The sequence below is a fragment of the Actinomadura sp. K4S16 genome, from assembly GCF_008327685.1.
Lineage (GTDB): Bacteria > Actinomycetota > Actinomycetes > Streptosporangiales > Streptosporangiaceae > Spirillospora.
Genome location: NZ_BDDE01000013.1, coordinates 1 through 57671 on the forward strand (window position 1 = coordinate 1; position 57671 = coordinate 57671).

General features: G+C 70.5%; 49 protein-coding genes and 3 tRNA genes (1 of these 52 running past the window's edge). 9 read left to right on the forward strand and 43 right to left on the reverse strand.

The window, feature by feature from the left end:
- Nucleotides 1-158: 158 nt before the first annotated feature.
- A complete protein-coding gene (locus K4S16_RS44340; RefSeq protein ID WP_160160919.1) occupies nucleotides 159-302 on the forward strand; it encodes a hypothetical protein in 144 nt (47 codons plus the stop codon).
- Nucleotides 303-437: 135 nt separating this feature from the next.
- Here K4S16_RS44340 and K4S16_RS15135 read toward each other — a convergent pair whose 3' ends face one another.
- From K4S16_RS15135 to K4S16_RS15140, 3 genes are all read right to left on the reverse strand, one after another.
- Nucleotides 438-851, reverse strand: a complete 414-nt coding sequence (locus K4S16_RS15135; protein ID WP_149259604.1) for a hypothetical protein — start codon at nucleotides 849-851, stop codon at nucleotides 438-440.
- A gap of 118 nt (nucleotides 852-969) precedes the next feature.
- Nucleotides 970-1128 carry a hypothetical protein gene (locus K4S16_RS44345; RefSeq protein ID WP_160160920.1) on the reverse strand — a complete coding sequence of 53 codons (159 nt, stop codon included), beginning with the start codon at nucleotides 1126-1128 and terminating at the stop codon, nucleotides 970-972.
- A gap of 97 nt (nucleotides 1129-1225) precedes the next feature.
- Nucleotides 1226-2143: an NADP-dependent oxidoreductase gene (locus K4S16_RS15140; RefSeq protein ID WP_149259605.1), complete on the reverse strand. Its 918-nt coding sequence runs from the start codon at nucleotides 2141-2143 to the stop codon at nucleotides 1226-1228.
- A gap of 146 nt (nucleotides 2144-2289) precedes the next feature.
- Here K4S16_RS15140 and K4S16_RS15145 point away from each other — a divergent pair, with 146 nt between their 5' ends.
- Together K4S16_RS15145 and K4S16_RS15150 are read left to right on the forward strand one after the other, a co-directional pair.
- Nucleotides 2290-3168 carry a helix-turn-helix transcriptional regulator gene (locus K4S16_RS15145; protein ID WP_149259606.1) on the forward strand — a complete coding sequence of 293 codons (879 nt, stop codon included), beginning with the start codon at nucleotides 2290-2292 and terminating at the stop codon, nucleotides 3166-3168.
- A gap of 1002 nt (nucleotides 3169-4170) precedes the next feature.
- The gene (locus tag K4S16_RS15150; protein WP_149259607.1) at nucleotides 4171-7569 is read left to right on the forward strand and encodes a DUF4132 domain-containing protein; all 3399 of its coding nucleotides are present in this window, start codon (nucleotides 4171-4173) and stop codon (nucleotides 7567-7569) included.
- Here the strand turns inward: K4S16_RS15150 and K4S16_RS15155 are convergent.
- A complete protein-coding gene (locus K4S16_RS15155) occupies nucleotides 7556-8842 on the reverse strand; it encodes an AarF/ABC1/UbiB kinase family protein (RefSeq protein WP_160160921.1) in 1287 nt (428 codons plus the stop codon). The genes K4S16_RS15150 and K4S16_RS15155 overlap by 14 nt on opposite strands.
- 154 nt (nucleotides 8843-8996) lie before the next feature.
- Here K4S16_RS15155 and K4S16_RS15160 point away from each other — a divergent pair, with 154 nt between their 5' ends.
- On the forward strand, nucleotides 8997-10181 hold the full coding sequence (locus tag K4S16_RS15160) for a sensor histidine kinase (protein WP_149259609.1): 1185 nt from the start codon (nucleotides 8997-8999) through the stop codon (nucleotides 10179-10181).
- A 267-nt stretch (nucleotides 10182-10448) separates the two neighbouring features.
- Entirely contained in the window at nucleotides 10449-11102 is a 654-nt protein-coding gene (locus K4S16_RS15165; RefSeq protein WP_149259610.1) for a response regulator transcription factor, read from the forward strand.
- 190 nt (nucleotides 11103-11292) lie between these two features.
- Here K4S16_RS15165 and K4S16_RS15170 read toward each other — a convergent pair whose 3' ends face one another.
- From K4S16_RS15170 to K4S16_RS15290, 25 genes are all read right to left on the reverse strand, one after another.
- Entirely contained in the window at nucleotides 11293-15165 is a 3873-nt protein-coding gene (locus tag K4S16_RS15170; RefSeq protein WP_149259611.1) for a DNA-directed RNA polymerase subunit beta', read from the reverse strand.
- Nucleotides 15166-15184: 19 nt separating this feature from the next.
- Nucleotides 15185-18661 carry a DNA-directed RNA polymerase subunit beta gene (gene rpoB, locus K4S16_RS15175; RefSeq protein WP_149259612.1) on the reverse strand — a complete coding sequence of 1159 codons (3477 nt, stop codon included), beginning with the start codon at nucleotides 18659-18661 and terminating at the stop codon, nucleotides 15185-15187.
- 888 nt (nucleotides 18662-19549) lie between these two features.
- Entirely contained in the window at nucleotides 19550-20650 is a 1101-nt protein-coding gene (locus tag K4S16_RS44350) for a hypothetical protein (protein WP_160160922.1), read from the reverse strand.
- Complete coding sequence (locus K4S16_RS15185; RefSeq protein ID WP_149259613.1) at nucleotides 20647-21135, reverse strand: nuclear transport factor 2 family protein; 489 nt, start codon at nucleotides 21133-21135, stop codon at nucleotides 20647-20649. Before K4S16_RS15185 ends, K4S16_RS44350 begins: the two co-directional genes overlap by 4 nt.
- Before the next feature lie 10 nt (nucleotides 21136-21145).
- Nucleotides 21146-22630, reverse strand: coding sequence for an MCE family protein (locus K4S16_RS15190; protein WP_149259614.1), 1485 nt, complete (start codon nucleotides 22628-22630; stop codon nucleotides 21146-21148).
- On the reverse strand, nucleotides 22627-24039 hold the full coding sequence (locus tag K4S16_RS15195; RefSeq protein WP_235036819.1) for an MCE family protein: 1413 nt from the start codon (nucleotides 24037-24039) through the stop codon (nucleotides 22627-22629). Before K4S16_RS15195 ends, K4S16_RS15190 begins: the two co-directional genes overlap by 4 nt.
- On the reverse strand, nucleotides 24036-25322 hold the full coding sequence (locus tag K4S16_RS15200; RefSeq protein WP_200841901.1) for an MCE family protein: 1287 nt from the start codon (nucleotides 25320-25322) through the stop codon (nucleotides 24036-24038). The genes K4S16_RS15195 and K4S16_RS15200 overlap by 4 nt, the downstream gene beginning before the upstream one ends.
- A 15-nt stretch (nucleotides 25323-25337) precedes the next feature.
- Nucleotides 25338-26429, reverse strand: coding sequence for an MCE family protein (locus K4S16_RS15205; RefSeq protein WP_149259615.1), 1092 nt, complete (start codon nucleotides 26427-26429; stop codon nucleotides 25338-25340).
- Nucleotides 26430-27461: an MCE family protein gene (locus K4S16_RS15210; protein ID WP_149259616.1), complete on the reverse strand. Its 1032-nt coding sequence runs from the start codon at nucleotides 27459-27461 to the stop codon at nucleotides 26430-26432.
- Entirely contained in the window at nucleotides 27458-28762 is a 1305-nt protein-coding gene (locus K4S16_RS15215) for an MCE family protein (RefSeq protein ID WP_149259617.1), read from the reverse strand. The genes K4S16_RS15210 and K4S16_RS15215 overlap by 4 nt, the downstream gene beginning before the upstream one ends.
- Before the next feature lie 4 nt (nucleotides 28763-28766).
- Nucleotides 28767-29615 carry an ABC transporter permease gene (locus tag K4S16_RS15220; RefSeq protein ID WP_149259618.1) on the reverse strand — a complete coding sequence of 283 codons (849 nt, stop codon included), beginning with the start codon at nucleotides 29613-29615 and terminating at the stop codon, nucleotides 28767-28769.
- Nucleotides 29616-30467 carry an ABC transporter permease gene (locus K4S16_RS15225; protein WP_235036820.1) on the reverse strand — a complete coding sequence of 284 codons (852 nt, stop codon included), beginning with the start codon at nucleotides 30465-30467 and terminating at the stop codon, nucleotides 29616-29618.
- Nucleotides 30467-31591 (reverse strand): ABC transporter ATP-binding protein, encoded by a 1125-nt coding sequence (locus K4S16_RS15230; protein ID WP_149259619.1) that lies wholly within the window; start codon nucleotides 31589-31591, stop codon nucleotides 30467-30469. The genes K4S16_RS15225 and K4S16_RS15230 overlap by 1 nt, the downstream gene beginning before the upstream one ends.
- 635 nt (nucleotides 31592-32226) lie before the next feature.
- Nucleotides 32227-32616 (reverse strand): 50S ribosomal protein L7/L12, encoded by a 390-nt coding sequence (gene rplL / locus K4S16_RS15235; protein ID WP_141580563.1) that lies wholly within the window; start codon nucleotides 32614-32616, stop codon nucleotides 32227-32229.
- A gap of 54 nt (nucleotides 32617-32670) precedes the next feature.
- Complete coding sequence (gene rplJ, locus K4S16_RS15240; protein WP_149259620.1) at nucleotides 32671-33234, reverse strand: 50S ribosomal protein L10; 564 nt, start codon at nucleotides 33232-33234, stop codon at nucleotides 32671-32673.
- Between the two features lie 489 nt (nucleotides 33235-33723).
- Nucleotides 33724-34602, reverse strand: a complete 879-nt coding sequence (locus K4S16_RS15245) for a DUF6612 family protein (RefSeq protein WP_149259621.1) — start codon at nucleotides 34600-34602, stop codon at nucleotides 33724-33726.
- A gap of 169 nt (nucleotides 34603-34771) precedes the next feature.
- The gene (locus K4S16_RS15250; RefSeq protein ID WP_235036821.1) at nucleotides 34772-35623 is read right to left on the reverse strand and encodes a hypothetical protein; all 852 of its coding nucleotides are present in this window, start codon (nucleotides 35621-35623) and stop codon (nucleotides 34772-34774) included.
- A 185-nt stretch (nucleotides 35624-35808) separates the two neighbouring features.
- On the reverse strand, nucleotides 35809-36684 hold the full coding sequence (locus K4S16_RS15255; RefSeq protein ID WP_149259622.1) for a hypothetical protein: 876 nt from the start codon (nucleotides 36682-36684) through the stop codon (nucleotides 35809-35811).
- 203 nt (nucleotides 36685-36887) lie between these two features.
- Nucleotides 36888-38501 carry a class I adenylate-forming enzyme family protein gene (locus K4S16_RS15260; RefSeq protein WP_149259623.1) on the reverse strand — a complete coding sequence of 538 codons (1614 nt, stop codon included), beginning with the start codon at nucleotides 38499-38501 and terminating at the stop codon, nucleotides 36888-36890.
- A 139-nt stretch (nucleotides 38502-38640) separates the two neighbouring features.
- The gene (locus K4S16_RS15265; RefSeq protein WP_149259624.1) at nucleotides 38641-39060 is read right to left on the reverse strand and encodes a DUF3592 domain-containing protein; all 420 of its coding nucleotides are present in this window, start codon (nucleotides 39058-39060) and stop codon (nucleotides 38641-38643) included.
- Between the two features lie 219 nt (nucleotides 39061-39279).
- Nucleotides 39280-39996 carry a 50S ribosomal protein L1 gene (rplA, locus tag K4S16_RS15270; RefSeq protein WP_149259625.1) on the reverse strand — a complete coding sequence of 239 codons (717 nt, stop codon included), beginning with the start codon at nucleotides 39994-39996 and terminating at the stop codon, nucleotides 39280-39282.
- A 61-nt stretch (nucleotides 39997-40057) separates the two neighbouring features.
- Nucleotides 40058-40486, reverse strand: a complete 429-nt coding sequence (rplK, locus tag K4S16_RS15275; RefSeq protein WP_149259626.1) for a 50S ribosomal protein L11 — start codon at nucleotides 40484-40486, stop codon at nucleotides 40058-40060.
- Between the two features lie 400 nt (nucleotides 40487-40886).
- Nucleotides 40887-41750, reverse strand: coding sequence for a transcription termination/antitermination protein NusG (gene nusG / locus K4S16_RS15280; protein WP_149259627.1), 864 nt, complete (start codon nucleotides 41748-41750; stop codon nucleotides 40887-40889).
- Between the two features lie 80 nt (nucleotides 41751-41830).
- On the reverse strand, nucleotides 41831-42085 hold the full coding sequence (secE, locus tag K4S16_RS15285; RefSeq protein ID WP_149259628.1) for a preprotein translocase subunit SecE: 255 nt from the start codon (nucleotides 42083-42085) through the stop codon (nucleotides 41831-41833).
- A gap of 132 nt (nucleotides 42086-42217) precedes the next feature.
- Nucleotides 42218-42290, reverse strand: a tRNA-Trp gene (locus K4S16_RS15290).
- Nucleotides 42291-42557: 267 nt separating this feature from the next.
- Between K4S16_RS15290 and K4S16_RS15295 the strand changes: the two genes are divergently transcribed.
- Entirely contained in the window at nucleotides 42558-43769 is a 1212-nt protein-coding gene (locus K4S16_RS15295; RefSeq protein ID WP_149259629.1) for a pyridoxal phosphate-dependent aminotransferase, read from the forward strand.
- A gap of 193 nt (nucleotides 43770-43962) precedes the next feature.
- Here K4S16_RS15295 and K4S16_RS15300 read toward each other — a convergent pair whose 3' ends face one another.
- The 3 genes from K4S16_RS15300 to K4S16_RS44355 all read right to left on the reverse strand — a co-directional run bounded on the left by K4S16_RS15300 (nucleotide 43963) and on the right by K4S16_RS44355 (nucleotide 46441).
- Nucleotides 43963-44715 carry a hypothetical protein gene (locus K4S16_RS15300; RefSeq protein WP_149259630.1) on the reverse strand — a complete coding sequence of 251 codons (753 nt, stop codon included), beginning with the start codon at nucleotides 44713-44715 and terminating at the stop codon, nucleotides 43963-43965.
- Between the two features lie 3 nt (nucleotides 44716-44718).
- Entirely contained in the window at nucleotides 44719-45228 is a 510-nt protein-coding gene (locus K4S16_RS15305; RefSeq protein ID WP_149259631.1) for a SigE family RNA polymerase sigma factor, read from the reverse strand.
- 232 nt (nucleotides 45229-45460) lie between these two features.
- On the reverse strand, nucleotides 45461-46441 hold the full coding sequence (locus tag K4S16_RS44355; protein WP_160160923.1) for a hypothetical protein: 981 nt from the start codon (nucleotides 46439-46441) through the stop codon (nucleotides 45461-45463).
- 236 nt (nucleotides 46442-46677) lie between these two features.
- On the opposite strand from K4S16_RS44355, the gene K4S16_RS15320 reads away from it, so the two are divergent.
- On the forward strand, nucleotides 46678-47790 hold the full coding sequence (locus K4S16_RS15320) for an adenosine deaminase (RefSeq protein WP_149259633.1): 1113 nt from the start codon (nucleotides 46678-46680) through the stop codon (nucleotides 47788-47790).
- Between the two features lie 57 nt (nucleotides 47791-47847).
- Here the strand turns inward: K4S16_RS15320 and K4S16_RS15325 are convergent, their stop codons facing one another.
- The 10 genes from K4S16_RS15325 to K4S16_RS15370 all read right to left on the reverse strand — a co-directional run bounded on the left by K4S16_RS15325 (nucleotide 47848) and on the right by K4S16_RS15370 (nucleotide 54458).
- Complete coding sequence (locus K4S16_RS15325) at nucleotides 47848-48420, reverse strand: TetR/AcrR family transcriptional regulator (RefSeq protein WP_149259634.1); 573 nt, start codon at nucleotides 48418-48420, stop codon at nucleotides 47848-47850.
- A 27-nt stretch (nucleotides 48421-48447) separates the two neighbouring features.
- Complete coding sequence (locus K4S16_RS15330; protein WP_200841902.1) at nucleotides 48448-49149, reverse strand: GntR family transcriptional regulator; 702 nt, start codon at nucleotides 49147-49149, stop codon at nucleotides 48448-48450.
- 78 nt (nucleotides 49150-49227) lie between these two features.
- Complete coding sequence (locus tag K4S16_RS15335; RefSeq protein ID WP_149259635.1) at nucleotides 49228-49809, reverse strand: TMEM165/GDT1 family protein; 582 nt, start codon at nucleotides 49807-49809, stop codon at nucleotides 49228-49230.
- A gap of 240 nt (nucleotides 49810-50049) precedes the next feature.
- Nucleotides 50050-51117 (reverse strand): UDP-N-acetylmuramate dehydrogenase, encoded by a 1068-nt coding sequence (locus K4S16_RS15340; RefSeq protein ID WP_149259636.1) that lies wholly within the window; start codon nucleotides 51115-51117, stop codon nucleotides 50050-50052.
- Between the two features lie 101 nt (nucleotides 51118-51218).
- Nucleotides 51219-51644 carry a MaoC family dehydratase gene (locus tag K4S16_RS15345; protein WP_149259637.1) on the reverse strand — a complete coding sequence of 142 codons (426 nt, stop codon included), beginning with the start codon at nucleotides 51642-51644 and terminating at the stop codon, nucleotides 51219-51221.
- The gene (locus tag K4S16_RS15350) at nucleotides 51644-52081 is read right to left on the reverse strand and encodes a MaoC family dehydratase N-terminal domain-containing protein (protein WP_149259638.1); all 438 of its coding nucleotides are present in this window, start codon (nucleotides 52079-52081) and stop codon (nucleotides 51644-51646) included. The genes K4S16_RS15345 and K4S16_RS15350 overlap by 1 nt, the downstream gene beginning before the upstream one ends.
- A 416-nt stretch (nucleotides 52082-52497) precedes the next feature.
- Nucleotides 52498-52662: a 50S ribosomal protein L33 gene (gene rpmG / locus K4S16_RS15355; protein ID WP_067466611.1), complete on the reverse strand. Its 165-nt coding sequence runs from the start codon at nucleotides 52660-52662 to the stop codon at nucleotides 52498-52500.
- Between the two features lie 118 nt (nucleotides 52663-52780).
- Nucleotides 52781-52854: transfer RNA gene (locus K4S16_RS15360), tRNA-Met, on the reverse strand.
- Between the two features lie 317 nt (nucleotides 52855-53171).
- A tRNA-Thr gene (locus K4S16_RS15365) sits at nucleotides 53172-53244 on the reverse strand.
- Between the two features lie 80 nt (nucleotides 53245-53324).
- Nucleotides 53325-54458 carry an acyl-CoA dehydrogenase family protein gene (locus tag K4S16_RS15370; RefSeq protein WP_149259639.1) on the reverse strand — a complete coding sequence of 378 codons (1134 nt, stop codon included), beginning with the start codon at nucleotides 54456-54458 and terminating at the stop codon, nucleotides 53325-53327.
- Between the two features lie 78 nt (nucleotides 54459-54536).
- On the opposite strand from K4S16_RS15370, the gene K4S16_RS15375 reads away from it, so the two are divergent.
- Nucleotides 54537-55568: a hypothetical protein gene (locus tag K4S16_RS15375; protein ID WP_149259640.1), complete on the forward strand. Its 1032-nt coding sequence runs from the start codon at nucleotides 54537-54539 to the stop codon at nucleotides 55566-55568.
- Nucleotides 55569-55624: 56 nt separating this feature from the next.
- Here the strand turns inward: K4S16_RS15375 and K4S16_RS15380 are convergent, their stop codons facing one another.
- A complete protein-coding gene (locus K4S16_RS15380) occupies nucleotides 55625-56353 on the reverse strand; it encodes a protein phosphatase 2C domain-containing protein (protein ID WP_235036822.1) in 729 nt (242 codons plus the stop codon).
- Nucleotides 56354-57175: 822 nt separating this feature from the next.
- On the opposite strand from K4S16_RS15380, the gene K4S16_RS15385 reads away from it, so the two are divergent.
- Nucleotides 57176-57671: the 5' portion of a class F sortase gene (locus K4S16_RS15385; RefSeq protein ID WP_149259642.1), read on the forward strand. The gene runs 152 nt beyond the window's last position; 496 of the gene's 648 nt are visible here — the first part of the coding sequence; it begins with the start codon at nucleotides 57176-57178; its stop codon lies off the right edge, out of view.

Consider the following 57671-nt stretch of genomic DNA (forward strand, 5'->3'; position numbering starts at 1 on the left):
AACCTCAGCCGCAGGGCTTGCGCTCAGACCGCAGAGCTGGCGCCAAGCCGGGGCCGGCGCTCAGACCGCGGGGCTGGCGCTCAGACCGCAGAGCTGGCGCCAAGTCGGGGCTTGCGCTCAGACCGCGGGGCTTGCGTTCAAGCCGGGGCTGGAGATTCGTGAAGCTCTACCGGCCCGCGCCCGTCCCGCTTCTGCAGGTCTACGGGAATGGGACCGAGGAGGTCAGTATCGCGGTGAGCGCGCTGCCGGTGCCGGGCAGCGCGTGGGCCTGCCACGACGCCCGGCTCGGGCGGCTCGGCTAGCTGCATCCGTGTGACGACGCCGAAGGCGCGGCCAAGGTGGTCGGCGACCTTCTCAGAGACCAGGAGTGCACGTCCACCTGGTGAGCCGCCACACCCTTGCGCAAGGGATCCACGCTTCTGATACAGCTGGCCCGATCAGACATCCCAGCGGGCGGCTTCGAGAAGGTCGGCGACGTAGGCGGCGGCTTCCGCGGAGAGGCGCGGCAAGCACTCCTGGAGGGGCTCTACGAGGGCCTGGGGGACGGTGCCGTACTCGACGAGATGCCCCAGGAAATGGGCGATCTCCTCTTGGACCAACGGATCGTTCTCTCTTACGAGCGCCTCCGCAAGCGGGAGCACTATCGAGGATGTGTCTCGTCCGGTCTTGCACGCGCCGATGAGCAGGTCCCCGAGATGGGCGGCCGCCAGTTCGCGGAAGTCGGGCTCCCCTTCTGCAAGTCTCATCGCCAGATGCCGGATCTCTCTCGTCACCTGGCGAGAACCAGCGTCATCCCGCGCGGCGGCGGCCAAGTCTTCCGGGCCGCCGCCGGCCGCATCAAGGGACTTCACGCCATATCCGGGACGGAGGGCACCGCAACGGTGGCGTCCAAGGCATGCGCCAACCGGTCGACACGCCTGATGACGGGCTCTGCACCGACCGCCTCAAATCGCGATAGAGCGGACGGCATCATGCGTTCCGGCACGCCGGTTCCAGCAGAGTCATCCCAAGCTCCAGACGCCGCTCACGCACTGCCTTGCCCAGTTCATCGGCACATGGAGCAGCCTGACTGTCCTCGTGCTGCCGATCCTTGTCGGTCATCGCCAACTCGAAGCGCTCATCGCCCATGTCCCGGCTCCTGCGGCTTCTCTGATCCGCTCGATCATAGGGCTGCCCGGCCATCCGGTCCCGCTGTCCTAGCGCTTCCACTCTTCGACCTGATTACTCAGGGGCGAAGGACGATCTTGCCGTGGGTGTGGCGTTGTTCCAGGTCGCGGAAGGCGTCCTGGACTCGGTCCAGGGGGTAGGTGCGGGCTATCGGCACCTCCAGTTCACCGCGGGCGGCCAGCCGGGCCAGTTCGCCTAGGACGACCGCGCACGCCGCGCCGCTTTCTCCGACGGTCTGCGCACCGAACTTTGCCGCTGTCCCCCAGTCGCGGATCGTGTTGATCCGCTCGGGCCGCACGCCCAGTTCCACCGCCAGTTCGACGTAGCCGGTCCCGAACGTGTCGATGAACGCGTCGACGTTCCCGCCGCTGGCCTGCCGGATTCGTTCGGCCAGACCGTCCCCGTACTCGACCGGGATGACGCCGTGCTCCTTCAGCCACGCATGGTTCGGCTCGCCGGCCAGACCGATCACCGTGGCACCGCGCCGTCGCGCTAGCTGGACCGCGAGGGACCCGACGCCGCCAGCTGCGCCGGAGACCACCACCGTGTCGGAGGGTCCGGGGTCGACGGCAAACACGCAGGCGTAGGCGGTGGCGCCGGCCACGTGCAACGACCCGGCCACTTCCCAGGACAGACCCTTCGGACGCGGGGTCAAGCGCACGTCGTCCACCGCGACGAACTCCGCGTGGCTTGCCCTGTCGTGCGTGAAGCCGAGGACCTCGTCGCCCACCGCGAAGCCGCGCACATGCGATCCGACCTCCACGATGACTCCGGCCAGGTCGCTGCCCTGTCCGGAGGGGAACGTCGCCGGCCAGCGCTCATGCAGCCCGCCCGAGCGGATCATGGCCTCGCCGGGCTGGATCCCGGCCGCGCGGACCTCGACCAGCACCTGGTCGGGACCTGGCACCGGACGCTCCACCTCCTCGACCCGCAGGACATCGATCCCGCCGTACTCGTGGAACCGGACCGCCTTCATCGCATGATCACCGCTCTTCCTCGTTCGGCTAGCCGGATGGCCGCGCCTTGAAGCGTGCCTTCGTCCCGGCGGCGGAGGAACGGAGCGGTTTCCCTAGGATCAGCGGTCCGAGGATGTGGTGGGCGAACAGTGGTATCACTGCCGATATGGGGATGCACCGCGACGACCTCGCCGATTTCCTGCGTCAGGCGCGGGGGCGGCTGACTCCACGGGACGTCGGGCTGGTCGAGGGGACGAGGCGGCGCACGCCGGGCCTGCGCCGCGAGGAGGTCGCGGCGCTCGCCGGGATGTCGGTCGACTACTACATGCGGCTCGAACAGGCCAGGAGCCCGCAGCCCTCGGTCCAGATCCTGGCCGCGCTGACGCACGCGCTGCGGCTGACGACCGACGAGCGGGACCACCTGTACCTGCTCGCGGGGCACCGTCCCCCGGAGGGAGCGCGCGCCGGGGAGTACCTGCGGCCGAGCCTGCTGTACCTGCTCGACCGACTGGAGAACGTGCCGGTCCAGGTCCTGAGCGATCTCGGCGACCTGCTGGCGCAGAACGACATGGCGCAGGCGCTGTTCGGATGCGTATGCACGGTGGCGGCCGAGGACCGGAACGTCGTGCTGCGCTGGTTCACCGAGCCGGACGTGCGGGGCCACTTCGCGGACGAGGATCGCGAGGAGCAGGCCCGGCAGCTCGTCGCCGACCTGCGCGCCGCGGTGGCCCGCCGCGGGAACGACGCCGCGTCCCGCGCGCTGGTCACCCGGCTCCGCGCGGCCAGCGAGGAGTTCGCGACGCTCTGGGACCGGCACGAGGTCGCGGTGCGCAGGTCTCACCCGTGGCGGCTGAAGCATCCCGAGCTCGGCAAGATCGAGTTTGACTGCGAACTGCTGGCGACACCCGCGGCGGACCAGCGCCTGCGGATCTTCACACCACCGCCCGGCGGCACCGAGCCGCTGGACATGCTGCGCCTCCTCGGCCCGCAGCACCGGCACGGCACTGCCGCGGCGAGGACGGAGGAGAGCGGCGCCCCCGCATAGGCCGCGTGCCGGTCAACGGTCGGCGTACCGCCGGCATTCGCCGGTGAAAACGGTGGCCAGTTCGGTTACGGGGACCGCCGCGGCGCTGACCCACGCGGCGCTGACCCACGCGGCGAGGTCGGCCGTGCCGAGGGCGTCCAGCGTCCGGGTCGCGGTGAACCTCCGTCGCGAGTCCTTCGATGACGGGCGCGAAGCAGACGGCGGCGCAGACGGCCGGTTAGCCCCAGGTCCAGGTCCGCCTCGGCCTCCCTGCACTCCTTGCCGTTGTGGACGGCCTGGGCGATCTCGGCGCGCGGCGCGCGAGCGGTCGCGGCGTCTACCTCGGCGAGGGCGGGGCGTCGAGTGCGCGCCCGGCGAAGGCCTTGGCGACCCGAGACTCGGCCCGGCGCGTCGCTCGCCGGCGCCCGCGCCCGTCCGGTGGGGTGCTGCCCGCACCACCGCGCGGCTGGCGCCCGCTCGGCGGGCAGGCACGCCGGGGCAAAACTAGGTCATCCAGGCCCACCGCACCGGCCCGCCGCCGTCGCGCCGACCCCGGCGCGGCGCCCGGCCTGGGGCTCGCGTCCAGGGGGAGAAACTCGGCCAGCGCCTCCGCCAGGGCCCGGGCGATGGGCCTCCGGTGCTGGATCCCGGCCTGGACCCCGCGGCCTGGACCCCGCGGCCTGGATCCCGGGCTGGATCCCGGGCTGGATCAGGGCGTCGGCCCTGCCCCGGATGGAGGCGCTGGTCCGCCACCGCGCCGGTCCGCCTCGCAGTGACCGTCGATTGGGTGGCGGTGGGCGCTTCCCCACTTCTCGCTCGCGCCGCTGGGCGGCCCGGGTCAGCTGCGACCGCTGCTGGCCTGGGTACCCGATGTCTTCATCGCCGGGAAAGCATCGCCGGATGTGCGGCCGCGGCGGTCGGGGCCGCCCTCGTTCTCCTCCGCGTCATCCGCGCGGTCCGCTCGCGCCGGCGAACCGCGTGAGCGCCCCGCCGGTGTCGGGCGTCGCTGTTAGCGTCGCGGCCATGATCGACAAGGCAGCCGTGATCGACAAGCCGCATGCGGCTCTCCCCGACGAAGACGTCCTGATCATGCCGGAGCACTGGCGCGGCGGTCTGCATCCGCGGCGCGATGGGGCGCCAGGTCCGGAGATCACGCTCGACGCGGCGGCGGGCAAGGCCGTCGCGCAGGCTGTGGACGAGGCGCGGGACGAGATCGAGCGGACCCTGGGCGACCGGGGAACCGCGCCGGAACTCGCCGCCGCGGCGCGGGCCCATCTCGGCGGCGGGCCCGACCCGCGCGGTGCGGCCGTCCTGTCGCTGATCACGGCGGGCGAGTCGGTCTGGGGGCGCGAGCACCGGCGGTACGTGGACGCGTGGGCCTTCGAGCACGGCGTCGTGTTCGCCGCGTGCGCGCTCGCCGACCGGTGGGGACTGGAGTCGAGCCCGGACGGGGAGATGCTGGACGGGCGGCGGAGCAGGATCGTGCGCGCGGTCGCGCCGGGCGAGCGCCCTGTCCGAGGGCTGCCGGACGGAGCGCCGCGCGTGCGCTCCCTGCTGGCCGCCGCGACCGAGGAGCAGTACGCCGAGGCCGTCGAACGGCTCGCCGAGCGGCGGGTCTCGGTCCGGCAGCGGCTCCTGACCGCCTACCTGGTCCCGACGCACGACGACTGGGTGAGCGAGCTGTGCCGGCACGCCGACGGGGTCCCCCGTCATGTGCTCCTCCGGTGCCTGGGGACGTCCGCGCACCTTGGGCTGCTCGGCGCCCGGGCTCGGCTGACCGCAGCCGACTGCCATGAGCCGGAGAACCTGCACGCGCTCGCCGACGGTCTCGGGCCGGCCGCCGTTCCGCTCCTGGTCCCCGCGCTGGACGAGTACCTCGACTCCCCGCAACGGCGGGACGCGCTGCTGGACGTGCTGGGCGTCCTGCCGTCCGATGAGGTCTTCCGCGCGCTGCTCCAGAGGCGTTCCAACCCGCACGTCAGCGGTGAGCTGATGAAGGCGATGAAGCGGTTCCCGGTCCGGGCGGTGAGGGAGTTGGCCGCGGAAGCGAACGCGGCAGGGGTCGCGGAACTGGCGGAACTGCTCGACGAGCACGTGCGGGGCAATCTCGACGTGGTCAGGGCGGCCCTGCCGTTGCTTCCTGAAGAGGCCCGGACGGCGGTCGAACGGATCGTGGCAGGGCTCGCCGCCACCGCCGACGCCGACCCCGCGGACCTGCCGGTCGTCCTGGTGGACCCGCCGTGGGCCCGCAAGCGGGAGCGGCCGGAGCCGGTGGTCATCACGGGGCTGTCCGCGCCCGAACCGTCGATCGTCTGGGCCGAGGACGGGCGCGACACCCTGTGCGAGTTGGCGCTCCCCGTCCCCTATGCGTGGAGTCACGACGGCGAGGTGCGCGGGCCGTGGGACCAGCGGATCGCCGACTTCGAAGCGGGCCGGCTCAGGGGCTTCGAACAGGTGGCCTTGCTCTGCTTCGGTCCCGCCGAGCAGGTCCGGCGCCTCGTCGCCGGCTGGTCCTTGCGGAAGGACGGCTACGACACCTACCAGGAGCCCGAATGGTGGGTGCCGATGCTGGCCGAGCGGTTCGGCCTGGACGCGCTGACCGCCGTCGTGAAGGGCGCCCGGAGCAAGCCCGGGAGCTGCGGGCATGTGGTCGTCCCGTATGCCGCCGAGCCGGTCGCGGATCTGGTCGCCGGCTGGCTGCTGCGCGGCAGGACCGGCAAAGAGCACGCGGAGGCGTGGCTGCGGAGGCACGGCCCCCAGGCGGTGCGGCTGCTGCTCCCGGCCGCGTTCGGCAAGCCGGGCAAGCGGCGTGACGCGGCCGAGTACGCCCTGACCTTCCTCGCCCGGGACCTGGGACGCGACACCGTGGTCGAGATCGCCCGCGACCAGCGACCCGAAGCGGGCGCGGCACTGGACATGACGTTGGACCACGATCCCGAGCAGCTCGTCCCGCGGAAGATCCCGGAGATCGGGCCGTTCGCCGACCCGGCCGTCCTGCCCCGGGTGCGGCTGGCGGACGGCGGGCGCGTGCTGCCGGCCACCGCCGTCCGGCATCTGCTCACGATCCTGGCGATTTCGCCGCCGGACGCCCCCCACCCCGGCCTGGAGGCCGTGCGGGACGCGTGCGACGCCGATTCGCTGGCGGCGTTCGCCTGGGCGCTGTTCGAGCGGTGGCGCCGGTTCGGTGAACGGGCCGAGGACGCGTGGGCGCTGACGGCCGTCGGGTGGTTCGGCGACGACGAGGCCGCGCGGCGCCTCACCCCCGCCATCCGCGCCTGGCCGGGCGAGAACGGCCACCACAAGGCGGTCAAGGGCCTGGACGTGCTGGCGATGATCGGCACCGAGACCTCGCTGATGCTGCTCGACGGCATCTCGCACCGGGCCCCGTTCAAGGCGATCAAGAAGCGGGCCGAGGAGAAGATCCAGGAGGTCGCCGCACGGCTCGGGCTGAGCGGCGAGCAGCTCGCCGACAGGCTCGTCCCCGGCATCGGCCTGGAGGCGGACGGGAGCATGACGCTCGACTACGGTCCCCGGCGCTTCGTGGTCGGTTTCGACGAGCAGCTCAAACCGGTCGTGTCGGACGAGGCCGGCCGCCGCCGCGCCGCGCTCCCCAAGCCCGGCGCGAAGGACGACCCCGACCTCGCCCCCGCCGCCTACGCCGCATTCACGCAGTTCAAGAAGGACGTCCGGGCGACCATGCCGAACCAGGTCCGGCGGCTGGAGCTGGCGATGGTGACCGGCCGCCGGTGGACGCCGGCCGAGTTCCGCACGCTGCTGGTCGACCACCCGCTGATGTGGCACATCACTCGACGCCTCCTCTGGCTCGCGGAACCCGGCGCGGACACGGAGACGGACGCCGCTGCCATCGCGTTCCGGCTTGCGGAGGACCGATCCTTGGCCGATGTCGACGACGGCGAGTTCGTCCTGCCGGACGGTGCCCGGGTCGGGGTGGCGCATCCCCTGGCGCTCGGCGACGCGCTCGCCGCCTGGTCGGAGGTCTTCGCCGACTACGAGATCATGCAGCCGTTCCCGCAGCTCGGCAGGGACGTCCACCGGCTCACCGACGAGGAGCGGCAGGACGTCCGGCTCGCTCGGTTCGAGGGCCTCACCGCCCCCTGGGGCAAGGTCGTCGGGTTGGAGCGGCGCGGCTGGCGGCGCGGCACCCCCATGGACAACGGCACCGAACGTTGGATCTCCCGAGCCGTTCCAGGCGGCCTGTTTGTCGTGGTCGAACTCGATCCCGGGATCCAGGTCGGCTGGGCCGACGGCAACGAGGACCAGAATCTCCGCACGGTGTGGCTCGCCGACGAGCCAGGCGACTTCCTGCACTGGAACACCGGCTCCCAGCACCGGTTCGCCGAGCTGGACGAGGTCACCGCGTCCGAGGTCATCACCGACCTGCGGTCCATCACGGCATCGTGAGCCAGCGCATGGCCTCTTGCCGGAACGGCACCTCCGCGCCGAGCTGGCAGAGCACCCCTATGCCCACCCCGATCGCGCGTTGGGCGGCCACGTATTCGGGCGGGAAGGCCAGGCTGAGGCCGACCGGAACCGAGGAGGTCATCCCTTCGAGGACGGCGCGGAGGAAGGCGCCGTCGAAGTGGAACGTCTCTGTCCGGACGACCGCCCCCGACCGTTCGAAGAGGGCCGTCAGCCGCGCCCCGTCCGCCCGCACCCCCGGCCGGAGGAACCCGAGCTCGCGGAGCACGGCGACGAGTTCGTCCGGATCGTCCGCTAGATGGATCAGCATCCACGGGTGGAGAGGGCTCATCGCATCCGGCCGGTGGCGGTACATCGCGCCGAAGTCGAGGACGCCCAAGCGGCCGTCGCCGAACAGCCGGAAGTTCCCAGGATGCGGGTCGCCGTGCAGCATCCCCGTCCGGGGTATCCCGGAGAACATCAGCCTGGTCGTCAGCAGCCCGGCCCGGTCCCGCTGCGCCCTGGTCCCGGCGGCGATGATCCGTGCCAGCGGCGTTCCGCCGAGCCATTCCGAGACGAGCACCCGTCCCTTCTGGAGGATCACCTCGGGGACGACGAAGTCGGGGTCGTCCAGGAAGCCCTCCCGGAACGCGGCCTGTGCCTCGGCTTCCCGCGCGTAGTCCAGCTCTTCGGCCAGGCCGTCCATCAGCTCGGCGGCCAACGCCCTTCCGTCCAGCTCGGGCGCGACCAGCGAGGTGAACCAGCGCATCGCGAACACCGTCAGGTCGCGGTCGTCGAGGAGCTGCTCCCGGGCGGAGGGGTACTGCACCTTGACCGCGACCGGGCGGCCGTCCGGCAGGGCCGCCCGGTGCACCTGGCCGAGGGAGGCGACCGCGGCGGGCTCGGGGTCGAAGGAGTCGAAGAGGCCGCGCCAGTCCGAGCCGAGGTCGTCCTCCAGAACCTGCCGCACGCGGGCCGCGTTCTCCGGCCGGGCCGCCTCCTGCAGCCCTGCCAGCCGCTCCCGGTAGACCGCGGAGATCGTCGGCGGAAGGACCGTCTCGTACACCGACAGCACCTGCCCGAACTTCATCACCCCGCCCCTGAGCCCGCCGAGGACGTCGAAGAGCTGGTCGGCGGTGCGCTCGTGCAGGTCGAGGGAGGCCTCGTCGGTCAACCGGCCGAGGGCCTTGAGACCCCCGGCCACGGCCATCCGCCGACCGACCCCGAGCGGGATCGCCGACAACCTCGCCAGCCTGGGAAGTGCCTGGATTCGCATGCCGACAGCGTCACCGGCGGCGCGGCCGGGCCGCATCGCCCCGCGGTCCCGTCCTCTCTCCGCCCCTGGCCGGCGTCGCCTCCGACCGTGGTGGCAGCGGCACTGCGACCGGGGTCCGATGACGGCGCGGCCCCGCGAAACCTAGGATCTGCGCATGCGATGGACCACCCCGCCCTGGCCGTTGCTGCGGCTTCTCGCCTGGGTGGGGACGTGCTGGGCTGTGCTCGCGGTGCTGCTCGCCCCCGCCCCGCCGACGCGCACCGTGCTGATCGGCGGCTATGCCGCGCTGTGGGCCTGGCAGGCGGTCCGTCCGTGGAGCCCGCCCGCCGCCGCGGTGCCCGTGCTGGCCCCGCTGCTCCTCCTGGTCGTCGTCGCGGCGCCCGGCGCGGCGGGTGGCGACGGGTTCCGCCCGTTCCCGTTCGCCGAGGGCACCTACTCCGACGGAGCCCTCGCCATCGCCGGCGCGCCCGCGTGGATCCACCTCGTCGTCCTCGCCCGGGGACGCGACCTGGCCTGGTCGGTCCCGGCGGCCCTGGCGCTCGCCCCCGCCCGGCACCTGCTCGCCGGCGGGCTCCCGCTCTGGCCGACCTGGATCATGTGGGGGGTCGGGTTCATGCTGCTCGGCTCGGCCTTCCGGATCCACGGCGCGCTCTATGAGGCGCGGCTCCGGCTCGACCGGGAGGCCGTGGCCGAGGAGCGCAGGAAGGTGGCCGAGGAACGCAGGAAGATCGCACGTGAGGTCCACGACCTGGTGGGGCACGGGCTGGGCGTGGTGATGCTGAACATCACCGCGGCCCGGCTCGCCACCGCGCGGGGCGACGCCGAGGCGGCCGGGATGGCGCTGGCGGAGGCCGAGCGGGCCGGTCGGCAGGGGGTGCGGGACGTCCACCGGGGGCTGGTGCTGCTCCGCGAGCCGACCGCCGCCGCGTCGCCGATCGCCCCCGCCCCGCCCACGGCGGACGACACCAGGGCCCTGATCGACGAGCTGCGGGGCGGGGGGCTCGACGTCGCGCTCACCACCCGGGGCGACCTCGGCGCGGTCGACCCGGCGGTCGGGCTCACGATCTTCCGGGTGGTCCAGGAGGCGCTGGCCAACACCGCCCGGCACGCTCCCGGCGCGGCGGCCGCGGTCACCGTCGAGGTCGGCGACCGCGCGACCGAGGTGACCGTCACCGACCCGGGCACGGCACAGCCGCCGGGACGGGCCTCGGCCGGCGGCCTCGGTCTCGTCGGCATGCGCGAACGGGTCACCGCCCTCGGCGGGACGCTGCACGCCGGCCCCGACGGCACCGGCTGGACGATCCACGCGACCATCCCCCTCACCAGAACGACACCGTGACCAGAGCACACCGCGACCAGGACGGCACCGCGACCAGGACAGCACCATGACCAGGACAGCACCGTGATCAGGGCGGCACCGTCATCAGAACAGCACCGTCATCAGGACAGCACCGTGACCGGGGCGGCACCGTGATCAAGGCGGCACCGTCATCAGAACAGCACCGTGATCAGGGCGGCACCGTCATCAGAACAGCACCGTGACCAGGACGGCACCGTCATCAGGACAGCACCGTGACCAGGACGGCACCATGACCAAGACAGCACTGTGATCAGGCTGCTGCTCGTCGACGACCAGCAGCTCGTCCGTGCCGGGTTGACCCGGATCTTCGACGGTGAACCTGATGTGGAGATCGTCGGCGAGTGCGCGGACGGCGACGAGGTGGCGCGGGCCGTGGCGCGGTGCGCTCCCGACGTCGTGTTGATGGACGTCAGGATGAAGCGGGTGGACGGCGCCGAGGCGACCCGGCTGCTGCGGTCCCGGACCGATGCTCCGCCCGCCCTCGTCCTCACCATGTTCGACGATCCGGAGGTCGTCGCGGCGGCGCTGGCGGCCGGCGCGGCCGGCTTCGTGCTGAAGGACGCCCCGGGCGAGGAGATCATCCAGGCCACCCGGGCCGTCGCCGCCGGGAAGGGCTGGCTCGACCCGGCCATCACCCCGCACGTCCTGCGCGCCTGCCGGACCGCGTTCCGTCCCCGCCCCGCCCCGTCCGGCGGCCTCTCGGACCGTGAGCGCCAGGTGCTGTCGCTCATCGGCGGCGGCGCCACCAACCCGGAGATCGCGGCCCGGCTCAACATCGCCGAGGGCACGGTCAAGACCCACATCGGCAGCATCTTCACCAAGCTCGGCCTCCGTGACCGCGCGGCCGCGGTCATCTACGCCCTCCGGCACGGCCTCACCGGCGACGAAGCCGACGCGTAGCCCGAAGACACGCGTAGCCCGAAGACACGCGTAGCCCGAAGACACGCGTAGCCCGAAGACACGCGTAGCCCGAAGACACGCGTAGCCCGAAGACACGAAGAGGCCCCTCCCGGCAGGAAGGGGCCTCTCGCATGTCGCATTCGGTCATGCGCCCGCGGGACGCCGTCTGCACGGCGTCCCGGGACGGACGTCAGCGGTTGTACTGGCCGAAGTCGTACTCCTCCAGCGGGACGGCTTCGCCGGAGCCCTGGCCGAAGGCGTACTCGGCGCCGTCGTCGTAGGAGCCGACGGAGTACACCGCCGCCTTCGCCTCCTCGGTCGGCTCGACCCGGACGTTGCGGTACTGCGGCATGCCGGTACCGGCCGGGATGAGCTTACCGATGATGACGTTCTCCTTGAGGCCGAGCAGCGGGTCGCTCTTGGCGTGCATCGCGGCCTCGGTGAGCACCCGGGTCGTCTCCTGGAAGGACGCCGCCGACAGCCACGACTCGGTCGCGAGCGAGGCCTTGGTGATGCCCATCAGGACGGGGCGGCCGGCGGCGGGCGTGCCGCCCTCGGCCACGACGTTCCGGTTCGTCTCCTCGAAGATCGGACGCTCGACGAGGTCACCCGGGAGCAGGTCGGTGTCGCCCGACTCCAGGATGTTCACCCGCTTCAGCATCTGGCGCACGATGATCTCGATGTGCTTGTCGTGGATCGACACGCCCTGCGACCGGTAGACCTCCTGGACCTCCTGGACGAGGTGCAGCTGCACCGCGCGGGGGCCGAGGATGCGCAGCACCTCGTGCGGGTTGATCGCACCCGCGATGAGCTGCTGGCCGACGCCCACGGGCTCGCCCTCCTTGACCAGGAGGCGGGACCGCATCGGCACCGGGTAGGCGATCTCGTCGGAGCCGTCGTCCGGGACGATGACGACCTTGCGGGCCTTCTCCGTCTCGTCGATCTTGACGCGGCCGGCGACCTCGCTGATCGGGGCCACACCCTTGGGGATGCGGGCCTCGAACAGCTCCTGGACACGCGGCAGACCGTGCGTGATGTCGCCGCCCGCCACACCACCGGTGTGGAAGGTGCGCATCGTCAGCTGCGTGCCGGGCTCACCGATGGACTGCGCGGCGATGATGCCGACGGCCTCGCCGACGTCCACCCGCTTGCCGGTGGCCAGCGAGCGGCCGTAGCAGGCGGCGCAGACACCGATCTTGGCCTCGCAGACCAGGGCGCTGCGGGTGCGGACCTTCTCGACCCCGGCCTCGACCAGGCGCGTCACGACCGCGTCGGACAGGTCGGTGTCGGCCGGGAAGATGACCGTCCCGTCGACCACGACGTCCTCGGCGATGGTGCGGCCGACCAGGCTCGTCTCCGAGGTGGCGAGCTTGACCAGGGTGCCGTCCTGCAGGCGGTCGGCGACCTCGAAGGGGATCGTGCGGTCGGTGCCGCAGTCCTCCTCGCGGACGATGACGTCCTGCGCGACGTCCACCAGGCGCCGGGTCAGGTAACCCGAGTCGGCGGTGCGCAGCGCGGTGTCGGCCAGACCCTTGCGGGCGCCGTGCGTCGAGATGAAGTACTCGACGACCGACAGGCCCTCGCGGAAGGACGACTTGATCGGACGCGGAATGGTCTCGCCCTTGGGGTTGGAGACCAGGCCGCGCATACCGGCGATCTGGCGGAGCTGGAGCGGGTTGCCTCGGGCACCCGACTGGATCATCATCCAGATCGGGTTGTCCTTCTGGAACGCCTTCTCCATGTCCACCGCGACGTCCGCGGTGGCCTTGTTCCAGATCTCGATGAGCTCCTGCTTGCGCTCGTCGTCGGTGATCAGGCCGCGGTTGAACTCCCGCTGCACCTTCTCGGCGCGCTGCTCGTAACCGCCCAGGATCTCCGCCTTGTTGGGCGGCGTGATGACGTCGTCGATCGCGATCGTGACACCGGACCTGGTCGCCCAGTGGAACCCGGTGCTCTTGAGCGCGTCGAGCGCGTTGGCGACGGCCACCTTCGGGTAGGTCTCCGCCAGCTCGTTGACGATCGCCGAGAGCTGCTTCTTGCCGATCTCGTCGTCCACGAACGGGAAGTCGTCCGGCAGCGTCTCGTTGAACATGGCGCGGCCGAGCGTCGTCTCCAGCCGGTAGGGCTGGCCGGGCTCGTAGCCCTCGGGCGCCTTCCAGCCGCGCGGCGGCGGGACGTCCTTGAGCCGGATCTGGATCTTGGCCTGCAGGTCCAGTTCGTGCCGGTCGTAGGCCATGATCGCCTCGCCGATCGAGCCGAACGCGCGGCCCTCGCCCGTGGCGCCGTCCTTCTGCGTCGTCAGCCAGTACAGGCCGATGACCATGTCCTGGGTGGGCATGGTGACGGGCTTGCCGTCCGACGGCTTCAGGATGTTGTTGGTGGACAGCATCAGGATCCGCGCCTCGGCCTGCGCCTCGGCGGACAGCGGCAGGTGGACCGCCATCTGGTCGCCGTCGAAGTCCGCGTTGAACGCGGTGCAGACCAGCGGGTGGATCTGGATGGCCTTGCCCTCGACCAGCTGCGGCTCGAACGCCTGGATGCCGAGCCGGTGCAGGGTCGGCGCCCGGTTCAGCAGCACCGGGTGCTCGGTGATGACCTCTTCCAGCACGTCCCACACGACCGGGCGGGCCCGCTCGACCATCCGCTTGGCGGACTTGATGTTCTGCGCGTGGTTGAGGTCGACCAGCCGCTTCATGACGAACGGCTTGAACAGCTCCAGCGCCATCTGCTTGGGCAGGCCGCACTGGTGCAGCTTGAGCTGCGGGCCGACGACGATGACCGAACGGCCGGAGTAGTCGACGCGCTTGCCCAGCAGGTTCTGCCGGAACCGGCCCTGCTTGCCCTTGAGCATGTCGGACAGCGACTTCAGCGGACGGTTGCCGGGCCCGGTGACCGGGCGGCCGCGGCGGCCGTTGTCGAACAGCGCGTCGACGGCCTCCTGCAGCATCCGCTTCTCGTTGTTGACGATGATCTCGGGCGCGCCGAGGTCGAGCAGGCGCTTGAGCCGGTTGTTGCGGTTGATCACCCGGCGGTACAGGTCGTTCAGGTCGGACGTGGCGAACCGGCCGCCGTCCAGCTGGACCATGGGACGCAGGTCCGGCGGGATGACCGGGATGCAGTCCAGCACCATGCCGAGCGGGCTGTTGCGGGTGTTGAGGAACGCCGAGACGACCTTCAGCCGCTTGAGGGCGCGGGCCTTCTTCTGGCCCTTGCCGGTGCGGATGATGTCGCGCAGCTTCTCGGCCTCGGCGTCGAGGTCGAAGTTCTGCAGCCGCGCCTGGATGGCCGCGGCGCCCATGCCGCCCTCGAAGTACTTGCCGAAGCGGTCGCGCATCTCGCGGTAGAGCAGCTCGTCGCCCTCGAGGTCCTGGACCTTGAGGTTCTTGAAGCGGCTCCAGACCTCGTCGAGGCGGTCGAGTTCGCGCTGCGCGCGGTCGCGCAGCTGCTTCATCTCCCGCTCGGCGCCGTCGCGCACCTTGCGCTTCTGGTCGGCCTTCGCGCCGGCCTCCTCCAGCTCCGCCAGGTCGCCCTCCAGCTTCTGCTGGCGGGCCTCGACCTGCGCGTCGCGGGCCTGCTCGATCTGCTGGCGCTCCACGGAGATGTGGGCCTCCAGCGTCGGCAGGTCGCGGTCGCGCCGCTCGGCGTCCACGCTGGTGATCATGTAGGCCGCGAAGTAAATGATCTTCTCGAGATCCTTCGGGGCCAGGTCCAGCAGGTAGCCGAGCCGGGACGGGACGCCCTTGAAGTACCAGATGTGCGTGACGGGCGCGGCCAGCTCGATGTGGCCCATCCGCTCACGGCGCACCTTGGCGCGGGTCACCTCGACGCCGCAGCGCTCGCAGATGATGCCCTTGAACCGGACGCGCTTGTACTTGCCGCAGTAGCACTCCCAGTCGCGGGTAGGACCGAAGATCTTCTCGCAGAAGAGCCCGTCCTTCTCCGGCTTGAGGGTCCGGTAGTTGATCGTCTCCGGCTTCTTCACCTCGCCGTGCGACCACTGGCGGATGTCGTCGGCGGTCGCCAGACCGATGCGAAGCTCGTCGAAGAAGTTGACGTCAAGCAACTGTTTTCCCCTTGAGTTCTCAGACCTCGTCGACGCTCATCGCGCCCTCGTTCGGACGGCGGGAGAGGTCGATGCCGAGCTCCTCCGCGGCGCGGAAGACGTCCTCGTCGGTGTCGCGCATCTCGATGGACATGCCGTCGCTGGAGAGCACCTCGACGTTGAGGCACAGCGACTGCATCTCCTTGATGAGCACCTTGAAGGACTCGGGAATGCCGGGCTCGGGGATGTTCTCGCCCTTGACGATGGCCTCGTAGACCTTCACGCGGCCGAGGACGTCGTCGGACTTGATGGTCAGCAGCTCCTGGAGGGCGTAGGCGGCGCCGTAGGCCTCCAGTGCCCAGACCTCCATCTCACCGAAGCGCTGGCCGCCGAACTGGGCCTTACCGCCGAGCGGCTGCTGGGTGATCATGGAGTACGGGCCGGTCGAGCGGGCGTGGATCTTGTCGTCGACCAGGTGGAGCAGCTTGAGGATGTAGATGTAGCCGACCGAGATCGGGTCCTTGTAGGGCTCGCCGGTGCGGCCGTCGAACAGCCGCGCCTTGCCGCCCGGGCCGACCATGCGCTGGCCGTCGCGGTTCGGGAGCGTGCTCTCGATCAGACCGGTGACGTCGTCCTCGCGGGCGCCGTCGAACACCGGCGTCGCGGTGTTCGTCCAGGCCGGGGCCTCGTCGGCGCCGATGGCCCGGAGGGCCTGCTTCCACTCGGCGTCGTCGCCCTCGACCTTCCAGCCGCGGGAGGCGACCCAGCCGAGGTGGGTCTCCAGGACCTGTCCGACGTTCATGCGGCCGGGGACACCCAGGGGGTTCAGGACGATGTCGACGGGGGTGCCGTCCTCCAGGAACGGCATGTCCTCCACCGGCAGCACCTTGGAGATGACGCCCTTGTTGCCGTGCCGGCCCGCGAGCTTGTCCCCGTCGGTGATCTTGCGCTTCTGCGCCACGTACACCCGGACCAGCTCGTTGACGCCCGGGGGCAGCTCGTCACCGTCGTCGCGGGAGAACACCCGCACCCCGATGACCTTGCCCTGCTCGCCGTGCGGCACCTTCAGCGAGGTGTCGCGCACCTCGCGCGCCTTCTCACCGAAGATCGCCCGCAGCAGCCGCTCCTCCGGCGTCAGCTCGGTCTCCCCCTTCGGGGTGACCTTGCCGACCAGGATGTCGCCGGGGACGACGTCGGCGCCGATGCGGATGATCCCGCGCTCGTCGAGGTCGGCCAGGACCTCCTCGGAGACGTTGGGGATGTCGCGGGTGATCTCCTCGGGGCCCAGCTTGGTGTCGCGGGCGTCGACCTCGTGCTCCTCGATGTGGATCGAGGACAGGACGTCGTCCTGCACCAGCCGCTGCGACAGGATTATGGCGTCCTCGTAGTTGTGCCCCTCCCAGGGCATGAACGCCACCAGCAGGTTCTTGCCCAGCGCCATCTCACCGTCGTCGGTGCACGGCCCGTCGGCGATCACCTGGCCCAGCTCCACCCGCTGGCCCTCGTCCACGATCGGCTTCTGGTTGAAGCAGGTGCCCTGGTTGGACCGCTTGAACTTCGACACCCGGTAGGTGGTGCGCGTGCCGTCGTCGTTCATCACGGTCACGTAGTCGGCCGAGACCTCCTCGACCACACCCGCCTTCTCCGCCGTGATCACATCACCGGCGTCGGTCGCGGCACGGTACTCCATACCGGTTCCGACCAGCGGCGCCTCACTGCGCAGCAGCGGCACCGACTGACGCTGCATGTTCGAACCCATCAGCGCACGGTTGGCGTCGTCGTGCTCCAGGAACGGAATCATCGCGGTGGCGACCGAGGTCATCTGCCGCGCCGAGACGTCCATGTACTGGACCTCGCGGGCGGGGACCAGCTCGACCTCGCCGCCCTTGCGGCGGACGAGGACGCGGCTCTCGACGAAGGTGCCGTCGTCGTTCAGCAGGGAGTTGGCCTGCGCGATGACGTAGCGGTCCTCCTCGTCGGCCGTGAGGTAGTCGATCTCCTCGCCGACGACGCCGTCGGTGACGCGCCGGTACGGGGTCTCGACGAACCCGAACGGGTTGACGCGGCCGAACGCGGCGAGCGAGCCGATGAGGCCGATGTTCGGGCCTTCGGGCGTCTCGATCGGGCACATGCGGCCGTAGTGCGACGGGTGGACGTCACGGACCTCCATGCCCGCCCGCTCACGGGACAGACCACCGGGACCCAGGGCGGAGAGCCGCCGCTTGTGGGTGAGGCCGGCCAGGGGGTTGGTCTGGTCCATGAACTGCGACAGCTGGCTGGTGCCGAAGAACTCCTTGATGGAGGCCACCACCGGCCGGATGTTGATCAGCGTCTGCGGCGTGATCGCCTCCACGTCCTGCGTGGTCATCCGCTCACGCACCACCCGCTCCATGCGGGCCAGACCCAGACGCACCTGGTTCTGGATCAGCTCACCCACCGTGCGCAGCCGCCGGTTGCCGAAGTGGTCGATGTCATCGACCTCGATCGGCACCGCCACGCTCCCGAGGGTCGCCTCCTCCTCGCCGGCGTGCAGCCGCACCAGGTACTCGATCGTGGCGACGATGTCGTCCTCGGTCAGCGTCCCCTGGTTCATGTCCAGGTCCAGACCGAGCTTCTTGTTGATCTTGTAACGGCCGACCTTCGCGACGTCGTACCGCTTGGGATTGAAGTACAGGTTCTCCAGCAGCGTCTGCGCCGACTCCCGCGTCGGCGGCTCACCCGGCCGCAGCTTGCGGTAGATGTCCAGCAGCGCGTCATCCTGACCGGAGGTGTGGTCCTTCTCCAGCGTCACATTGATCGACTCATACGAGCCGAACCGCTCCCGGATCCGCGCCTCGTCCCACCCCAGCGCCTTCAGCAGAACCGTCACCGGCTGCTTGCGCTTGCGGTCGATGCGCACACCCACGTTGTCGCGCTTGTCGACCTCGAACTCCAGCCAGGCACCCCGGCTCGGGATCACCCGGCAGCCGTAGATGTCCTTGTCCGACGCCTTGTCCAGCGCACGGTCGAAGTACACCCCGGGCGAACGCACCAGCTGGGAGACGACGACACGCTCGGTGCCGTTGATGATGAAGGTGCCCTTGGGGGTCATGAGCGGGAAGTCGCCCATGAAGACCGTCTGGCTCTTGATCTCACCGGTGGTGTTGTTGATGAACTCCGCCGTGACGAACATCGGGGCGGAGTAGGTCATGTCCTTGTCCTTGCACTCCTCCACGGAGTACTTGGGCGGCTCGAACCGGTGGTCCCGGAACGACAGGGACATGGTTCCGGAGAAGTCCTCGATCGGACTGATCTCTTCGAAGATCTCCTCCAGCCCCGACTGCGTCGGGACGCTCTTACTTCCGGCCTTCTGGGCCGCCTCGACCCGGGCCTTCCACCTCTCGTTACCCAGCAGCCAGTCGAACGAGTTGGTCTGCAGAGCAAGGAGGTCCGGGACTTCGAGCGGCTCCTTGATGCGCGCGAAGGAGACGCGGTTCGGACCGGTTGCGGTATTCGAGGCGTTGCGCGAGGCTGCCAAGAGTGGTCCTTCCGAGGGCTCGCGGCGTAACAGATGACACGCACGCCAGACGATCCACGTTCGAGACCTGCTCAAAGAGGCCCAAATCGGGCCTTCACAGGGGTGCTCTCACACGTGGATAGTCAGAGGGCAGCGCAAAGGGGCAGTGTAGCCGAACCGGTACACCGCTCGCAACTCTAGCGCCGCAGTATGCATCACGTTGCCATGGAGCATCGCCCCTCAGCGCCTCTCAGTCAAGAGCGGACATGGACTTTTCGGGCCCTGACCTGCAGTGAGGAAGGCCATAGTTTAGGGATCCGGGTTGACAGCCCGCGAACCGGCGTCGACGGCGTGTCGCGCGACCGCGGGCCGTGCTCCCCGTCACCTCGGCTACACCGGCCCCTGAAGGGTTAACACCGAGTCGTCCAGAGTCCTTCCCGAGCGACCTGGAGCGTTGGAGAGAGCCGAGGGTCGAGCGGGCTCCAGCGGCCGTGAGAACCAGCGTCCGGGTCCCCCCGGCGCCTAGGAGACTCGGACGCCCAGGAGACCCGGGTACTCGGGAGACCCAGGCATCCAGGAGAACCAGGCATCCAGCGGCCAGGCCCAGGACATGAGCCTGGTCCGCCCTGCGAGCTTGGCCGGCCCGCGAATTGGCCGGCCCGCGAACTGGCCGGCCCGCGAACTGGCCGGCCCGACGAGCTTGGCCGGCCCGACGAGCTTGGTCAGCGCCGCGGGCTGGGGCCTGTCTCGAAGTCGCATCGGCCACGCGTGCGAACGCGTGACCTGCCCGGTCCAGCGAAGCCGGAGGCGAGCGGAACCGGGCAGATCGCGAAGCGATTCCGCGTTCGCCCAGGCACGGTCACGTAGCGAGCCGCCAGGCGAGCGAAGGCCGGGACTTCGAAACGCAGGCTAGGACAGGACCGTGAGTTCGGAGGCAAGCCACTTGCCGTCCTTCTTGACCATCGTCAGCCTGATGCGCAGCGGCTCGGGGAGGCGCTGCTGCTTGTCGTTCTTGGTGGCCGACGAGCGGTTGGCGTAGACGAGCGCCACGACCTTGTCCGGGGTCGCGCTCACGACGCCGACCTTCATCACGGTCGTGGTCGAGACGGCCTGCTGCTGGACGGCGACGGTCTTGAGCGTCTGGGCCAGCTTGTCGTAGTCGTTGTGCAGCTTGCCCGTCGTCGTGGCGGACGCGGCCTTCAGGTCGGTGTCGAGGGTCTGGTAGTCGTACGAGGACAGCTTCTGGGCCGCGCGGGACGCCGCGAACGACGCCTCCTTGGACGCCTGCTCGGTCGCCTCCTGCTTCTGGACCTTCAGCGCCAGAACCGTGGTGCCGACGCCCAGCGCGATCGCCAGGACGACCAGCACGGCGATGACGGTCGACAGGCCGCCCAGCCGGGACCGGCCGGTGGGCTCGTCGTCGTCCTCGTCCTCGTCCTCGTCGGACTTCTTCAGGTACAGACGCTTCGTTCGGGGGGCTTTGGCGGGCTTCGCAGCCTCGCCGTCCTCGCTGTCCTCGCCGTCCTCGGCGGCTTCCTCGTCCTCGGCGACCTCGGCCTCCTCGGCGGCTTCCTCGACCTTTGTGGTCTTGGTCTTGGCGGCCTTGGAAAGCTTGGTCTTCTTTGCGGGCTTGACGTCGGAGGCGGCGTCGGAGGCGGAGTCAGACTCGGCCTTCTCGTCGTCGGCGACGGCCTCGGTGTCCGCGTCGGCCGCTGAGTCGTCCTCTGCGGCTTCGGCGTCGTCGGTCGCGCCTTCGGACCCCTTGCGCCCACGGCGGGGCTTCTTAGGGGATTTGAGGGCCTTCGGGCTCTCCTCGGGGGCGTCCCCCTCGGGCTCCTCGGACTCCCCCGGCTTCGCGTTCGCCGCGGCCGCTTCGGCGGCGGCCGCCTCGTCCGCGGCGATCTGGGCGAGGCGCGCGGCCTCCCGGGCCTTCGCGGCGGCCTCCTCCGCCAGGCGCGCCGCCTCGGCGGCCTCCTCGGCCCTGGCCGCTCGATCCGCCTTGATCGTCACGGGACAACCTCCAGTCCGGACACCAGCCAGCGCCCGTCGACCCGCGTCAGGTCCATCTGGTAGCGGTAGCCCTGCGGCGTACCGTTCTGCACCTTGTCGTTGGTGACGGTCCCGGTGAGGGACACCATCACCTCGGCGGAGTCGCCGTCGATGGAGACCAGCGCGGCGTCGACGTCACTGACCGTCGACTTGGCCTTGGCCTTGGTGATCTGCTGCATGAAGGCGTTCGACTGGCTCCCCAGCTTGTTCTTGAGGTCGCCGGTGGTGCCGCTCACGATGCGGTCGAGGTCGCGCTGCGCGGTGGCGGCGTCGAGCGACATCAGGTTGACGCCCATCTGGCGCGCCGACTGCATCGCCTTGGCCTTCTGGTCGGCGTCGTCCTTGTTCCTGAGGGTGACCACGCCGAGCCAGCCGGACGCGATGGCGAGGCCCACCACGACGATGCCCAGGGCGATCGCGGTGACCATGGGTAGACGGCGCCTCATCGTGCCCGCCTCACTGGCTCAGCGGTCCGAGCAGGAGCCACTTCCACGAGGATTCCTCTCCCAACTGGCGAGTTCCGGCGCTGCGCGGCATCACGTACTTCTTGCCGTCGGGCCCGTAGACCGCACCGGTCGTTGGATCGTATCCAGCGAATTCGACTGAACCGGCCGGATACGACAGGTACAGGTTGCCGTCCGAAATCTGGCCCGTGGGGGCCGCCGCGGCCTTCGCCTTGGTCTTGGTCTTGCCGGAGCCCTTGGCGTCCGTCTTGGCCCCGTCGCCGTCACCGCTGCCGTCGTCGCCGCGGGTGCCGTACGCGCCGCCGTCGGGGAACCCGGCGCCGGTGGTGGCGCCCGCGGGGACCTGCGGGTAGGGCGCGATGGCGTCGCGCGGGAAGTTGCGGGCGCCGCGCACCGCCGTGGGGGCGTTGTGGGGCGCCTTGCAGCCGGCGTCCAGGCGCGGCTTCTTCTTCGACGTGTCCTGCGGCCAGCGGTGCTTGACCTTCTCGTAGCCCTGGGTGCAGGCGGGCGGCGCGTCGATGTTCAGGTCGAGACCCAGGTGCTGGGTGCCGTCCCCGGGCGTGACGGTGAACGCGCCCGCGACCGTCACCGGGTAGAGGATGAACAGCGACCGGAGGCCGGCCTTGCGGGACGTGACGACCTGGCCGGTGGTGGTGAGGTTGGCCAGGAGGACGGGCAGCGTCGGCGCGAGCTGGTTGATGGCCTTGTGGGTCTCGTCCACCGCGCCCGGCGCGTTGTCGATCGTCTTGCGCAGCGCCGGGTCGTCGTTGCGCAGCGAGGTGGTCAGCGCGTTCAGGTTGCGGGCGAAGCCCTGGATGTTGGCGGCCTGGCCGCGCTGCGTGTCCAGGACGGTCGCGCCGCTGTTCAGCAGCCGCTCGGTGTCGGGGTAGGCCTCGTTGGCGGTCTTCAGCAGCCGGTCGGTGTCGTCCAGGATCGACTGCAGGTCCGACGCGGAGCCGGAGAACGCCTTGTTCAGCTCGTCGACGATGATGCCGAGGTCCTTGGTGTTCACCGAGCCGACGAGGGAGTCGACGTTGCGCAGCAGTTCGGCGGTGGACACCGGCAGCGTGGTGCGGCTGCGCGGGATGGTGTACGGGTCGCCCTCGTCGAGGTAGGGCCCGGACTTCGTGGTGGGCTCCAGGTCGATGTACTGCTCACCGACCGCCGACCGGTTCGCCACGACGGCCTTCGTGCCCTCGCGCGGGATCCGCTTGCCCCGCTCCAGCAGCAGCTTGACGCGGATGCCGTCCTTGGTCAGCTCGATGGGGCCGACGCGCCCGACCGGGACGCCCCGGTAGGTGACCTCGGCGTTGGTGAACACGCCGCCGGAGTCGGTGAGGTCGACGTAGGCGACGTACTGCTTGCCGAGCAGGTCGCGTCCGATGCCGATGTAGTTCACCGAGACGATCGCCACGCCGACGACGGTGATGACCGCGAAGGCGATGAGCTGGACGATGACGCCGCGCTTGAGGATCACGAGAGGCCCCCCGTCATCAGGGTCCGCAGACCGCCGTCACCGGGGTCGGGGGCGAGCGCGCCCGGCCGTCCCTGGGTGTTCGTGCCGGCCGGTGTCTTCCCTGGGGTCTGTGTGGTGCCGCCTGGGAGCCCGGGCAGGCCGCCCTGTCCCGCGCCGCCCTGGCTCCCGCCGCCCGGCATCTGCGGCAGGACGCCCAGCGGGGAGTCCGGCAGCGTCACGTTCGGGACCTGGAGCATGCTGCGCATCTGCTTGCCGCTGCCCAGCATCCCCTCCAGGTCGGTGCCGCCGAGCAGGTTCCGCGCGATGGACTCGAAGTCCAGGTCGACGGTCAGGCGCACGTTGCCGTAGTCGCCCGCGATGACGTTCTCGAACGTCGCGGGGAACGGGAAGGTGATCAGCGTTTCCAGCGACTTCGGCAGGTCGGAGCCGGCCTTGTTGAGGTTGCGCAGGATCACGTCGAGGTCGCGCAGGTTGGCCAGCATGTCGGCCTTGGACTGGTTGATCACGTAGGTGGTGGTGCGGCTGAGCTTGTTCAGCGCCACCAGCATCTTGGTGAGGTCCGCGCGGTTGCGGTTGAGTACAGCGATCGCGGGCCCCGTCTCGTCGATGGTGTCCTGGATCGTCTTGCGCTCGGCGGCCAGCTTGCCGCTCAGCCGGTCGATGCTGTCCAGCGCCCGGGTGATCGCGGCGCGGTTCTGGTCCAGCGTCCCGGCGAAGGTGTTGACCCGCTGCAGCACCGACTTGATCGTGGACTCCCGGCCGCCCATCGCGGCCTGCAGCTCGTGGCTGATCGTGGAGACCTGCTCCAGGCCGCCGCCGTTCAGCAGCAGCGACATCGCGGAGAGGACCTCTTCGATCTCGGTGCCGCGGGACGTCCGGTTCAGCGGGATCAGGTCGTCATCGCTGAGCTCCCCGACCGGGGCCTCGTTCTTGGGCGGTTCGAGCTGCACGAACTTCTCGCCCAGCAGGCTGGTCTGGCTGATCGTCGCGATCGCGTTGTCCGGGAGCTTGACGTCGCCGCGGAACTTGACCGTGACGACCGCGTGCCAGCCGGCGCCCTGCGGGCCCGGCCCGCCGGCCAACTGGATCTTCTCGACCTTGCCCACCGACACGTCGTTGACCTTGACCGCCGACTGCGGGACGAGGTCCAGCACGTTCGCGAACTCGATCTTCACGGTCCGCGGGTCCGAGCCGAGGTCGGGCCCGCCCGGCAGCGGCAGCGACTCCACGCCGTTGAACGAGCAGCCCGACAGGGCCGTCACGCCGGCGAGCGCGGCCGCGCCGAGCAGCCGTGCCCGGCTCATGGAGCGCCTGCCGCCGGTGCGCTTGTCCGCCGTGCTCTCGGTCACCGCGCGCTTGTTCATGAGGCTCTTGTTCACGGAGCGCTCGCCCGTCGACCGCCTGCTCATCGGCCACCTCCAGGCAGCAGCGCCGTGATGTCCGTGGGCTTGGTCTGGGTCCCGGTCGCCCCGGTCTTGTTGGTCGTGCCGGTCTTCTTCGTCGTGCTCGTCTTGCCGGGCCTGCCCTGCGGCCCGTAGGCGTCCGGCGGGATGGGCACCGGGTCGTAGTGCGTCGTCAGGGCGGTGATCCAGGACAGGTCCAGGCTGAACCCGGTCAGCGCCTTGCCGATGCCGTTGTACGGCGAGACGAAGTCGAGGCATTCCTTGGCGGGCGTGCCCACCGAGTACGCCAGCGAGCAGATCCAGTCGGCCAGGTCGTGGAACTGGCGGAAGTTGTCGCGGGTGTGGATCGTGCCGCTGATCGGGTCGTAGGCGCGGGCCAGGTTGTTGACGGCGAGCGGACCGGCGCTGAGGATCTCGGCGAGCGCGCCCTTCTCCTTCACCAGCACGCCGGTGACCTGCGCGAGCTGCCGGACGTTGGCCGCCAGCTCGGTGCGGTTGCCCTTGACGAACTGCTGCACGTTCTTCAGCGTCGGCGCCAGGGTGTTGAGGGCCGCGCTCAGCTCCTCCTTCTCCCCCGCGAGCTGCCCGGACACGCCGTTCAGGTGCCCGGAGAACGACTTGATCTGCTGGTCGTTCGCCTTCATCGCCTCGGTGATGATCCGCAGGTTCTTGATCGTCTCGGCGACGTCGCCGCGGTCGGTGCTCAGCGTGCTGAGCGCCTTGGACGTGTCGGCGATCGTCTGCCGGATGTCCTCGCCCTGCCCGTCCAGGTTCGCGGCGCCGACCTGCAGCAGCCGCGACAGCGAGCCCTGCTGCCCGTTCGCGCCGGGGGCGTTCGCGCCCTGCGGGCCGAGCGCCTTCGACAGGTCGTTCAGGCTGGAGCCGACCTGGTCGACCTCGACCGGCACCGCGGTGCGGTTCGTGCCCAGCGTCGCGTTGTCCGCGAGGACGGCCCCGCCCTTGTAGACGGGCGTGATCTGGACGTAGCGGTCCGCGACGAGGGTCTGGTTGACGATGACGGCCTGCGCGTTCGCGGGGACCTTGTACTTGGCGTCGTACCTCAGCTCGACCTTCACCGCGTCGCCGACGGGCTCGACGCTCGTGACCTCGCCGACGGGGATGCCGAGGATGCGGACGTCCGCGCCCTTGTACAGGCCGACGGCCTTGCTGAAGTACGCCGTCATGTGCCGCTGCTTCGGCTCCTGGAAGACCAGCAGGAGCACGGCGGCCAGCACCGCGACGGCGAGGATCGCGCCGCCCAGGCGGAGGATGCTCGTTGAGTTACGCACTGGTGACCTGCCTGCTCACGGGAGGAAGGGCAACGGGTTGTCGCTGTTGCCGGTCTTGCCGGTGCCGGGCGTGCCGGTGCCGGAGGTACCGCCGCCCGGCCGGGCGCCCTGCTTGTTCGTCGCCGTCCCGCCGCCGGACGGGGGGTTCTGGATCGAGGCGGGGATCGGGATGAGGTTCTGGATCCACGAGTCGAACCAGCGCCCGGTGCCCGTCACGTCGGAGAACTGCCGGGCGAACGGCGCGAACAGCTGGAGGATCCGGTCCAGGTTGTTCTGGTTCTTCAGCAGGATCCGGTTGACCTTGGCCAGGTTGTCCAGCATCGGGCGCAGCTGCTTGTCGTTCTCGCTGATCAGCGCGTTCACCTGCTGGGACAGGGCTACGGTGTTGAGCAGCAGCTGGTGGATGACCGCACGCCTGGCCTGCACCGCCTGGAGCACCTTGTCGCCGTCCTGGACGAGCTCGGCGAAGTCCTGGTTGCGGTCGGCGAGCAGCTTGGAGACGTCCTTGGCCTTGCCGGCCAGCTCGTGCAGCTCGTCGTCGCGGGACGCGACCGTGTTGGACAGCCGGCGCAGCCCCTGCAGGGACGCCCTGACCTCCTCCGGGGAGTTCTTGAACGTGTCCGACAGGACGTCGAACGACTTCGCGACCTGCTGCACGTCGATGGCGCCGACGCGCTGGCTCAGCTCGCTGATCGCGGGGACGACCTCGAACGGGGTGTGCGTCCGCTCGATCGGGACGTTGCGGCCGAGCCGGCCGCGGCCGCGGGGGGTGAGCGCGAGGTAGTGCGCGCCGAGCACCGTCTTGATCTTGATGTCGGCCTCGGTGCGGTCGCCGAGCCGCACGCCGTCGTCGACCCGGAAGGTGACCTTGACGTGGTCGCCGTCCAGCTCCAGCCCGGTGACCTTGCCGACCTTGACGCCCGCGACGCGGACCTCCTCGCCGGCCCGCAGCCCGGCCGCCTCCCGGAACGAGGCGGTGTGGGTGCTGCCGCCGGAGATGAGCGGGATGTTCTCCAGGTTCATCGCCAGCGCCACCAGCACGATGATGATCGCGAACGCGGACAGCCCGATGGGGACCGGGTTGCGTTCCCGGAACGGGATCCTCATCTACTTGCACCTCGCGTTCTCGTTCACGATCGCCGGCGTCTGGTAGACCGGTCCGCCCGGCAGCCGCACCCGCGCGTCGAGGCCGCAGATGTACATGTTGAACCAGGAGCCGTAGGAGGAGATGTTCACCAGCCCCTCCAGCCGCTTCGGCGTCCGCTGCAGGCCCGCGTCGAGCTCCTTGCCGTTGGCGTCGAACGTGGCGGTGAGCTTGCGCAGCCCGGCGATGTCGTTGCGGATGTCCGGGCGGGCGTCGGCGAGCAGGCTCTGCGTGGTGCCGGTCAGGTCGTTGATCGCCGACACCGAGTCGAAGATCGCCTGGCGGTCGCCGGACACCCCGCTGACGAACCCGCGCAGGTCCGTGATCAGCTGGTTGACCTCGTTGTGCCGCTCGTCGATGGTGCCGAGCACGGTGTTCAGGTTGTCGATCACCTCGCCGATGACCTTGTCCCGGTCGGCGAGCGTGTTGGTCAGCGACGCCACGTGCGCGAGCAGGCTGTTGATCGTCCCGCCCTCGCCCTGGAGCACCTGGATGATCTGCATCGCGAGCGTGTTGACGTCCTTGGGCTCCAGCGCGCGGAACAGCGGCCGGAACCCGTTGAACAGGGTCGTCAGGTCCAGCGCCGGGGTGGTCTGCGCCATCGGGATCGTCCCGCCCGGCCTGAGATAGTCGTTGGCCTGCCCGGCGCCGTCGGTCAGCGCCAGGTACCGCTGCCCCATCAGGTTGCGGTACCGGATCTGCGCCTGCGTGGACGAGGGCAGCCCCGCCTTGAAGACGCTCTCCTTCTGGAGGCTGAACGTCACCTCGGCCTTGTCGCCCTTGTACAGCTCGATGTGCTCGATCTGGCCGACCCGGACACCGGCGACGCGCACGTCGTCGTTGTCGAGCAGGCCCGTCACGTCCGAGAAGATCGCCTTGTAGGTGGTCGTCTCCCGGAACCGCATGTTGGAGATCGTCATCGCCAGCACGCCGGTGGCCAGCGACGTGACGACCACGAAGATCGCCAGCTTGATCGCCGCACTCGTCGTCCTCACTTGACCGTCACCACCGATCCGTCCGCGAGCAGCGGCCCGAACATCAGCGCCGAGACGTCGGAGAGCCGGTCGGAGGGAATCCGCGTCACCGGTCCGAGCACGCTCTTGATCTTTTCCTTCTCGCTCATCGCGCCCGGGTCCACGAAGACGTTCGACAGGGCCCGGCCGCGGCTCCCGCCGCCGTTCGGGTCATCGGGGTTCTTCCACCACAGGTCGTCTTCCGTCCCGTCCAGCGCGAGGTAGTCCGGGGACGGGACCTTGGGGTTCGGCAGCCCGTAGCAGCGCGGGTTGCGCTGGTCCCTGACCTCCGGCTTGTCCAGCGGGTACTTGAAGCCCGGCCGGGGCTTGACGATCTCGACCGTCAGGTTGAAGGTCTTGGACCCGTTCCCGCCGGCCACCCGCTCGGCCTCCGGCCTGATCTTCATCAGCCCGGCGAACACGCACGGCAGCGACGGCGAGTAGCGGGCGACCAGGTCCAGCACGTCCCGGTTCGCGATGTTGAAGCCGATGATCTTCGGCGCGTTCTGCCGCATGAACACGTCGCCGTCCTGGGCCAGCGCGGTCGTCGCCGGGATCAGCTGCTCGATCGTGGCCTTCTTGTCGGTGATCGTCCGGCTGGTGACGTTGAGGTTGCGGAGCGTCTGCAGCAGGTCGGGCGCCGCCGCGTTGTAGATGTCGGACACGTCGGCGAGGGCGTTCAGGTCGTGCACCAGCGTGCCGAGCTGCGGGTTGATCTTCCGCAGCAGCTCGTCGGCCTCCTCCAGGTTCCGGCCGATCTGGTCGCCGCGGCCCTGCAGCGCCGTCGCCAGGGCGTTCAGCGTCGCGTTCAGCTCCGCCGGCTTCACCGCCTGCAGCAGCGGGAGCAGGTCGTTCAGCACCTTGTCGAACTCGACGGCGGCCTGGGAGCGGTCCTGCTGGATCACCTGGCCCGAGCGCAGCCCGACGGGGCCCGCGTCCGCGGGGATCCCGAGGTCCACGTACTTCTCGCCGAACAGCGTCTTCGGCAGCAGCCGCGCCTGGACGTTCCGCGGGATCAGCTTCGCCTTGTCCGGGTCGAGCGCCAGGTGCAGGGTCGCGCCCCGCGCGTCGGCCTCGGTGCTGCGCACCTCGCCGACGATCAGGCCGCGGACCTTCACGTCCGAGTGCGGCAGCAGCTGGAGACCCGCCCGCTCGCTCCGCACGCTCACGTTGAGCGTCGGCGTGAACGCCTTGTTGTAGAGCGCCACGGTCAGCGCCAGCAGCAGGATGATCACCAGGATCATCGAAAGTCCGAGGACCCGGAACCGCAGTCGTTGACTCATCCCGTCACCCCGCGATCCGCACGCTGGTCGTCGTGCCCCAGATCGCCATGCCGAGCATGAGGTCGGCCACGTTGATCACCACGATGCTGGTCCGCACCGCGCGGCCCACCGCCACGCCGACGCCCGCCGGGCCGCCGGAGGCGTGGTAGCCGTAGTAGCAGTGGATCAGCATCACCAGCACCGCGAAAGCGATCACTTTTCCGAACGACCACAAGATGTCGTACGGCGGTAGGAACAAATGGAAATAGTGGTCGTAGGTGCCGGTCGACTGGCCGTAGAACATCGTCACGATCACGCGGGTCGCGCCATAGGAGGCGAGCAGGCCCACGATGTACAGCGGAATGACCGCGATCATTCCGGCGAGCATCCGGGTGGTGACGAGGAACGGCATCGACGGGACGGCCATGACCTCCAGCGCGTCGATCTCGTCGGAGATCCGCATCGCGCCGAGCTGGGCGGTGAAGCCGCAGCCGACTGTCGCCGACAGCGCGAGCGCCGAGACCAGCGGCGCGATCTCGCGGGTGTTGAAGTAGGACGCGACGAAACCGGTGAACGCGGCCGTGCCGATCTGGTTCAGCGACTCGTAGCCCTGCAGGCCGACCTGGCTGCCGGTGAAGAACGTCATGAACCCGACGATCACCACCGAGCCGCCGATCACCGCGAGGCCGCCGGTGCCGAGGCTCACCTCGGCCAGCAGCCTCAGCACCTCCGTGCGGTACCGGGTCAGCACCCGGAACACCCACGCGAACGCGCGGGCGTAGAACGACATCTGGTGGCCGAAGTCGTCCAGCCGGTCGAGCGGCGCGCTCACCACCCGCCGGGCCGCCTTGCCCGTCTTGCCAGGGGCAGCCATCTACATCCCCTTCGACGGGACGAACTGGAAGTACAGCGTGGAGATCAGGAAGTTCTCCAGGAAGAGCAGCATGAACGTGATGACGACGGTCTGGTTGACCGCGTCGCCCACGCCCTTCGGGCCGCCCTTCGCGTTGAGGCCCTTGTAGGCGGCGACCAGTCCGGCGGTGATGCCGAACACGAACGCCTTGAACTCGGCCTGCAGCAGGTCGGGCAGCTGCGCGATGGCGTTGAAGGAGGCCAGGTAGGCGCCGGGGGTGCCGCCCTGGAGCATCACGTTGAAGAAGTAGCCGCCGAGGAGGCCGACCACCGAGACCAGCCCGTTCAGGAACAGCGCGACGAACGCGCAGGCGAACATCCGGGGCACCACCAGGCGGTGCAGGGGGTTGATGCCCAGCACCTCCATGGCGTCGATCTCCTCGCGGATCTTCCGGGAGCCGATGTCGGCGCACATCGCCGAGCCCGCGGCGCCCGCGACCAGCAGGGAGGTGACCAGCGGGCTGGCCTCCCGGACGATCGCGACCACGGCGGTCGCGCCGGTGTAGGACTGCGCGCCGAGCTGCCGGATCAGCCCGCCGACCTGGAGGGACAGGACGCCGCCGAAGGGGATGGCGACCAGCATCGTGGGGACGACGGTGACGCTGACGATGAACCAGGCCTGCTGGATGAACTCGCGCCACTGGAACGGCCACTGGAAGACCGCGCGGGCGGTGTCCAGGCACAGGGCGAAGAACCGTCCGGGTTCCTTGATCGCGACGTTGGCCGCGCCGTCCCCGATCTTGCGGAACGTCGCGGAAGAGCCCCCGCCCTTCCTTGCCCCTCGCTGGTCCGCGCCGATACCAGGAGTGGACATCAGTAGCCTGCACCCGCTCCCGGCCGGCCGGGCGGCGGGTTGCCCGGGAAGTTGCCACCGGGTCCGCCGGGCGGCGGACCGGAGGGAGGCATGCCGCCGGGCGCACCGTGCGCGCCGCCTGCGGGGGCGCCGACGGGCGTCATGGACGCCACGTACCGCGGCCACTCCTCGACCCAGTTGCGGCCGAGGTCGTCGATGAACGAGCCGGGCGGCGGGGTGACGCCGTGCGCGGCGCACCACGCGCCGGGCGCGTGCATGCCGGTGCGGAGCAGCCCGTTGCTCGGCATCTGCTGCGGCGGGATCGGCGGCAGCTTGCCGGGGTCGTGCCCCATCTTCGCCTCGGCCTCCAGCTCGGACTCGTCCTTCTCCTCGGACATGCCGATCGGGCCGATCTTGCTGGCGTTGAGGAACTGCCGGACCACGGGCTCCTCGCTGGACAGCAGCATCTCCCGCGGCCCGAACATCGCCAGGTGCCGCTGGTACAGCAGGCCGATGTTGTCCGGGACGGTGCGGGCGGTGTTGATGTCGTGCGTGACGATCAGGAACGTCGCGCCGATCTGCGCGTTGAGGTCGATGAAGACCTGGTTGAGGAACGCGGTGCGGACCGGGTCGAGGCCGGAGTCCGGCTCGTCCACCAGCAGGATCTCGGGGTCCAGGACGAGCGCGCGGGCCAGGCCGGCGCGCTTCTTCATACCGCCGGAGATCTCGCCGGGAAGCTTGTGCTCGGCGCCGAGGAGGCCGACCATGTCCATCTTCTCGAGGACGATCCGCTTGACCTCGGACTCGGTCTTCTTGGTGTGCTCGCGGAGCGGGAACGCGATGTTGTCGAACAGGTTCATGGAGCCGAACAGGGCGCCGTCCTGGAACAGGACGCCGAACTGCTTCCGGGTGTCGTAGAGCTGCGACTCGGGCAGGTAGGGCAGGTCCCTGTCACCGATCCAGATGTGCCCGCGATCGGGCTTGAGCAGCCCCACGAGGGACTTCAGGAAGACCGACTTGCCCGTACCGGACGGACCCAGGAGAACGGAGATCTCACCTGCGGGAATGGTCAGCGACACGTCCTGCCAGATCACCTGGCGGCCGAAGGACTTCGTCAGTCCCTCGACTCTGATCTCGACGCCCACTCGTCACCTTTCGTCCAGGCCGGGGGAATCCCGAACCAATGAGCGAGTAGCACTCAGGCTCTTTCTGTCGTCACACCGCGTTGTGTTGTGTCACGCCGCGCCAGTCGTCACACCGCGTGTCCGCCGCATTGCTACCGTCCGGTAGCCGTGACGGGTGCCACTACCGTAGCGGCCCCCCGTCCAAATGGAAGGGGTTCCGACCCAGATCAGCAGCTAAATGCGACGTCGTAAGACAATCGTTACTTACGGCGTCTATGAGACTAGTGGTCCAAGAACCGGAGCCTCAAGACCGGGGTGCCGGCGGCGGCTTTCGACCGGGGGCCCGCCGCACTGCGGAGACGGCAGCGGCCGGGTGTGGCCACAGCGTCAGGACGGGACGCTACGCCGCGGGCGGGAATCGGCACAACCCGTCAAGGCACACGGTTTCCGGCGGGTGTTTGTCACCTCCGCACAGGAAACGGACCTTCCCGGCGCCTCCGATCAACGTTCCGCGACAAGACCGCCCACCCGCACCACCGGAACCCCGCTCGGCGGCCCGGCGGACACGTCACAACGCAAAGGAGGCGGCCACCCCATCGGGGTGACCGCCTCCTGGAGAGCGGTGGAGCCTCGCGGCTCCGGAGCTCTGGAGCGTCTTACTTGACGGTGACCGAAGCGCCGGCCTTCTCCAGGGCCTCCTTGGCCTTGTCGGCCGTCTCCTTGTTGACCTTCTCGAGCAGCGGCTTCGGCGCGCCGTCGACCAGGTCCTTGGCCTCCTTGAGGCCGAGGCTCGTCAGGGCGCGAACCTCCTTGATGACCTGGATCTTCTTGTCGCCGGCACCCTCGAGGATGACGTCGAACTCGTCCTGGGCCGGGGCCTCCTCGGCGCCACCCGCCGGGGCGCCCGGGGCCGCGGCGACGGCGGCGACGGGGGCGGCGGCCTTGACGTCGAAGACCTCCTCGAACTGCTTCACGAACTCGGAGAGCTCGAGAAGGGTCATCTCCTTGAACGCGTCGAGCAGGTCGTCGGTGCTGAGCTTCGCCATGATGATTCCTCCGCTATGGCTTGTGATCTGGGGTGGTACTGAACCGCGGGTTGCCTACTCGGCGGACGCCTCGGCGGCGGGTGCCTCGGCGGTCTCGCCCTCGGCCTCGCGCTTGGCGCGCAGCGCCTCGGCGAGCTGGGCGGCCTGCGTCGGCAGGGCGTTGAACAGCGCGGCGGCGTTCGCCATCGAGCCCTTCATCGCACCGGCCAGCTTCGCGAGGAGAACCTCGCGCGACTCGAGGTCCGCCAGCTTGGCGACCTCGGCCGCGTCCATCGACTGACCGTCGATGAAGCCGCCCTTGATCACCAGCATCGGGTTCGCCTTGGCGAAGTCGCGCAGGCCCTTCGCGGCCTCGACCACGTCGCCGCGGACGAACGCGATGGCCGACGGGCCTTCGAGCAGGTCACGGAACCGCTCGTCGACACCGGCCTCGTTCGCGGCGCGCTTGGTCAGCGTGTTCTTCACCACGCGGAACCGCGCGGTCTCGCCGAGGTTGTCGCGCAGCTCCTTGACCTGCGCGACGCTAAGCCCGCGGTACTCGGTCAGCACGGCGCCGTTGGAGCTCTCGAACTCGCTCTTGAGCTCGGCGATCGCCGCGTCCTTGTGGGCCTTGGCCATAGCCCTCCTTCCGATTACCTGGGTGGTCCGATCCGCGCCTCGCCCGCGTGCGGGTTCCGGCGCCGATCCACCAAAAAACGCCCCGGCGCAGGCGCACGGGGCGTCCAGGCACGGCACGGAGGCCATGCGGGAAGCTCTCGTCTCACCTACGCAGGCCGCCCGACGTGAGTCGGGTCCTTCGGTCACCTCGCGGGAGGTGACGACCGGCGGTCTTCGGCACGGAACAGGATACGTGCGTCCCTCGATGAGACCAAATCGAAGGGACGTAGCGCGTCAGGGCGAAGCACGAAACGCGACGCGGCAAGACACGGCGAGCCACGAGACGTGACCTACGGAGCGGGGAGGTAAGGCGAGCGACGCCCGCGGGAGACGCAAGGAGGCGCGGGGCCGGGACAGAGCGAGGGACCGCGCCCCGGGTGGGGTGCGGTCCCTCGGTCGTGCTCAGGTGCGGGCCGACGGCGGGTCGGCGGCGGACCGGTCGGCTCCCGGTCAGGCGCCGGGGAGGCCGCCGCCGCTGCCGAGCCTGCTCATCATCTCGCCGAAGTCCGTGACCTCGCTCGCCGGCGGCTCGGCGACCTGCACCGGCTTGCCGAAGTCGCGGTACTTCATCGTCATGGTCATGTCGCCTTCGGTCGACTGCGTCGACTTCATCGTCATCTGGCGCGGCAGCTGCTGGCCGTCCACCCACAGGTCGAAGTGCATGGCCTGCAGGCCCGTCGTGCCGAGGCTCTTGCGGTAGGCCTCCTGCGTCTCCGGGGAGAGCTTCGCGACCGCGTCCTCCATCCGGTACGTGCCGGTGTAGTGGGTCGTCTGGACGCCGTCGAGCGTCTCCTTGCCGACCTCGCGCGCGTCCTTGGACGCCGTCAGCATCTTGGTGTTCTGGACCGGGTCCATCTGCCGGGACTGCTGGAGCAGCTCGTCGATGTTCATGCCGGACTTGGCGCCCAGCTCGTCCAGCGAGATCTTGATCCACGGCTTGGCGCCACCGCCGAGCTGGGAGAGCATCGGCATCTTCATGTACATGTTCCGGCCGACGAGCCGCTGCTCCATGCCGCCCATCGACTTGCCCGCGACCGTCATCTGGCCGAAGTTCATGCTGTAGGCGAGGTCCGGCTTCGTGCGGTACTGCATCGTGCCGTTCATCGACACGTCGCCCTCGGACGTGCCGGTCATCTTCATCGACATGTCGGCCTGGAACGAGTCGATCTGGCCGGTCTTCTCGGCGGCCTTGCCGAGGACCTGCGCGGCCGTCAGCCTCAGTCCCTTGCCGGCCTCGTCCACCGTCTTCCCGGCGTCCCCGAGGCAGCCGGTCAGCGAGAGGGCGAGGCCGGTGGCCAGCGCCGTGCCTGCGGCGAAACGACGGATCATCTGGGGGGTCTCCTTGGTCTCCTTGGCTCCCGGGCGATGGGGCCGAACGGTACATCAGACGCAAAGGACCCCGCCGCGGTTCACCTTTCCCCGGACATCACGGTCGGTGGCCCGCCCTCGGCACCGTCCTCGGTCACCGCCACCGGGACGACGCCGCGGGCCGCCGCCGTCAGTTGCCGCCGAGGAAGCCCTGCAGCGAGAGCTGACCCACCTGGTCGGACGGGGGCGTGTTCACGTTGAAGGACTTGCCGTAGTCGCTGTAGAGGACGGTCACCGAGCCGTTCTCGCCCTGCGACCCGGTGGACTTGGACACGAGCTTGCGCGGCAGGTTGTCACCGTCCGTCCACAGGTCGAAGTTGATCTTCCCGTTGGCGCGGTCCTTCGGCAGCCAGTGCTGGACCTTCGAGCGAGCCTCCGCGTCCAGCTGCTTCAGCGCGTCGTCGACGGTGACCGTCCCGGCGTAGTGCGTCGTCTTGACGCCGTCGACCGTCTCGGTGCCGACCCTGCGGGCGTCCTTGGAGCCGGTGAACATCTTCGTCTGCTCGGCCGGGTCCACCTTCTGGACCTGGTTCACCAGGCCCTGGACGTCGAAGCCCGTCCGCTGCGACACCTGGTTCACGTCGATCCGCAGCCACGGCTTGCCGTTGCTGACGAACTGCGCGAGCTGCGGGACCTTCGCGTACAGGACGTTGTCGGTGAAGACCGCCTGGCCCTTGGCGCCCGGAACGCTCTGCCCGTTCCGGCTGAACTCGTCCAGCTTCGCGCTGAACTCCAGCGACGGACGCAGCCGGAACTGCCCGTTCGCGTGGACCTTCCCGCCGCCGTCGCCCGTGCCCGTCACCGTCAGGTCGGCCTTGAACGTGTCGGCCTTGCCGGTCTTCTCGGACGCCTTCAGCAGCGCCTGGTTCGCGCTGAGCTTCATGTTGCCGGTGTTCTCCGACCCGTCCCCGTTGCACCCGGACAGGAGGAGCGCGGCACCCACCGCGGTGCCGCCGGCCGCCACCACGAATCGTCGGTTCATGAGGGTTGAGCCTCCCTAGTCGCCCTGCTGGTGTTCCCAGTCTCTTCGGGCGCTAACGGACCTACATCCCCCGGTGGTACGAATGGGCGCCCGCACGGTACGACCAACGGCGTAGCCGCGGCACTGGACGAAGGGCGCCGGACGGAGCCGTACGGCAGGGCGGAATCCCGCGTCGCGGAGCCGCGTCAGCGGTAGGAACCGAAGGTCATCGACCCCGCGAACCCCGCGCCGGGACCCTGCGCGCCGAGACTGATCGTGGTCGGGCGGGCCTGGCTGTCGGCCAGCATGTCGATCCCGCAGCCGGTGTCGTCCGGGATCCACTTGCGGAACGCCGCCGCCGCGTCCTGCGGCAGCAGCGGGTACACGCCGCCCATGAGCCCCTGCGCGGTGAAGCGCGTCAGCCCGGCGGCGTCCGGCTCGCCCGCCGTCATGCCCGGCAGCGTCCCGATCATGAAGGTGAACTGGCGGGGGTCGGACTCGTTCTGCAGCTTGCCCAGCTGCGCCTGGGTCAGCGTGGACTGCGTCCACTTCTGCCCGTCGTAGCCCTTGAGCGTGCTCCCCTGGACGATCACCTTCTGGGTGACCTTGGACAGCACGCCGCCCTTCATCGTCTGCGTGACGCCGGTGGCGCTCATCGCGAACTTCGGCCACAGCGTGAACGAGGCCGTCTCGGTCGCGTGCTGGTAGTCGCCGTCCGGCCCGACCGTCACCTTCATGTCCGTCTTGCGGGTGAAGGAGTGGAGGCTGGGACCGGGCTGCGGCGGTGCCGTGGGCAGGCCGTGCGCGGCGCCCCCGTTTCCGGAACCGGGCGTGCCGGGCCGGGCGCCCGCGCCGTTGCCGGCCCCGGGCGCGCCGGGCGTGGCGCCCGGAGTGACCGTGGCGGACGCGGCGCCGTTCGGGTTGGCGGGGTCGCGCTGGGCCATCGCCGCGGAGGGGGGCAGCGCCCCCGCGTCCTTCGGCGAGTCGCCGCCGGTCTTGACCACCATCAGGATCGCCGTGGGCACGACGGCCACCGCGGTCACGGCGGAGATGGCGATGGCCCGATCGGTACGACGCTTCACCCGGGCAATTCAACACCAGGTTCCTCGCCAGTAACAAAACAATCGAGTACCAAATTGTCCGGTTCCGGACCACCCCCCGTGTATCCAGCCCGGCCCGCCCCCGGGATCCAGGCCCCTCCGGCCCGCCCACCAGGCCCGCCACGGCCCGTCGCCGCGAAGCACCCTGCAGGCACCGGCTCGGCGAACAGGCTCGGGATGGTCGGTCAACGTGCGGTTGGCGGTCGGTTCGGGGGATCGGCCTGCTCTGAGGGGGTGGTCGGGTCGGGGTGGGGGGTCAGTCGGGTGCGTAGGGCGGCTTTGCGGATCTTGCCGGTGCTGGTGCGGGGTAGGGCCGTCGTGAACTCGATGCGGCGGGGGGTCTTGAAGCCCGCGAGGCGGGCGCGGCAGGCCGCGATCAGCTCCTCGGGGTCCGGTGGGACGCCGCCCGGCACGATCACCGCGCACACCGTCTGGCCCCAGCGCGGGTCGGACAGCCCCACCACCGCGACCTCGCGCACGCCCGGGACCGTGCGCAGGACGTCCTCGACCTCGCGGGACGAGACGTTCTCCCCGCCCGTGATGATCACGTCCTTGAGCCGGTCGGTGAGGTGCAGGTAGCCGTCCCCGTCGATGCGGCCCGCGTCACCCGTGCGGAACCAGCCGCCCGCGAACGCCTCGGCGGTGGCATCGGGGTCGTCCCAGTAGCCGTCCGCCACCTGCGCCCCGCGGACCACGACCTCGCCCAGCTCGCCGGGCGGCAGCGGCGTTCCGTCCTCGCCGATCACGGCGATCTCCGCGCCGTCGCCGGGACGGCCCGCCGACGCCGCCAGCTCCGGCCGCGTCTCGATCGCGGCGCGATGGTCCGCCGGGGACAGGAATGTCGCGTTGCCTGACAGCTCGGTCATGCCGTACCCCTGGTTGAGGTCGCAGCCCAGCACCTCGACGGCGCGGCGCAGCAGCGGTACCGGCATGGGCGCCGAGCCGTACGCGATCACGCGGAGGGTGGCTCGCAGGGCCTCCAGCGCCGCCGGATCCTCGTTCAGGTGCGCGAGCAGGTCCTCCAGCATCGTCGGGGCCAGGGACAGGTTGGTGACCCCGTGCCGGCGCGCAGCGTCCACCAGGGCGGGGGGAACGAATCTCCGGAGCACCACGGCGTGCCGCCGGAACACGTGATGCAGGATGACTTGGTAGCCCGCCACATGGCAGAGAGGGAACGGCGTACAGAACACGTCGCCCGGCAGCACGGGACGCCCCGACGCCGTCACCGTGATGGCCGCTAGCAGGCTCCTGTGTGTGAGCCGCACGCCCTTCGGCCGGCCGGTCGTGCCACTGGTGAACATCAGCCACGCGACTTCGGCCGGATCGCGCTCCCCTTCTTCTATGGCGGCCGGGCCGTCCCATGGGAGGTCGGCGATGTCGGTGAGCGGTGGGTGGCGGTCGGGCAGCCCGCCCTCACGGGCCAGCCTCTCCAGCAGCTCCGGTTCGCCGATGACCAGTTCCGCGCCGCAGCGGACGATCTGGTCGGCCCATTCGCGCGGGTGCAGCCTCTGGTTGAGCGGCACGAGGATCCTGCCCTCGCGCGGGACCCCGTAGTAGGCCGCCACGTACTCCGGCCGGTTGTGCGCGAGCAGTGCCACTCGTGCTCCGGGCGAGCACCGCGCCGACAGGTGGGCGCTCAGCGCGTCCGTCCGGGCCTGCAACTCCCGGAACGTCCACGTCGTGCCGTCGACCGAGAGGGCCGGGGCGTCGGGGGCTTCCGCCGCGGCCGCCTCAAGCACGTCGTACAGCCGTGGGACGTCGGACAACCGGTCGACGTCCCATTGCCGCGCCCCGCCCATCGCATCCCCTCACCGACGATCTGGGCGCCGAATCTAGTGGCGGGGACGCGGGCTCCGCCGGAGCCATCCCGGTGAGCGCGACCTCCGCGCCCCCGCAGCGGTGGGCAGTATGCGAGAGCGGAGGCGTGAGGTGTCCGCGTCAGAGGAGCATCTCGAAGGCTATGAACCCCGTGACGCCGACCAGCACGACACCGACCAGCAGGGCCGGGAGGACGCCGACCCCTTCATATCCCGGCAGTTCGATCGTCGTTGGGCTGGCCGGGTCGTATCGAACGTCGACCTTGCAGCCCACACCAGAGGCCAACCCCGGCGGATAGGGCTTGCCGGAGGGGGACTTGACCTCAATCCGGTCTCCGTCCGGGGGAGTGAAGACCACCACAGGGTAGAAGCGCGGGGCTCCGTCGCTGTCCTTGTCCTCATCGACACGGACTATCTCACCCTCGATCCACCGTCCTCGCGAATTGAGGCGGTACTTCTCCCACGCGACTCCGAAGGCGCCCAGGGAGAACACCCCGAACACGACGGTCCAGAACCACCCGAGGACGAGTTTCCAGCTCACGCTCGAAGGTTAGAGCGATGGTCACGGAAGGCCAAGCAGAGCCCCCCGATCCTGCGCCTCGTGGAAGTGCGCGGCCAGTGGTGCTGAAGACTCGGCCGGACGCATCAAGGCGTAACGCGGCGGGGCGAGGCACCGGGGTGAAGGCGGCGGAGAACGCGGCAGGGCGCCCCCGGTCGTACCGGGGGCGCCCTGTTCTGCGGCGTTCGACGCCGGGCTCGGTCAGGCCTCTTCGAGCTCGGCCGTCAGGTTGCGGACCGCGTTCGGGTCCACCGGGATGCTCGGGCCCATCGACGTGGTCAGGGCCGCCTTCTTGACGTACCGGCCCTTCGCGGCGGACGGCTTGAGACGCTGGATCTCGTCGACCGCGGCGGCGTAGTTCTCCACCAGCTGGCGCTCGTCGAAGGACGCCTTGCCGATGATGAAGTGCAGGTTCGCGTGCCGGTCGACCCGGAACTCGATCTTGCCGCCCTTGATGTCGGAGACCGCCTTGGACACGTCCATGGTGACCGTGCCGGTCTTCGGGTTCGGCATCAGGCCGCGCGGACCGAGCACCCGGCCGAGCCGGCCGACCTTGCCCATCTGGTCCGGGGTCGCGACCACGGCGTCGAAGTCCAGGAAGCCGCCCTGGATCCGCTCGATCAGGTCGTCCGAGCCGACCAGGTCGGCGCCCGCCGCCTCGGCCTCCTGCGCCTTGGCGCCGACGGCGAAGACGAGCACGCGGGCGGTCTTGCCGGTGCCGTGCGGCAGGTTGACCGTGCCGCGGACCATCTGGTCGGCCTTGCGCGGGTCGACGCCCAGCCGCATGGCGACCTCGACGGTCGCGTCGAACTTGGTGACCGCGGTCTCCTTGGCCAGCTTCACGGCCTCGACCGGGCTGTACAGCCGCTCGCGGTCGATCTTCTCGGCCGCTGCGCGGTAGCCCTTGCTGCGCTTCATCTGCGTTCCTCCAAACGGAACTCGTGGTAGGGGCCGGCGCAGGCCCTCCCACTGGGGTGACTTACTTGACCTCGATGCCCATCGACCGCGCGGTGCCGGCGACGATCTTCTCGGCGGCGTCCAGGTCCTTGGCGTTGAGGTCGGGCATCTTGGTCGTGGCGATCTCGCGGATCTGGTCGCGCGTGACCGAGCCGACCTTGGTCTTGTGCGGCTCGCCGCTGCCCTTCTCCACGCCCGCGGCCTTCAGGATGAGCTGCGCGGCCGGCGGGGTCTTCGTGACGAAGCTGAACGACCGGTCCTCGTAGATGGTGATCTCTACGGGGATGACGTTGCCGCGCTGGGACTCCGTGGCAGCGTTGTACTGCTTGCAGAAGTCCATGATGTTGACGCCGTGCGGACCGAGCGCGGTACCGACCGGCGGCGCCGGCGTGGCCTGACCAGCCTGGAGCTGGACCTTCACCAGTGCGGCGACCTTTTTCTTGGGAGGCATGCCTCTCCCTCTGTGTTCCGTTTCGCTGTGGTCCCGACTCCCGGATACCGGGCAACACGGCGGGCGGAACTAGACCGCCGCGTTGGGACCTTGGCCGACCCCGCCGCCCCGCGTGCGCGGGAGCAAAGCTGCACCTTGACGAACGCAGCGATGTTCTTGGGGTCATCCCCGCAGGAGCGGGGCAGATGGGTGCCCGTCCCGCCGAAGACCGGAGGGCGGGAACCCGAACCCGTCCCCGCTGGCGCGGGGACGACCTGTCAAGGATACGGCCTGACCGGAGCGGGCAGGACCGCGCTTCGAGGCCGTGTCGGATCTCGAAGACCTGGCAGATCTCGAAGACCTGGTCACATCTTGGAGACCTGGCAGATCTTGGAGACAGGGTCAGATCTTGGAGACAGGGTCAGATCTTGGAGACCTGGTTGAAGGAGAGCTCGACCGGCGTCTCGCGACCGAAGATGGAGACCAGGACCTTGAGCTTCTGCTGCTCGGCGTTGATCTCGTTGACGGTCGCGGGGAGGGTGGCGAACGGGCCGTCCATGACGGTGACCGACTCGCCGACCTCGTAGTCGACGGTGGCGGGGGCCTTGGCCTGCTCCTTGGCGGCCTTGGCGACGCCCTCCTCCGGCTCGGGGGCCAGCAGGTTGGCGACCTCGTCCAGGCTGAGCGGGGACGGCTTGTTCAGCAGGCCGACGAACCCGGTGACGCCCGGAGTGTTGCGGACCGCGGCCCACGACTCGTCGGTGAGCTCCATGCGGACGAGGATGTAGCCCGGCAGGACCTTCTCGTTGACCTTCTGGCGCTTGCCGCCCTTGATCTCGGTCACCTCGTGCTGCGGGACCTCGATCTGGAAGATGTAGTCCTCCATGTTGAGGGTCTGCGTCCGGGTCTCGATGTTGGTCTTGACCCGGTTCTCGTAGCCCGCGTAGGAGTGCACGACGTACCAGTCGCCCGGCTGGAGGCGGAGCTGCATCTTGAAGTCGGCGTACGGGTCGACCGGCGGGGCGGCCTCCTCCTCGCCGGCCTCCTCGGCGGACTCGGCCTCCTCCTCGCCCTCGACGGACTCGGCGAGCTCGGCGGCGCCCTCGGCCGCATCCGGCGCGGGGCCCTCCTCGCCTTCGAGCTTCGTGTCCGCCGGCTCGGCGTCGCCGGCGGAGACGACCGCCTCGGCCGTCTCCTCGGCGGGACCCGCCTGGTCTGCCGCAGCAGCCGCAGCAGACTGGGCCTCTTCAACGGCCTCGTCGTAGGGCTGTGAGGGCTCGGACACGGTGGACTCTTCTCTCGGTCTGCGGTGATGGACTTGCGAAGGTACGGCGGGGCTCGGCACCCGGCCCGGGTCGTGCGGCGTCAGCCGAAGAGCTCGTAGACGCCCTTCTGCAGCCCGTAGTCGATGCCGGAGACGAGCGCGACCATGACCAGCACGAACACCAGCGAGACGGTCGTGTAGGTGATCAGCTCGCGCCGCGTCGGCCAGATGACCTTGCGCAGCTCGGCGATGACCTGGCGCACGAAGAGCGCGGGCGAGGTCCTCCTGGAGGGGGACTTCTTCTTGCCCTTGCCCTCGTCCTTGGCCTCGGGCTCGTCGCGAGTCTCAGTCGCCATTTGCCGCCGTTCACCTCATAGGTCGTGATCCAACCACCCTGTGGTTGCCGCGCGGTCCCGTGCCGCGGAGTGCCACGGAGGGCCATTGCGCCGCCATGGCGCGGCCGGCACGGGTGCGCGCACCGCACCTCGCAGGGCAGGAGGGACTCGAACCCCCAACCGCCGGTTTTGGAGACCGGAGCTCTACCAATTGAGCCACTGCCCTTCACTTCTCCGGCTAAGGAGAAAACCCGACCATGGGATCGGGCGGTGCCGGGTCCCAGCTTACGGCCTCATCGGTGCCCGCGTGCGGACAGGCTCGTATACCGGTGACACGTCACTTGGAGGAGGAGTCTACGTGCCGGAGGGGCCCGCGTCGAACCGGATATCCCGGAGATCCCGGAACGCCGCGGCGACGTCGCGGCGACGACCCGTCCGACCGGCTCGGATATATGGCTGCGGGTCCTGGTGCGCCGTCTGTAACGATAGGGGTATGAGCATCGACCGTCCTCGCATCTCCAAGCGCATCGCCGCGATATCCGAGTCCGCCACGCTGGCCGTCGACGCCAAGGCCAAGGCGCTGAAGGCGGCGGGCCGCCCGGTCATCGGGTTCGGCGCGGGCGAGCCCGACTTCCCGACGCCCGACTACATCGTCGAGGCCGCGGTGACCGCGTGCCGGGTGCCGCGCTTCCACAAGTACACGCCCGCGGGCGGGCTGCCCGAGCTGCGCGCCGCGATCGCCGAGAAGACCGAGCGCGACTCCGGGTACCGGGTCGAGGCGTCGCAGGTGCTCGTGACCAACGGCGGCAAGCAGGCGGTGTACGAGGCGTTCGCGGCGCTGCTCGACCCGGGCGACGAGGTCATCGTCCCGACGCCGTACTGGACGACCTACCCCGAGTCGATCAAGCTGGCGGGCGGGGTGCCGGTGGACGTCGTCGCCGACGAGACCACCGGCTACAAGGTGAGCGTCGAGCAGCTTGAGGCGGCCCGCACCGACCGGACGAAGGTGCTGCTGTTCGTGTCGCCGTCCAACCCGACGGGCGCGGTCTACAGCCGGGACGAGATCGAGGCGATCGGGCGCTGGGCCGACGGGCACGGCCTGTGGGTCGTCACCGACGAGATCTACGAGCACCTCGTGTACGGCGACGCCGAGTTCCACTCGATGCCCGTGGTGGTGCCGGAGCTGGCCGACCGGACGCTCGTCCTGAACGGGGTGGCGAAGACCTACGCGATGACCGGCTGGCGGGTCGGCTGGCTGATCGGCCCGGCGGACGTGGTGAAGGCCGCGCAGAACCTGCAGTCGCACGCGACGTCCAACGTGGCGAACGTCTCCCAGGCCGCCGCGCTCGCCGCGGTGACCGGCGACCTGTCGGCGGTCGCGGAGATGCGCAAGGCGTTCGACCGGCGCCGGCACACGATCGTGCGGATGCTGAACGAGATCCCGGGCGTGGTGTGCCCCGAGCCGGAGGGCGCGTTCTACGCCTACCCGTCGGTCAAGGCGCTGCTCGGCAAGCAGCTGCGCGGCAAGCGCCCGGAGACGTCGGTGGAGCTGGCGTCGCTGATCCTGGAGGAGGCCGAGGTCGCGCTGGTACCGGGCGAGGCGTTCGGCACCCCCGGGTACTTCCGCCTGTCGTACGCGCTGGGCGACGACGACCTCGTCGAGGGCGTCTCGCGCGTCGCGAAGCTGCTGTCCGAGGCGAGCTGACCTTCCCGCGCGAGACCTGCGCGGACGACCCGTCCGAACACGAGCTGGCATTACACGAAACCGGCCCCGGGTGCACAAATCCCGGGGCCGGTTTCGCGTGGGACGGGACCTCCGCCGGGCCCGTCACCAGGATGTCCGGCGGACGTCTCACGCACGGCCCCTCTCCGCCGTGGGACGCCCCGCCGGACGGAGTTCAGGGGCGCACGCCCTCGGCGATGCGCATGAGCCGGTCCTTCGCCGTTCCGGCGGCGGTCACGGTGACGCCGACGCCGGACCGCGCCACCCAGGAGATCTGCCGCGCCGAGTCGGGGCGGTCCCCGGTCAGCGCGGGCATCCCGTGGACGGACGTGTGGCCGGGGACGCCCGGAGCGCGCATCAGGTCCTGCGGTCCGGTCAGCCCGTCGCCCTTCACGAGCGCGATCTCCACCCAGCCGCCGCTGCCGCGCCACGTGCACGTCGTGGTCTCACGGCCGGCGCTGCGGGCGACATCGCACGGGCCGGTGGAGGCCAGGCCGGCCGGCAGATAGGTGATCCACTGCGGCAGCTTGCCGACGGCGCCGGGCACCCCCGGCTTGGAGGGGGCGTGCCCGCCGCCGGACGAGCCGTGCTCCTGCGGCTTCTGGGAGGCTCCCGCCTCGGACGTCCCCTTAGGGGACGGGGACCCGGGGACGCCCGAGGCGGGAGGTCGCTCCGGCAGCTGCAACGCCGAGACGGTGTTGCTGGGACGGGTCGTCTCGGAGTCGCCGGCCGGTGTGGCCCGGAACGACTGATAGGTGGGCACGAGGGCCAGGGCCGCGACCGAGGCGGCCGCTACGCCGGCGGCCGCGTGGACGCGGGCCTTGCGGCGGCGGTGGCGGCGCTTGACGTCGGCGACGAGCGACTGTGACGCGGTCGCCCCGGCCACCTGCTCGGCCATGGCCTTCCGCAGTTCACTCTCCAGATCCATCGCTCATCTCCCCAGTGGCGCCAGGTTCCGGTCGAGGCGTTCCCGGAGCCTGGCGAGCCCCCGGGACGCCTGGCTCTTGACCGTTCCGACCGAACAGCCGAGAGCCTGTGCCGTCTCCGCTTCCGACAGGTCCTCCCAGAAGCGCAGGACGAGCACCGCCCGCTGCCGCGGGCCGAGCTTGCGCAACTCGTCCATCAGGGTCCCTCTCAGCTCGACGGAGTGGTTGGGCGAGACGGTCGGCGTCTCCGGGAGCCTCGCCATGTGGATCTCCCGGAGCACCTTCCACCGCCGGGACCGGCTGATCACCAGGTTGACCAGGATCCGGCGGACGTAGGGCTCGGGATCGCTGTCGGGTTCCAGCCGTCCCCAGTGGCGGTAGGCCTTTTCAAGCGCGGTCTGCAGGATGTCCTCGGCGTCCTGCCGGGCCCCGCACATCAGTGCGGCGGTGCGCAGCAGGGCATCGCCGCGTGCCGCCACGAACTCCACGAACGACTCGTCGTCTCGACGCCCCACAGTGCTCCGTCCCGGCTAGAGCGGTTCCGGCAGTTTGTCTGGTCGGGGATGGGCGGCCTCCGCGCCTGGGCCGCCCATCCCTCGCCTGTGTTGTGTTCTGGTGCTGCTGTTGATGGTCTTGCTGTGTTGATGGCCTTGCTGTGTTGACGTTGTCGCCTTGTGTTACCGGTTTCTACGCTTTGTCACTAATGGTCTCCGCATCGTTACCGGCGTCACGGCTTCCCTGCGGGTGTCAGCCGGTCTTGCGCAGGGCGGCGGCCACGTCCTTCAGCCCGCCGGCCACGACCGGGCTGCCGTTGACGAACAGCGAGGAGCCGTTCGGGTCGAACAGCAGCACGCCGTTGCCGTTCGGGCTCTGCCAGGCGGCCACGCCGGCGACGGTCAGCGGGGTGCCGCCCTCGGGCAGGCCGAGCGCCTGCCGCAGCTGCTCCTGCGTCATGCCGGCGCGGGTCTTCAGCGTCTCGACGGTTAGCCACTGGCCGGCCTTGCCGGTCCACTTCTGCGTGACGGCGCAGACCTGCTGCTTGCGCAGCTCCGCGGAGCCCGGGACGGCCGACACGTAGCGCAGGCCCTTCGACGCGATGACGGTCTTCTCGACCGTGCCGCCGACCTTCACGACGGGCTTCAGGGTGCTGCAGTCGAGCTTCGGCAGCGCGGGCAGAGCGGGCTTGGCGGGCGCGCCGGGCACCTGCGTGTTCGGCTTGGCCTTGGTCCCGGCGGGCAGGTCGCCGGTGGACGGGGCGCAGGTGGGCAGGTCCGCCGGGACGCCGGGCTTGGCGGGCACACCGGGCACGGCCGGGACGCCGGGCTTGGCCGGGACGCCGGGCAGGTTCTTGCCCTCCGGGGCCTTCACGCCGGGGACCTCGGTGTTCGGGACGCCCGCCTTCGGCAGCTCCGTCTTCGGCAGGCCCGTCTTCGGCAGCTGGCCCTGCGGCAGGTCCTTGGTGACCGGGTGCTGCTTGAGGTGCTGCTCGACCTGCTTCTTCACACCGTCGGCCGGGACCTTCGGCAGATCGGACTTCGCCGGGAGGCACGTCGGGGCGGTCTTGGGCGCGGCGTCCTGGAGCTTGCGCTCGACGGCGGGGGCCTTGGAGCCGTGCGACTGGAGGCCGGCCTCGTGGTGGGTGCCGGTCATGGCCCACGTCGCGCCGCCGCCCACGGCCACGGTCCCGATGGCGGACGCTGCGATCAAGGCGGCCTTCAGCGTGATCATCGTGAATCCCTTTCTGCACGGGGGTCTTGCTCGGGGGGTCTTGCTCAGGGGTGCCTGTCTCTCTCTGGCGCCCCTCGTATACGCACGGTGCCCGGAGGGGGTTGCACGCGATTCCAAAGTTTTTTCGGGGATGCCCATGGGCGTGATGGCCGCTGCGTGTCATGCGAGGTAGTCCGGTGTGGTGATCCTGCGGGGGCGGGCGTTCGGGGAGGACGATGATCCGGCAACATTGGGTCATGGAGGCCCGTACCGTTTCAGCCCGTCCGGCCGAGGACCGTTCCACGCCGGACCGTTCCATCACGGACCGCCGGGAGCCCGCGCCCGCGCGCGGTCCCGCCCGCCCGGACGTGGCCCTGCTGCCCAAGGCGCACCTGCACCTTCACTTCACCGGCTCGATGCGGCACTCCACGCTCGTGGAGCTCGCCGCCCTGCACGGCGTCCACCTGCCGGACGCCCTCGTCGAGGACTGGCCGCCCCGGTTGCAGGCGACCGACGAGCGCGGCTGGTTCCGGTTCCAGCGCCTGTACGACATCGCGCGCTCGGTCCTGCAGACGCCGGACGACCTGCGGCGGCTGCTGCGCGAGACGGCCGAGGACGAGGCCGCGGAGGGGTCGGGCTGGCTGGAGATCCAGGTCGACCCGAGCGGGTACGCGGCGCGGTTCGGCGGGCTGACCCCGACCGTGGAGCTGGTGCTCGACACGGCGCGCCAGGCGTCGGAGGCGACCGGCGTCGGCATCGGCGTGGTGATCGCGGCGAACCGGACCCGGCACCCGCTGGACGCCAAGACCCTCGCGCGCCTCGCCGTCCAGTACACGGGCAAGGGGGTCGTCGGGTTCGGGCTGTCCAACGACGAGCGGCGGGGCCGCGCCTACGACTTCGAGGGCGCGTTCCGGATCGCCAAGCGCGGCGGGCTGCTGTCGACCCCGCACGGCGGCGAGCTGCTCGGCCCGGCGAGCGTCCGGGAGTGCCTGGAGACGCTGGAGGCCGACCGGATCGGGCACGGGGTCCGCGCCGTGGAGGACCCGCGGCTGCTGGAGCGGATCGTGGACCGCGGCGTGACGCTGGAGGTCTGCCCGGCGTCGAACGTGGGCCTCGGGGTGGCGGCGACCGCGTCGGACGTCCCGCTGCGGCGGCTGTTCGAGGCGGGCGCGTCGATCGCGCTCGGCGCCGACGACCCGCTGCTGTTCGGCTCCCGGCTGGCGCGCCAGTACGAGCTGGCCCGCACCGCGCACGCGTTCAGCGACGCCGAACTGGCGGAGCTGGCCCGGCAGTCGATCCGCGCCTCGGCGGCCCCGGACGACGTCCGAACCCGCCTCCTGGCAGGCATCGACGCCTGGCTCGCCGCCTAGCCTGTTTCAACGTCCCGGCTCGCCATGTGACCGGCTGCGGGTGGAGCGGGGCCGGGGTCAGGTGGGCGGGCGGTCGGGGTCTCTGCCGCGGAGGCCTTCCGACCAGGCCGCCATCGCGCGGGGCAGGTCGGGGCCGAGTGGGGCGCCGAATGCGGTCATGACGTTCACGAGCAGGCCGTCCGCCATGAACCGGGCGACCGCGTCGGGTCCCTCCCCCGACAGGTCGCCGACGAGGCGCCAGAGGCGGGCCCAGCGGATCCGGCCGAGCGCGGCGATCTCCTCATCCCGGACGGCGACCGCGTGGATCCCCAACTGGAGGCGCGGCAGGGCGGGCTCCTCGCGCGGCAGCCGGAGGTACGCCCGTTCCATCGCGGCCATGGCGTCCCTGCCGCGCAGGCCTCGCGCGGCCTCCGCGAGGCGGTGCTCGATGTCGTCGAAGCAGCGTTCGGCGGCGGCGAGGAAGAGCGCGTGCTTGGACGGGAATAGCCGGAACATGTAGGGCTGGGAGACGCCGATGCGGCGGGCGATGGTCCAGGTGGACGTGCCGTCGTAGCCGCCGTGGGCGAACTCGGCCATCGCTGCCCGGACCGCCAGCTCGCGGCGCGCACCGGCGCTCATCCTCGGGCTCATGCCGTCCACGGTAGTGACTCGCGACGATCATGGGGGCGGGCGCCACAGGCCCCGCCGTTCGAGGTGGGCGACCAGCAGTTCTCCGGCCCGGACGATGTGGGCGCGCATCTCCTCGCCGGCCGTGCGGGCGTCGGCGTCCCGGAGCGCCGCCAGGATCCGGCCGTGGTCGCGTACGGCGACGCCGGGCCAGTCGGCGAGCCGCCCGTACAGGCCGCGCGGGACGTAGCGGGCGGCCGTGCCGAGCGACCAGGCGAGCTTCGGCGACTCGGCCGCCAGGTTGATCTCCCGGTGGAAGAGATGGTTGCGCTCCTCCATGAGGTCGGGACGGTGCGCGGCCTTGTCGCGTGCCAGAGCGTGCTGGAGGCCGTCCAAGCGCCGCAGGGTGTCGGGGCCGATGCGGGGTGCGGCGCGCATGGTGAGTTCCGCGGCGATGCCCGCCTGAACCCAGAACAGGTCCTGGACGTCGCGTTTCGACAGCGGCGCGACGACGAACCCGCGCCTCGGCTCCAGGACGACGAACCCCTCGCTGCGCAGCGATTTCAGCGCCTCCCTGACGGGTGTGACGCTGATCCCGAACTCCATGGCGAGGCGTTCCAGCCGCAGGTGCTCGCCGGGCCGCAGCCGCCCGTCCATGATCAGTTCGCGGATGCGGGCGGCGGCCTCGTCGCTCAGCTGGAGCCGCGTGCCGAGCGCCTGCCGGGGAGGGGGGAGGGGAGCGGGAAGGACCACGGTCGTACTCCAGTCCGGGCCCTGCCGCGGCGCGCCCCGCGGTTCCTCAAGGGCCCTGGAGGGATTGTTCCCGCCGGGTCACGCGGTGATGCCCTCGATCAGCAGCAGGACGCCGAAGACGGCGAACCCGGCGGCGGCGCCGTACTTGATGACGCGCTCGGGCAGCCTACGGCCGAGCATCTGGCCGACGACGATGGCGAGCGCGTCGGCGGCGACCATACCGACCGTGGAGCCGAGCCAAACGCCGGTCAGTCCGGCGAGGCCGCCGTGGTCGGCGGCGAGGGTGACGGTGGCGAGCATCGTCTTGTCGCCCAGCTCGGCGAGGAAGAACGCCCCGCCGACGGCGAGGATCGCCGATCCCGTGGCGCGCCGCGCCTTGTCGCGCTCGTCGTCGTCGAGCTCGTCGCCGCGCAGCGTCCACAGCGCGAAGCCGAGGAACGCGATGCCGGCGATGATCGAGATCGGGCCGGTGGGGAGCGCGGCGCCGAGGGCCGCGCCGAGCGCGACGCTCGCCAGGTGGACGATCGCGGTCGCGGCCGTGATGCCGATCAGCACCGGGAGCGCGCGGAAGCGCGTGGCGAACGTCATGGCCATGAGCTGGCTCTTGTCGCCCAGCTCGGCCACGAAGATCACGGCCAGGCTGATGAGGAAGGCGGACACCTGATCCCTTTCGCTCGTGCTGCCGGGCGAAGGGCGGGGGCTCGCGCGCGCGACCTCGGCCCGGCATGACTGCCAGGCCGAAGGTCTCGTCCGCCGCGATGTGGATCGGGCCCGCGTGACCGGGCGCCGTCGGCGGCGCCAGCATGTCGACCACGCGATTGGGACTACTCCCCCTCGACGCCGCCCACCCTACCAACCCCGCCCGACGCCGCACTCGCGGCTGCGTGGGCGGGGCTGGGGTTAGAGGGTCACGCCTACCAGGACGGGCTCGTTGACCAGTTCGACGCCGAAGGCGTCGCGGACGCCGTCGCGGACCTCGCGGGCCAGGGCGAGCAGGTCGGCCGTGCCGGCGCCGCCCGGGTTGGTGAGGGCGAGGGTGTGCTTGGTGGAGATCCTAGCGGGGCCGCGCGCGTGGCCCTTGGTGAACCCGGCGCGGTCGATCAGCCAGGCGGCGGACGTCTTCACCCGGCCGTCGGCCTCGGGGTAGCGCGGGAACGTCGCGTCCGGGCCGAGGCGTTCGGCCACGCGGCGTTCGAGTTCGGCGAGCCGGTCCGGGTCGAGGATCGGGTTGGTGAAGAACGATCCGGCGCTGCGGGTGTCGGGGTCGGTCGCGTCCAGCACCATGCCTTTGCCTCGCCGCAGTTCGAGGACGGCGTCACGGGCTTCTTTCAGCGTGACCCGGTCCCCCGGCCGGACGTCCAGCTTCCGGGCGAGTTCGGCATAGGCGATGGGCTGTGATTCCTCGGCCTCGTCCAGCGCGTATGTCACGTCCAGGACGACGTACCGGTCGTTGCCCTTGAAGACGCTGTGCCGGTAGGTGAACCGGCAGGCGTCGCGGTCGAGGACGACGCAGGCGCGCGCCTCCCGGTCGTAGGCGCGGACCTCGACGATCGTCTCGCTGACGTCCTGCCCGTAGGCGCCGACGTTCTGGATCGGCGTGGCGCCGACGCGGCCGGGGATGCCGGACAGGCACTCGACGCCGGCGAGCCCGTCGGCGACGCAGCGGGCGACGAACGGGTCCCAGTCCTCGCCGGCCTGGACGCGGAGCAGGACCTTGCCGCCCTCGGCGGCGACGCGCTCGGTGCCGCGGGTCCCGACGTGCACGACGGTGCCGGGGAACCCGTCGTCGGACACCACGAGGTTGCTGCCGCCGCCGAGCACGAGGACCGGCTCGCCCTCGTCGTCGGCCTTGCGGACGGCGGCGACCAGCTCGGCCTCGGTCGTCGCCTCGACGAAGCGCCGCGCGGGCCCGCCCAGCCGCAGCGTGGTGTATCCGGCCAGGTTCACGTCTTCGGCGAACACCGCCACGTCGTCTCCCCCTCCTGCCGCCCCCGCGCCGCCGGGCGGCCCGCCCTCGTCCGGTGGCCTGCGCACCGGCCGGGGCGGCCCCGGCCGGTGTGCCGCCGCGCTCAGGCGAGCCTGACGACCGCCTTGGCGCGCGTGAGGACCTTCTGGTCGTTGGACCTGGCGGTGAGCGCCACGACGACCTTGTTGTCGTCGAGCTTCTCCTCCACCTTGCCGCTGATCTCCAGCGTCGCGCCGCCCTGGTCGGGGACGACGACCGGAGAGGAGAACCGTACCCCGTAGTCGACGACGGCGCCCGGATCGCCGACCCAGTCGGTGACGTACCGGCCGCCCTGCGCCATCGTGTACATGCCGTGCGCGATCACGTCCGGGAGGCCGACGGCCTTGGCGACGGACTCGCGCCAGTGGATGGGGTTGAAGTCGCCGGACGCGCCCGCGTACATGACGAGGTTCGCGCGGTCGACGGCGTAGGTCTGCGCGGGGATCTCGGTTCCGACCTCGACGTCGGCGTAGTTCACCTTGGCGGTCATCAGGCCCCCCGCTCCACGATCGTGTTGTAGGACTTGCAGACCAGTTCGCCTTCGACGGTGGCGACCTCGGTCTCGACGACCATCTTCTCGTTGTTGCCGATCGAGCGGATCTCGGTGATGGTCGAGGTGCAGGTGATGACGTCGCCGGCGCGCAGCGGGCGGGTGTACTCGAAGCGCTGCTCGCCGTGCACGACCATCGCGTAGTTGAGGCCGAGGTCGGGGTCGGCGAGGCCCGGGTTGCCGAGGGACACCACGATCGGGAAGGTGGGCGGCGCGATGACGTCGGGGTATCCGGCCGCCTTCGCCGCCTCCTGGTCGCGGTAGAGCGGGTTGCGGTCGCCGATCGCGTCCGCGAACTCGCGGATCTTCACCCGGCTGACCTCGTAGGGGTCGCTGGGCGGGAAGGTCCGCCCGATGAAATCACGGTTGAGTGCCATGCAGTCCGTCCCTCCAGGTGGACCAGGGCTCCGGAGCCGCCGCCGGCCGCACTTCCCGCCGGTCCGCGGCGCCCGGGCGCCCTCTGAGCGCGCTGGTTCCGTCTCTTCGGACGGACGGTAACAGAACGACGTTCAGCCCGTCCTCGCGGGTCTCACTGCGAGAACGGGCTGATCATGTCAGGGCAAGCATGTGAAGAAGTCTGCGGGGGCGGACTCGCGCCGTGGACGGGTCTCCCGGTGCGGACTGCGAGTCCGTGCCACCGGGTGTCCCAGTGCGGACGGCGGGTCCTGGCCCTGCTTTCAGCGGGCAGTACCTCTCCGTCCGGGACCTCGGTTAGCGGGTCTCCTTGTGCGGACGGTGCGTCCTGGCCCCGTGTTGAAGCGCAGCGGGCAGTACTTCTCCGTCCGGACCTCGGTTAGCGCGTCTCCTTGTGCGGACGGTGCGTCCTGCAGTTGGGGCAGTACTTCTTGATCTCCAGGCGGTCCGGGTCGTTGCGCCGGTTCTTCCGCGTGATGTAGTTGCGGTGCTTGCACTCCTGGCAGGCCAGCGTGATCTTCGGCCGGACGTCGGTGGCAGCCACGATGGAGTGCCTTTCTGAGCTAGGGACATGGACTTTCGGACCTCGGCCGTCCCAGGGGGCGGCCGGCGATTCGACCCAGCCTGCTCACCCCCGGGGTGGGGGTGAGAGACCTGGGTAGTAGCGAGGGCCGGACTTGAACCGGCGACACAGCGATTATGAGCCGCTTGCTCTGCCTGACTGAGCTACCCCGCCGTGATGGTCGGTGTGGACCGGATTGACAGGATACCGGATGCGCACCGAGCCCTGGAAACACGAAAACCCGGGTGAGGATCGGGGAATCGGTTCCGCGGGCTCCGCGGGACCGCCTCCCAGGTTACCGGGTGAGCCGACGATCTGCGAAACGTCCTGCTGGAACCGGTGGGACGGTACCACAGGCCCAGGTAGGGAGCGAATCAGGACGGCCTGCGCCCGGACAGTGACAGCCCTGCCCCTGCGCTGTGAAACACAGCCCTGCCCCGGAAACGACGAAGGCCGCCGTCCGGAGTGCGGATGGCGGCCGGGATGCCGTGAGCCCCTTTACGGAATCGAACCGTAGACCTTCTCCTTACCATGGAGACGCTCTGCCGACTGAGCTAAAGGGGCCTGCGTCGTTCGCGCAGTGAAACCATACACGGCCCGGGCGCGTGGTGCGAACCGGATTCCCTCACCGGTGTCGGCGCTGGTCAGCGCAGCAGGTTGCGGGCGATCACGAGCTGCTGGATCTGGCTCGTCCCCTCGTAGATGCGGAAGAGCCGGACGTCGCGGTAGAAGCGCTCAACGGCGACGCCGCGCATGTAGCCCATGCCGCCGTAGACCTGGACGGCGCGGTCGGCGACCCGTCCGACCATCTCCGAGCAGTAGTACTTGGCGCAGGACGGGCCGAGCTTGGTGTCCTCTCCGGCGTCGTAGGCGCGGGCCGCCTCCAGGACCATCGAGCGTCCCGCGTAGAGCTCGGTCTGCGAGTCGGCGATGAGCCCCTGGACGAGCTGGTACTCACCGATCGTCCTGCCGCCCTGGCTGCGTTCCTTCGCGTACGCGACGGTCTCGTCCAGGATCCTTTGGGCGAGGCCCACGCAGACGGCGGCGATGCTGAGCCGCCCGTGGGCGAGGGACGCCATCGCGGTGCGGAAGCCCGTCCCCTCCGTCCCGACCATGGCGTCGGCGGGGACGCGCACGCCGTCGAAGAACACCTCGGCCGTGTGGGCGCCGCGCTGGCCCATCTTCTGGTCGGCCGGGCCGATCCGCAGCCCGTCCGCGCCCTTCTCGACGAGGAAGGTGGAGATGCCGCGCGAGCCGGCGCCGCCCGTCCTGGCGAAGACCATGAAGACGTCGGCCTCGGGCGCGTTGGTGATGAACCGCTTGGCGCCGTCGATGACATAACCGTCGCCGTCGCCGTCGCGGACCGCGGTCGTGGTCAGCGTGCTGGGGTCGGACCCGGCCTCGGACTCGGTCAGCGCGAACGCCCCGATGACCTCGCCGGACGCGAGCCTGGGCAGCCAGGCGTCCTTCTGCTCCGGCGTCCCGGAGTTCACCAGGACCTGACCGGCGATGCCGTTGCTGGTGCCGAACATGGAGCGGAACGCGGGGCTGGCGTAGCCGAGCTCGAAGACCAGCCGCACCTCCTCGCTCAGCGACAGGCCGAGCCCGCCGTACTCCTCGGGGAGCGCGTACCCGAACAGGCCCATGTCGCGGGACGTGCGCCGCAGCGACTCCGGGATCGCGTCGGTCTCCTCGATCTCCTCCTCGCGCGGGACGACCTGCTCGCGGACGAAGCTGCGGACGGCCTTGAGCACGTCGGCGAAATCCTGTGGCTCCATGCGCCCATTCTAGAATCAGATTCCAAGATGGCGCTCGGGTTCTCTCTCGTCCCGCCCGATGTGCCAGGCTTAACGATCATGTCGCTTCAGCCTCTCGTCGACCGGATCGTCCGGGCTGCGGTGGTCGAGGACCGCGCCTTCGGCGACCTCCTGCCGCAGCTCATGCAGGCGTCCCAGTCGGCCTCCCCCGCCGAGATGACCGCCGCCCTGCCCCGACTGGCCGAGGGCGTCGCCGAGGCGCCCCCGAACCTCGGCGGCTGGCTCGCCGTCGTCACCGGCGCCTGGATCGAGAACGGCGCCGACCCGGGCCCCGTCGGGGCGCCGCTCGTCCACCGCATCTCGGAGGTCACCGCCGCCGCGCTGGCGTTCGCGAACGCGTGGGACCAGGCCGCCGGCGGAAAGCCGCCGCCGGACATGCAGGAGGAGCAGCCGTCCCAGCAGGTCTTCGACACCGTCGAGCCGCACCTCGGGGACGGCGCCGTGACCGCGATGATGTCGTGGTTCGCGCTGCCGCAGTTCGCGATGGCGGGCTGCACGGTCCTGCAGATGGGGCCCTCGGTGCGGGCGGGCATCGCCGAGCGCGACTTCTGCGCCTTCGCCGCCGGGCAGGCCGCCCAGTACCTCGGGCAGATGGAGCACTACCAGGCGCTGCTGCGCGTCCTGGACGGCGAGCGCCTCCTCATCCTGGACCGCGCGAGCCGCAAGGGCTGGACGGTCACGATCGGCGGGATCGGCGACAACTTCCAGCTGCACGTCCTGCTGGCGGGCGCGCTCATCGGGCGGCCCGGCGGGCTGACCGGCGACCGCCCCGCTCCCGAGATCATCGCCTGCTTCCTGAACGCCGACGTCCCGCCCGGGCGGCCGATCATCTCCAGCCCGTGGAACCTCGTCGACGCGCACGGCGAGTGGATCTGGAACGAGGGCGTCCCGGCCGACATCCCGGTGGTGAACGGCACCCGCGTCGTCGTGATCGATCCGCCGCCCTACGAGCGCACGTTCCCGGCCGGGCGGCGCTTCCCGCTCATGCCCGCCACCCTCCGCGTGGACGGCATGCACCTGCCGGAGGACCTCGACGCGTGGTGGCCCCACATCGCGGCCCCGACGCGCTGAGGTAGAGCGGCCCCGACGCGCTGAGGACGGGGCTCGCGCGGGGGCCGGTGCTTCGGTCAGGAGTCGAAGCGCACGAAGACGGCGGTGGCGTCGTCGTATCGCTTACCGCGGGCCGCGGGCGCCGATGCCTCCGCGGCCCTGGTCCTCCTGACCAGTTCCCGCGGCCCCTGCTCGTCCAGGAGGCGGAGCAGGTCGTCCCACTCCATCTGGCCGAAGCGCTCCACGAGCCTGGACGCGCCGTCGCTCAGCACCGCCGCCCGCCGCAACCCCTCGACCGGCACCTCACCGGTCAGCCCCTCGTAGGCGGCCTCCGGTCTGGTGCTCGCCACCCAGAAGCCGCCGGGGCTGTTGCGCGACCGCCGCACCCCCTCCAGCGTGTAGCTCGGCAGATGGTCGACCCGGTCGTCCCGGAAGACCCTGATCTCTCCGACGTCCACAACGATCGGGGAGTCGGCGAGGACGTACCACTCCACGGCCCCGCCGCGGCGCCGCAGCAGCGACACGGTCGCGGACGGGCTGTCCGGATTCTCCAGGTCGCACGTGTCCGTGTGCGCCTCCCCGGTCACCTTGATCGCCTCGGCGACCAGGTCGGGCAGCGGCTTGCCGTCCTCCAGCGCCAGCAGCGCCGCGATGCGCCCGCCGAGCCTGCGCACCAGCCACGCGGGGTCGTGCCGGCATCCGCTGTCCACCCCGTTCGGCGCCGTCGCCCCGTCCAGCAGGACCACCCATCCGGGGCCTGCCGCCACGAAGTCCTCGTTCTCCCGTCCCGGCGTCGCCTCACTCACATAACTCACCTGCACGGATGCAGGTCTACCCGCTGACCCGCCCGCAACGGGCCGGTAGACCAATTCCCTCACCCCCGGTTCCCGCGCCTGACCTGATGTGGTCGCCCGCCCTTCCGCTGGCGTGACCGTTTCGGGGTGGTCGGCGAAGAACCGCCTCGTCCGCGCGCCTCCCCGTCGGCGCCACTGGGGGGACGCCGGAGGGACACGGGGGACGCCGGGGGGACGCGAGGGGGACGCGAGGGGGACGCGAGGGGGACGCGAGGGGGACGCGAGGGGGACGCGAGGGGGACGCGAGGGGGACGCGGCACGAGCGTCCTCACTACAGAGCGTTGACATGGCGCGGGGGCCAAGTCCGGTCCGCCAGGGAGCGTGGTCCACTCCGGGCCTGGGTTTCGGTCGCAGCGGGCAGGACCATGCCATCGTGCCGCTGACCTGGGAAGATCATCTTTCGGCGGGCCAGGAGGCCGCTTTCGGACAGTGATCTTTGTATCCATCTGTCGGGTCGGCGGCGTCTGCACCGACCGGCCCACGCCGCCCCGCAGGAGCGCCCCACCTTCGTCCGCGCCACGTTTTCCCAGGTCATGGACCGAGATCGAGAATCGTCCAGGGATGTTCGTGGTCCACAAGCCCGGCCGTCCGGCCGCGCGTCTGACAGGTCCAATGACTCCCGTGCGACCAGCCCACCCCAACTGTCACATATCGTTCACCTGCAGCTTCATCCCCCAATAGACCGAAACGTTAACTCTGACCCATTACCGTTCGATCGTCGCCGCGCTCCCCGGCGCAACCCCCGACCCCTGACGGTGAAGGAGAGAGCGGCCCGTGACGCATCGTGGCCAACGCGCGCGCGTGTTCGCCGCCGTCGCCGTGGGAGCGGCCGCCCTGCTCGTGGCCGCCTTCCTGGCCTTCCACGCATGGCGGGAGGACCCGGGCGCCGCCGCTCCGCCGATGCCGTCCCCCGACGCGTCCCGTCCGGCCGAGCCCGCGACCGCGGCTGCGCTTCCGCCCGCGGCGCCGCTCCGCCTCGAAGTGCCGCGGATCGACGTCCGGACACCGCTGATGAAGCTGGCCAAGAACCCGGACCAGACCGTCGAGACGCCGCCGCTGAGCCGCGCCCAGGAGGCCGGCTGGTACCGGCTCGGCGCCGCCCCCGGCAGCCGGGGCGCCGCGGTGGTCATCGGGCATGTGGACTCGACCCGCGGCCCGGCCGTGTTCTACCGGCTGGGCGAGCTGCGCCCCGGCGACAAGGCGAGCGTGCTGCGCGCCGACGGCCGCACCGCCGTCTTCCGGATCGACTCCGTCGAGCGGTTCGGCAAGG

Excerpts from the sequence above, each read along its gene's own strand:
- K4S16_RS15375 (WP_149259640.1), top strand. The coding sequence starts at position 54,537 with ATGTCGCTTCAGCCTCTCGTCGACCGGATCGTCCGGGCTGCGGTGGTC.
- K4S16_RS15295 (WP_149259629.1), top strand. The coding sequence starts at position 42,558 with ATGAGCATCGACCGTCCTCGCATCTCCAAGCGCATCGCCGCGATATCC.
- K4S16_RS15250 (WP_235036821.1), bottom strand. The coding sequence starts at position 35,623 with ATGAACCGACGATTCGTGGTGGCGGCCGGCGGCACCGCGGTGGGTGCC.
- K4S16_RS15260 (WP_149259623.1), bottom strand. The coding sequence starts at position 38,501 with ATGGGCGGGGCGCGGCAATGGGACGTCGACCGGTTGTCCGACGTCCCA.
- K4S16_RS15300 (WP_149259630.1), bottom strand. The coding sequence starts at position 44,715 with ATGGATCTGGAGAGTGAACTGCGGAAGGCCATGGCCGAGCAGGTGGCC.
- K4S16_RS44355 (WP_160160923.1), bottom strand. The coding sequence starts at position 46,441 with ATGATCACGCTGAAGGCCGCCTTGATCGCAGCGTCCGCCATCGGGACC.
- K4S16_RS15225 (WP_235036820.1), bottom strand. The coding sequence starts at position 30,467 with ATGTCCACTCCTGGTATCGGCGCGGACCAGCGAGGGGCAAGGAAGGGC.
- rplL (WP_141580563.1), bottom strand. The coding sequence starts at position 32,616 with ATGGCGAAGCTCAGCACCGACGACCTGCTCGACGCGTTCAAGGAGATG.
- K4S16_RS15215 (WP_149259617.1), bottom strand. The coding sequence starts at position 28,762 with ATGAGTCAACGACTGCGGTTCCGGGTCCTCGGACTTTCGATGATCCTG.
- K4S16_RS15320 (WP_149259633.1), top strand. The coding sequence starts at position 46,678 with ATGGAGGCCCGTACCGTTTCAGCCCGTCCGGCCGAGGACCGTTCCACG.
- K4S16_RS15205 (WP_149259615.1), bottom strand. The coding sequence starts at position 26,429 with ATGAGGATCCCGTTCCGGGAACGCAACCCGGTCCCCATCGGGCTGTCC.
- K4S16_RS15155 (WP_160160921.1), bottom strand. The coding sequence starts at position 8,842 with ATGCGAATCCAGGCACTTCCCAGGCTGGCGAGGTTGTCGGCGATCCCG.
- secE (WP_149259628.1), bottom strand. The coding sequence starts at position 42,085 with ATGGCGACTGAGACTCGCGACGAGCCCGAGGCCAAGGACGAGGGCAAG.
- K4S16_RS15145 (WP_149259606.1), top strand. The coding sequence starts at position 2,290 with ATGGGGATGCACCGCGACGACCTCGCCGATTTCCTGCGTCAGGCGCGG.
- K4S16_RS15140 (WP_149259605.1), bottom strand. The coding sequence starts at position 2,143 with ATGAAGGCGGTCCGGTTCCACGAGTACGGCGGGATCGATGTCCTGCGG.
- K4S16_RS15150 (WP_149259607.1), top strand. The coding sequence starts at position 4,171 with ATGATCGACAAGGCAGCCGTGATCGACAAGCCGCATGCGGCTCTCCCC.
- K4S16_RS44345 (WP_160160920.1), bottom strand. The coding sequence starts at position 1,128 with ATGGGCGATGAGCGCTTCGAGTTGGCGATGACCGACAAGGATCGGCAG.
- K4S16_RS15370 (WP_149259639.1), bottom strand. The coding sequence starts at position 54,458 with ATGGAGCCACAGGATTTCGCCGACGTGCTCAAGGCCGTCCGCAGCTTC.
- rplK (WP_149259626.1), bottom strand. The coding sequence starts at position 40,486 with ATGCCTCCCAAGAAAAAGGTCGCCGCACTGGTGAAGGTCCAGCTCCAG.
- K4S16_RS15345 (WP_149259637.1), bottom strand. The coding sequence starts at position 51,644 with ATGACCGCCAAGGTGAACTACGCCGACGTCGAGGTCGGAACCGAGATC.
- K4S16_RS15185 (WP_149259613.1), bottom strand. The coding sequence starts at position 21,135 with ATGAGGCGCCGTCTACCCATGGTCACCGCGATCGCCCTGGGCATCGTC.
- K4S16_RS15160 (WP_149259609.1), top strand. The coding sequence starts at position 8,997 with ATGCGATGGACCACCCCGCCCTGGCCGTTGCTGCGGCTTCTCGCCTGG.
- K4S16_RS15220 (WP_149259618.1), bottom strand. The coding sequence starts at position 29,615 with ATGGCTGCCCCTGGCAAGACGGGCAAGGCGGCCCGGCGGGTGGTGAGC.
- K4S16_RS15195 (WP_235036819.1), bottom strand. The coding sequence starts at position 24,039 with ATGAGCAGGCGGTCGACGGGCGAGCGCTCCGTGAACAAGAGCCTCATG.
- K4S16_RS15245 (WP_149259621.1), bottom strand. The coding sequence starts at position 34,602 with ATGATCCGTCGTTTCGCCGCAGGCACGGCGCTGGCCACCGGCCTCGCC.
- K4S16_RS15325 (WP_149259634.1), bottom strand. The coding sequence starts at position 48,420 with ATGAGCCCGAGGATGAGCGCCGGTGCGCGCCGCGAGCTGGCGGTCCGG.
- K4S16_RS15350 (WP_149259638.1), bottom strand. The coding sequence starts at position 52,081 with ATGGCACTCAACCGTGATTTCATCGGGCGGACCTTCCCGCCCAGCGAC.
- rplJ (WP_149259620.1), bottom strand. The coding sequence starts at position 33,234 with ATGGCCAAGGCCCACAAGGACGCGGCGATCGCCGAGCTCAAGAGCGAG.
- rplA (WP_149259625.1), bottom strand. The coding sequence starts at position 39,996 with ATGAAGCGCAGCAAGGGCTACCGCGCAGCGGCCGAGAAGATCGACCGC.